The organism is Streptomyces sp. NPDC107654, from assembly GCF_055639035.1.
This window is the reverse complement of sequence record NZ_JBVKBI010000002.1, coordinates 400,182-456,183: the sequence shown is the minus strand read 5'-3', so window position 1 is coordinate 456,183 and position 56,002 is coordinate 400,182. Positions and strand designations below refer to the sequence as shown.

49 protein-coding genes and 1 tRNA gene (2 of these 50 only partly in view) are annotated in these 56,002 nt (G+C 72.4%); 19 read left to right on the top strand and 31 right to left on the bottom strand.

The window, feature by feature from the left end:
- The 6 genes from ACZ7N4_RS05145 to ACZ7N4_RS05120 form a co-directional block, all read right to left on the bottom strand.
- Positions 1-403, bottom strand: partial view of a bifunctional DNA primase/polymerase gene (locus ACZ7N4_RS05145; RefSeq protein ID WP_471353923.1) — the 5' portion only. The gene continues 167 nt to the left of window position 1, outside the view; only the first 403 of its 570 coding nucleotides appear in the window; its start codon is at positions 401-403; its stop codon lies off the left edge, out of view.
- Positions 404-513: 110 nt separating this feature from the next.
- Positions 514-882, bottom strand: a complete 369-nt coding sequence (locus ACZ7N4_RS05140; protein WP_471353920.1) for a hypothetical protein — start codon at positions 880-882, stop codon at positions 514-516.
- A 450-nt stretch (positions 883-1,332) separates the two neighbouring features.
- Positions 1,333-2,670: an AAA domain-containing protein gene (locus tag ACZ7N4_RS05135; protein ID WP_471353918.1), complete on the bottom strand. Its 1,338-nt coding sequence runs from the start codon at positions 2,668-2,670 to the stop codon at positions 1,333-1,335.
- Positions 2,667-4,256: a hypothetical protein gene (locus ACZ7N4_RS05130; RefSeq protein ID WP_471353916.1), complete on the bottom strand. Its 1,590-nt coding sequence runs from the start codon at positions 4,254-4,256 to the stop codon at positions 2,667-2,669. Before ACZ7N4_RS05130 ends, ACZ7N4_RS05135 begins: the two co-directional genes overlap by 4 nt.
- Positions 4,247-5,482 (bottom strand): hypothetical protein, encoded by a 1,236-nt coding sequence (locus tag ACZ7N4_RS05125; RefSeq protein ID WP_471354275.1) that lies wholly within the window; start codon positions 5,480-5,482, stop codon positions 4,247-4,249. The genes ACZ7N4_RS05130 and ACZ7N4_RS05125 overlap by 10 nt, the downstream gene beginning before the upstream one ends.
- Before the next feature lies 1 nt (position 5,483).
- Complete coding sequence (locus ACZ7N4_RS05120) at positions 5,484-6,428, bottom strand: phosphatase PAP2 family protein (protein ID WP_471353914.1); 945 nt, start codon at positions 6,426-6,428, stop codon at positions 5,484-5,486.
- Positions 6,429-6,624: 196 nt separating this feature from the next.
- Between ACZ7N4_RS05120 and ACZ7N4_RS05115 the strand changes: the two genes are divergently transcribed.
- Complete coding sequence (locus ACZ7N4_RS05115; protein WP_471353912.1) at positions 6,625-7,221, top strand: histidine phosphatase family protein; 597 nt, start codon at positions 6,625-6,627, stop codon at positions 7,219-7,221.
- 107 nt (positions 7,222-7,328) lie between these two features.
- Here ACZ7N4_RS05115 and ACZ7N4_RS05110 read toward each other — a convergent pair whose 3' ends face one another.
- A complete protein-coding gene (locus ACZ7N4_RS05110; protein WP_471353909.1) occupies positions 7,329-8,768 on the bottom strand; it encodes a hypothetical protein in 1,440 nt (479 codons plus the stop codon).
- Between the two features lie 265 nt (positions 8,769-9,033).
- Here ACZ7N4_RS05110 and ACZ7N4_RS05105 point away from each other — a divergent pair, with 265 nt between their 5' ends.
- Positions 9,034-9,420, top strand: coding sequence for a hypothetical protein (locus ACZ7N4_RS05105; protein WP_467929885.1), 387 nt, complete (start codon positions 9,034-9,036; stop codon positions 9,418-9,420).
- Between the two features lie 46 nt (positions 9,421-9,466).
- Positions 9,467-10,336 (top strand): spermidine synthase, encoded by an 870-nt coding sequence (locus ACZ7N4_RS05100; RefSeq protein WP_471353906.1) that lies wholly within the window; start codon positions 9,467-9,469, stop codon positions 10,334-10,336.
- A 238-nt stretch (positions 10,337-10,574) separates the two neighbouring features.
- Here ACZ7N4_RS05100 and ACZ7N4_RS05095 read toward each other — a convergent pair whose 3' ends face one another.
- Positions 10,575-11,102, bottom strand: a complete 528-nt coding sequence (locus tag ACZ7N4_RS05095) for a hypothetical protein (protein WP_471353903.1) — start codon at positions 11,100-11,102, stop codon at positions 10,575-10,577.
- 98 nt (positions 11,103-11,200) lie between these two features.
- On the opposite strand from ACZ7N4_RS05095, the gene ACZ7N4_RS05090 reads away from it, so the two are divergent.
- The 3 genes from ACZ7N4_RS05090 (at position 11,201) to ACZ7N4_RS05080 (ending at position 14,917) form a co-directional block, all read left to right on the top strand.
- The gene (locus tag ACZ7N4_RS05090; RefSeq protein ID WP_471353901.1) at positions 11,201-11,920 is read left to right on the top strand and encodes a response regulator transcription factor; all 720 of its coding nucleotides are present in this window, start codon (positions 11,201-11,203) and stop codon (positions 11,918-11,920) included.
- Complete coding sequence (locus tag ACZ7N4_RS05085) at positions 11,917-13,320, top strand: sensor histidine kinase (protein WP_471353899.1); 1,404 nt, start codon at positions 11,917-11,919, stop codon at positions 13,318-13,320. The genes ACZ7N4_RS05090 and ACZ7N4_RS05085 overlap by 4 nt, the downstream gene beginning before the upstream one ends.
- Positions 13,321-13,429: 109 nt before the next feature.
- On the top strand, positions 13,430-14,917 hold the full coding sequence (locus ACZ7N4_RS05080; RefSeq protein WP_471353897.1) for a glycoside hydrolase family 18 protein: 1,488 nt from the start codon (positions 13,430-13,432) through the stop codon (positions 14,915-14,917).
- A gap of 67 nt (positions 14,918-14,984) precedes the next feature.
- Here the strand turns inward: ACZ7N4_RS05080 and ACZ7N4_RS05075 are convergent, their stop codons facing one another.
- The 4 genes from ACZ7N4_RS05075 to ACZ7N4_RS05060 form a co-directional block, all read right to left on the bottom strand.
- A complete protein-coding gene (locus tag ACZ7N4_RS05075) occupies positions 14,985-16,415 on the bottom strand; it encodes a GH1 family beta-glucosidase (RefSeq protein ID WP_471353895.1) in 1,431 nt (476 codons plus the stop codon).
- Positions 16,416-16,511: 96 nt separating this feature from the next.
- A complete protein-coding gene (locus ACZ7N4_RS05070) occupies positions 16,512-17,396 on the bottom strand; it encodes a carbohydrate ABC transporter permease (protein ID WP_471353893.1) in 885 nt (294 codons plus the stop codon).
- Positions 17,393-18,418 (bottom strand): carbohydrate ABC transporter permease, encoded by a 1,026-nt coding sequence (locus ACZ7N4_RS05065; protein ID WP_471353891.1) that lies wholly within the window; start codon positions 18,416-18,418, stop codon positions 17,393-17,395. Before ACZ7N4_RS05065 ends, ACZ7N4_RS05070 begins: the two co-directional genes overlap by 4 nt.
- On the bottom strand, positions 18,415-19,746 hold the full coding sequence (locus ACZ7N4_RS05060) for an ABC transporter substrate-binding protein (RefSeq protein WP_471353889.1): 1,332 nt from the start codon (positions 19,744-19,746) through the stop codon (positions 18,415-18,417). The genes ACZ7N4_RS05065 and ACZ7N4_RS05060 overlap by 4 nt, the downstream gene beginning before the upstream one ends.
- Positions 19,747-20,058: 312 nt before the next feature.
- Here ACZ7N4_RS05060 and ACZ7N4_RS05055 point away from each other — a divergent pair, with 312 nt between their 5' ends.
- Positions 20,059-21,114 (top strand): LacI family DNA-binding transcriptional regulator, encoded by a 1,056-nt coding sequence (locus ACZ7N4_RS05055; protein ID WP_471353886.1) that lies wholly within the window; start codon positions 20,059-20,061, stop codon positions 21,112-21,114.
- Between the two features lie 183 nt (positions 21,115-21,297).
- On the opposite strand, the gene ACZ7N4_RS05050 is transcribed toward ACZ7N4_RS05055, so the two are convergent.
- From ACZ7N4_RS05050 to ACZ7N4_RS05040, 3 genes are all read right to left on the bottom strand, one after another.
- Positions 21,298-21,370: transfer RNA gene (locus ACZ7N4_RS05050), tRNA-His, on the bottom strand.
- Between the two features lie 106 nt (positions 21,371-21,476).
- A complete protein-coding gene (gene orn / locus ACZ7N4_RS05045; RefSeq protein WP_467929901.1) occupies positions 21,477-22,079 on the bottom strand; it encodes an oligoribonuclease in 603 nt (200 codons plus the stop codon).
- A gap of 181 nt (positions 22,080-22,260) precedes the next feature.
- Positions 22,261-23,478 carry a GlxA family transcriptional regulator gene (locus tag ACZ7N4_RS05040; RefSeq protein WP_471353884.1) on the bottom strand — a complete coding sequence of 406 codons (1,218 nt, stop codon included), beginning with the start codon at positions 23,476-23,478 and terminating at the stop codon, positions 22,261-22,263.
- A 963-nt stretch (positions 23,479-24,441) separates the two neighbouring features.
- Here ACZ7N4_RS05040 and ACZ7N4_RS05035 point away from each other — a divergent pair.
- Positions 24,442-24,969, top strand: coding sequence for a universal stress protein (locus tag ACZ7N4_RS05035; protein ID WP_189294432.1), 528 nt, complete (start codon positions 24,442-24,444; stop codon positions 24,967-24,969).
- Positions 24,970-25,306: 337 nt separating this feature from the next.
- On the opposite strand, the gene glmS is transcribed toward ACZ7N4_RS05035, so the two are convergent.
- Both glmS and ACZ7N4_RS05025 read right to left on the bottom strand, forming a co-directional pair.
- Entirely contained in the window at positions 25,307-27,124 is a 1,818-nt protein-coding gene (glmS, locus tag ACZ7N4_RS05030) for a glutamine--fructose-6-phosphate transaminase (isomerizing) (protein WP_471353881.1), read from the bottom strand.
- Between the two features lie 26 nt (positions 27,125-27,150).
- Complete coding sequence (locus ACZ7N4_RS05025; protein ID WP_471353878.1) at positions 27,151-27,408, bottom strand: hypothetical protein; 258 nt, start codon at positions 27,406-27,408, stop codon at positions 27,151-27,153.
- A 165-nt stretch (positions 27,409-27,573) separates the two neighbouring features.
- On the opposite strand from ACZ7N4_RS05025, the gene ACZ7N4_RS05020 reads away from it, so the two are divergent.
- On the top strand, positions 27,574-29,139 hold the full coding sequence (locus ACZ7N4_RS05020) for a purple acid phosphatase family protein (RefSeq protein ID WP_471353877.1): 1,566 nt from the start codon (positions 27,574-27,576) through the stop codon (positions 29,137-29,139).
- A gap of 22 nt (positions 29,140-29,161) precedes the next feature.
- On the opposite strand, the gene ACZ7N4_RS05015 is transcribed toward ACZ7N4_RS05020, so the two are convergent.
- Positions 29,162-30,034, bottom strand: coding sequence for a DUF4429 domain-containing protein (locus ACZ7N4_RS05015; protein ID WP_471353873.1), 873 nt, complete (start codon positions 30,032-30,034; stop codon positions 29,162-29,164).
- Between the two features lie 95 nt (positions 30,035-30,129).
- Between ACZ7N4_RS05015 and ACZ7N4_RS05010 the strand changes: the two genes are divergently transcribed.
- Complete coding sequence (locus tag ACZ7N4_RS05010) at positions 30,130-31,731, top strand: beta-N-acetylhexosaminidase (RefSeq protein WP_471353869.1); 1,602 nt, start codon at positions 30,130-30,132, stop codon at positions 31,729-31,731.
- Between the two features lie 64 nt (positions 31,732-31,795).
- Here the strand turns inward: ACZ7N4_RS05010 and ACZ7N4_RS05005 are convergent, their stop codons facing one another.
- The 6 genes from ACZ7N4_RS05005 to ACZ7N4_RS04980 all read right to left on the bottom strand — a co-directional run bounded on the left by ACZ7N4_RS05005 (position 31,796) and on the right by ACZ7N4_RS04980 (position 38,868).
- Positions 31,796-33,568, bottom strand: a complete 1,773-nt coding sequence (locus ACZ7N4_RS05005; RefSeq protein WP_471353867.1) for an IucA/IucC family protein — start codon at positions 33,566-33,568, stop codon at positions 31,796-31,798.
- The gene (locus ACZ7N4_RS05000; protein ID WP_471353865.1) at positions 33,565-34,092 is read right to left on the bottom strand and encodes a GNAT family N-acetyltransferase; all 528 of its coding nucleotides are present in this window, start codon (positions 34,090-34,092) and stop codon (positions 33,565-33,567) included. The genes ACZ7N4_RS05005 and ACZ7N4_RS05000 overlap by 4 nt, the downstream gene beginning before the upstream one ends.
- A complete protein-coding gene (locus ACZ7N4_RS04995) occupies positions 34,089-35,366 on the bottom strand; it encodes a lysine N(6)-hydroxylase/L-ornithine N(5)-oxygenase family protein (protein WP_471353862.1) in 1,278 nt (425 codons plus the stop codon). Before ACZ7N4_RS04995 ends, ACZ7N4_RS05000 begins: the two co-directional genes overlap by 4 nt.
- The gene (gene desA / locus ACZ7N4_RS04990) at positions 35,350-36,792 is read right to left on the bottom strand and encodes a lysine decarboxylase DesA (protein WP_471353859.1); all 1,443 of its coding nucleotides are present in this window, start codon (positions 36,790-36,792) and stop codon (positions 35,350-35,352) included. Before desA ends, ACZ7N4_RS04995 begins: the two co-directional genes overlap by 17 nt.
- 121 nt (positions 36,793-36,913) lie before the next feature.
- Positions 36,914-37,756, bottom strand: a complete 843-nt coding sequence (locus tag ACZ7N4_RS04985; protein WP_471353856.1) for a siderophore-interacting protein — start codon at positions 37,754-37,756, stop codon at positions 36,914-36,916.
- A gap of 65 nt (positions 37,757-37,821) precedes the next feature.
- Positions 37,822-38,868: an ABC transporter substrate-binding protein gene (locus tag ACZ7N4_RS04980; RefSeq protein WP_471353855.1), complete on the bottom strand. Its 1,047-nt coding sequence runs from the start codon at positions 38,866-38,868 to the stop codon at positions 37,822-37,824.
- Between the two features lie 122 nt (positions 38,869-38,990).
- Between ACZ7N4_RS04980 and ACZ7N4_RS04975 the strand changes: the two genes are divergently transcribed.
- The gene (locus tag ACZ7N4_RS04975) at positions 38,991-39,452 is read left to right on the top strand and encodes a hypothetical protein (RefSeq protein WP_471353853.1); all 462 of its coding nucleotides are present in this window, start codon (positions 38,991-38,993) and stop codon (positions 39,450-39,452) included.
- An 18-nt stretch (positions 39,453-39,470) separates the two neighbouring features.
- Here the strand turns inward: ACZ7N4_RS04975 and ACZ7N4_RS04970 are convergent, their stop codons facing one another.
- From ACZ7N4_RS04970 to ACZ7N4_RS04955, 4 genes are read right to left on the bottom strand one after another with little or no spacing between them, the layout of a single operon-like run.
- A complete protein-coding gene (locus ACZ7N4_RS04970) occupies positions 39,471-40,631 on the bottom strand; it encodes an acyl-CoA dehydrogenase family protein (protein ID WP_471353851.1) in 1,161 nt (386 codons plus the stop codon).
- Positions 40,632-40,636: 5 nt separating this feature from the next.
- Positions 40,637-41,581 (bottom strand): hydroxymethylglutaryl-CoA lyase, encoded by a 945-nt coding sequence (locus ACZ7N4_RS04965; protein WP_471353849.1) that lies wholly within the window; start codon positions 41,579-41,581, stop codon positions 40,637-40,639.
- Positions 41,578-43,491, bottom strand: coding sequence for an acetyl/propionyl/methylcrotonyl-CoA carboxylase subunit alpha (locus ACZ7N4_RS04960; RefSeq protein WP_471353848.1), 1,914 nt, complete (start codon positions 43,489-43,491; stop codon positions 41,578-41,580). Before ACZ7N4_RS04960 ends, ACZ7N4_RS04965 begins: the two co-directional genes overlap by 4 nt.
- An 11-nt stretch (positions 43,492-43,502) precedes the next feature.
- The gene (locus tag ACZ7N4_RS04955) at positions 43,503-45,119 is read right to left on the bottom strand and encodes a carboxyl transferase domain-containing protein (RefSeq protein WP_471353845.1); all 1,617 of its coding nucleotides are present in this window, start codon (positions 45,117-45,119) and stop codon (positions 43,503-43,505) included.
- Between the two features lie 107 nt (positions 45,120-45,226).
- Here ACZ7N4_RS04955 and ACZ7N4_RS04950 point away from each other — a divergent pair, with 107 nt between their 5' ends.
- The 4 genes from ACZ7N4_RS04950 (at position 45,227) to ACZ7N4_RS04935 (ending at position 48,578) form a co-directional block, all read left to right on the top strand.
- Positions 45,227-45,823, top strand: coding sequence for an SACE_7040 family transcriptional regulator (locus ACZ7N4_RS04950; protein ID WP_471353842.1), 597 nt, complete (start codon positions 45,227-45,229; stop codon positions 45,821-45,823).
- A 71-nt stretch (positions 45,824-45,894) separates the two neighbouring features.
- Positions 45,895-46,389 (top strand): hypothetical protein, encoded by a 495-nt coding sequence (locus ACZ7N4_RS04945; RefSeq protein ID WP_471353840.1) that lies wholly within the window; start codon positions 45,895-45,897, stop codon positions 46,387-46,389.
- A gap of 100 nt (positions 46,390-46,489) precedes the next feature.
- A complete protein-coding gene (locus tag ACZ7N4_RS04940) occupies positions 46,490-47,647 on the top strand; it encodes an acyl-CoA dehydrogenase family protein (protein WP_467929929.1) in 1,158 nt (385 codons plus the stop codon).
- A gap of 37 nt (positions 47,648-47,684) precedes the next feature.
- Positions 47,685-48,578: an acyl-CoA thioesterase gene (locus ACZ7N4_RS04935; RefSeq protein ID WP_471353839.1), complete on the top strand. Its 894-nt coding sequence runs from the start codon at positions 47,685-47,687 to the stop codon at positions 48,576-48,578.
- Positions 48,579-48,660: 82 nt separating this feature from the next.
- Here the strand turns inward: ACZ7N4_RS04935 and ACZ7N4_RS04930 are convergent, their stop codons facing one another.
- Complete coding sequence (locus ACZ7N4_RS04930; protein ID WP_471353837.1) at positions 48,661-48,861, bottom strand: hypothetical protein; 201 nt, start codon at positions 48,859-48,861, stop codon at positions 48,661-48,663.
- Between the two features lie 361 nt (positions 48,862-49,222).
- Between ACZ7N4_RS04930 and ACZ7N4_RS04925 the strand changes: the two genes are divergently transcribed.
- Positions 49,223-49,597 carry a hypothetical protein gene (locus tag ACZ7N4_RS04925; RefSeq protein ID WP_471353834.1) on the top strand — a complete coding sequence of 125 codons (375 nt, stop codon included), beginning with the start codon at positions 49,223-49,225 and terminating at the stop codon, positions 49,595-49,597.
- A gap of 67 nt (positions 49,598-49,664) precedes the next feature.
- Here ACZ7N4_RS04925 and ACZ7N4_RS04920 read toward each other — a convergent pair whose 3' ends face one another.
- Together ACZ7N4_RS04920 and ACZ7N4_RS04915 are read right to left on the bottom strand one after the other, a co-directional pair.
- Entirely contained in the window at positions 49,665-50,453 is a 789-nt protein-coding gene (locus tag ACZ7N4_RS04920; RefSeq protein WP_471353832.1) for a phosphatase, read from the bottom strand.
- A 77-nt stretch (positions 50,454-50,530) separates the two neighbouring features.
- Positions 50,531-52,156: a PucR family transcriptional regulator ligand-binding domain-containing protein gene (locus tag ACZ7N4_RS04915; protein ID WP_471353830.1), complete on the bottom strand. Its 1,626-nt coding sequence runs from the start codon at positions 52,154-52,156 to the stop codon at positions 50,531-50,533.
- Between the two features lie 191 nt (positions 52,157-52,347).
- Here ACZ7N4_RS04915 and ACZ7N4_RS04910 point away from each other — a divergent pair, with 191 nt between their 5' ends.
- The 3 genes in view from ACZ7N4_RS04910 to ACZ7N4_RS04900 are tightly spaced (at most 56 nt apart) and all read left to right on the top strand, a layout consistent with a single transcriptional unit that may run on beyond the window.
- Entirely contained in the window at positions 52,348-53,811 is a 1,464-nt protein-coding gene (locus tag ACZ7N4_RS04910) for a sodium:solute symporter family protein (protein ID WP_471353828.1), read from the top strand.
- A gap of 56 nt (positions 53,812-53,867) precedes the next feature.
- A complete protein-coding gene (gene speB, locus ACZ7N4_RS04905; protein WP_471353826.1) occupies positions 53,868-54,848 on the top strand; it encodes an agmatinase in 981 nt (326 codons plus the stop codon).
- Positions 54,845-56,002, top strand: the 5' portion of a protein-coding gene (locus ACZ7N4_RS04900) for a thiamine pyrophosphate-binding protein (RefSeq protein ID WP_471353824.1). It continues 528 nt past the right edge of the window; only the first 1,158 of its 1,686 coding nucleotides appear in the window; its start codon is at positions 54,845-54,847; its stop codon lies off the right edge, out of view. The genes speB and ACZ7N4_RS04900 overlap by 4 nt, the downstream gene beginning before the upstream one ends.

Below are 56,002 nucleotides of genomic sequence, written 5' to 3'. Positions count from 1 at the left end.
CGCCGGCTTCCTCGCAGGTCAGGGCGGGAACGGTCACCGCGTCGCCGGTGCCGTGGCACAGCAGCGGCGGTACCTCCCGGGCCCGTTGCGAGCCCCACTCCTCCCAGTCGAGCAGCGAGGGCAGCCGCTGGGCCGTGCCGGGGGCGGCGAACAGCAGCACCCGGCCCCGGAACACCGCGACCGGGCCGGAGCCGGCGCCCTCGTCCCACAGCCGGTCCAGCATGCGGCGCCCGAAGACGACCGGGGCGCTCACCACGTCGAAGACGGTGCCGCAGGGCAGGACGACCGGGGCGTCCGGGCGGTCCTCCCACAGGGCGAGGGTGCTGCGGGGGAACGCCGCCGCCGAGGCGAGCCAGGCGACGCCGTCGGAGCTGACACGGGAGACGTTCGGTGCGCTGCTCATGCCACCAGGTGTACAGGCGGTGAGCGGACCGTTCTTCTGAGTTGCGGAAAACCGGGACACGCGGGGGAAGGGAGGAGTATCTTGCCCGCCTGGCATATGCCGCGTGGGTGCTACACCGGGTCGGCGGTCGTCCGCCCGTCCTGTTCCCCGCGCAGCAGGTCGCGGCCGAACTCGACCATCTTCTTCGCGTAGTCCTCGGTCCACTCCGCGCGCTCGGCGATGTCCGCCGGGGTCAGCCGGTCGAAGCGGCGGGGGTCGGCGAGCTGGGCCGCCGCGATGGCCTGGAACTCCACGGCCCGGTCGGCGGCCGCCCGGAACGCCTGGGTCAGCTCCGTCGCCCGGGCCAGGAGCTCCCGCGGATCCTCGATCGACTCCAGGTCGAAGAAGTGCTCGGGATCGGAGGCCGCCTCCGCGGGCTCGAAGAGCAGGGGCGCGGGGCGTAGCCGCGGTTCGTTACGACGCGGCGTGGGCTCCGCCATGTCTTCTCTCCTCCTCGTACGGTTCACCGGCACCGCCGACCGGCGGGCCACCGTCCATTGTCCCGCGCCGGCGCAAGGGGCCCTCACTCCACCGGCTCTCCTCGTGCCCGCCGCATGCGCTCACATCCGCCGGTTCACCTCGTGCTCACGCCTGGCGCGTTCATCCCCGCCAGCTCACCTTGTGTTCGGCCAGGTGGGAGAGGACCGCGTGGTTCGCCTCCCAGCCGTCCGGGCTGTGTGCATCGGCCGCCTCCGGCGGCGTGCCGGACTCCGTCCGGACGGGGCGTCGGTGACTGTGTGCGCGTTCATCCCCGCCAGCTCACCTTGTGTTCCGCCAGGTGGGAGAGGACCGCGTGGTTCGCCTCCCAGCCGTCCGGGCTGTGTGCATCGGCCGCCTCCGGCGGCGTGCCGGACTCCGTCCGGACGGGGCGTCGGTGACTGTGTGCGCGTTCATCCCCGCCAGCTCACCTTGTGTTCCGCCAGGTGGGAGAGGACCGCGTGGTTCGCCTCCCAGCCGTCCGGGAACTTCACCAGGGTGCCGAGCCGGACCGGTTCCGTGGACGGGTAGTCGTCCAGGAGGTCGGTGACGCCGGCGCGGCAGACCATGATGCAGGCGTGGCGGTGGCGGGAGGCCAGCACGCACAGGCGGCCGGTCTCCAGGTGGAACGCGGTGGCGTCGGGGCGGCCGGAGAGCGGGTGCAGGACGACCGTGACGTCGTACTCGCGGCCCTGGAGCCGGTTGGCGGTGTCGACGGTGACGTCCGGTACGCCCAGCTCGGCCAGGGCGGCGCGGACCGCCGCGGCCTGGTCGCGGTGGGCCGTGCCCACGGCGATGCGGTCGGCCGTCAGCGGGGTGGGGTGCGGGCCGCGCTCCGACAGGGCCGCGCCGCCCCGGTCCAGCAGACGGCGGACCACCGTCGCCACCGCCCGCACCGCCTCCGGGTCCGTGCGCGGGGTGTGCCGGGCGGGCAGCTCCAGCAGGCCCCATCCGGACCCCGCCGCCTCGTCGATCACCCGGTCCGGGCCCGAGCCGTCGGAGGGGACCGCGAAGGAGAGGCGGCGGTCGCCGTGGTCCGTGCCGCTGCGGAAGGGTGTGTACGGGTAGAACGCGTCCGAGACCAGGGGCGCCGCGGAGGCCGGCAGGCGCCAGGACACCGGGAGACGGTGCTGCGGCAGGCCCGGGTTGTGCGCCAGCAGGGTCGTCACCGCGGAGGCCGACGGGTCGTACGACAGGCCCGCCCACTGCTCGCTGCCGACGATCGCGAACGGGTCCAGCTGGCCCGGGTCGCCCACGAACAGCGCCCGCTCGAACAGGCCGGCCACGGCCAGCAGCGCGTCCGAGCGCATCTGGTACGCCTCGTCCACGATCGCGTGCCGCCACGGCTCGTCCACCTTCACATGGGCCCACTTAGCGGCCGTGGACAGGACCACCGGGAGGCCGTTCAGGTCGGCCGCCTTCGCCGACGTGCGGACCTGGGGGAGGGCGTCCAGCGCCCTGTCGTACGCGTCGGCGTCGCTGCTGTGCAGGCGGCCCACCGGCAGCTCGGGGTTCTTCTCCGCCAGACGCAGGACCAGGTCGTCCACCTGGGCGTTGGTCTGCGCCACCACCATCAGCGGACGGCCCGCGTCGGCCAGTTCCAGGGCCGCGCGGACCACCAGCGTGGACTTGCCGGCACCGGGCGGGGAGTCGACCACCACGCCCCGCTCGCCGCCGTGCAGCGTGTCGTGCAGGATCGCGTCGGTGGCCTGGGCGGCCGCGGCTCCGGGGTCGAAGTCGACGGTCGTCACAGCACGTCCTCCTCGGTCACGGGGTCGGGTGCCTCCGGTGCCGGCTCGCCCGGCGGGCCGCCGTGCGTCCAGGGGGTCTCCTCGGGGTCGGGCAGCTTCGCGCCGCCGCGCTGCTCGTGCTCGAAGAGGGTGAAGCAGACCAGGTCGCCCTTCTCCGGCACCGACCCGGGCTCGGGCTCCTTCCCGCGGCCCATCTTGTCCAGGATCCGCAGCACCAGCGCCCCGTCGGCCTCCTGCCCGGCGAACTCCGCCGACTGCGGCCTGCCGCCCAGCGAGCGGTACACCTTCGCCCGTTCCGCCAGGTGCGGCCGGTCCTCCGTGCGGACCGTCACCAGCGGGCGCGGGCTCGGCCGCCTGCCCTCGCTGTACGCCATCACGACGTCGGTCACCTCGCCGGCGAACGCCTCCCCGGCCAGCCGCCGCTCCGCCATCACCAGCGGGTCGTCCAGCGCCTCCTGCGCCTCCAGCCGGGCCTGCTCCCGCTCGCGGGTGGCCAGCTTGTTCGCCGCCGTCACCGCGTCGTCCCGGCGCGGCTGCGGGGGCTCGCCTGCCAGTACCCGGTCCCGGTGCGCGGTGAACGACCAGCGGTCCCGGGTCCAGCGCCCCTCCACATGCGCCCCGGGCGGGAGCGCCCGCAGCAGGTCCAGGCCCCGCCACACCGCGTCCCAGGTGGGCCGGGCGCGGCTCTCGACCAGGTCCCGGACCTCCCGCTCGGCCCGGGTGAGCGCGGCCAGCCGGTCGTCGGCCTCCAGCGGGTCCTCGGCGGCGGCCAGGGCGGTACGCGCGCGGTCGTAGCGCTCGATCGCCGGGGCCAGCAGCTTGTTGTCGAACGCCGGGTCGGTGGCGGGACCGGCCGGCGGACACAGCAGCTGCCCGTCGGCGTCCCGGGCGAGTTCGGCCCGGCGGGCGGCCTCGGCGCCGGTCAGGCCCTCCGGGGGGTCGATCCAGGCGAGCAGCGCGCCCAGGTGCTGGTCCTCGAGGCCGGACTGGCCGGTCGCCCAGTGCCGGGACAGCACGTCGGTCAGGGCGAGCAGCAGCGAGGAGCCCGGGACCCGGGCCCGCTCGCCGTAGTGGGTGAGCCAGCGGCCGAGCAGCGGCACCCGGGGCGGCGCCGGGTAGGGCGCGTCCGGGTCCTGCTCGGCGGTGCGCCGGAACCGCATCGAGCGGCCCAGCAGCCGTACGAGGTCCAGGCCCGTGCGGCTCGGCACGATCAGCTGGGGCGCGTCCGCGCACAGCTCGGCCTCCACCTTGACCCGCTTGCCGGTCTCCGGGTCGGTCTCGGTGCGCTCGGCCGCTTCCACGGACTCCGCGTACGCCTCGATGTGGGGCAGGACGACGTCGGCCAGCTCGGCGAGGAACGTGAAGCGCAGGTCGCGGTCGCGGGGCTGGGGGACGACCAGCAGGCGGGGCGCGTCCCGGTCGGTGCCGACCAGGGCGCCGAGCGGGGCGCCCGTCTCACCGGCCGTGGTGAGCGGTACGAACACCAGCGGGTGGTCGGACAGATGGCGGTGCCGGACGGTCGCGGCCGGCTGCGCCCGGCCACTGCCGACGGCCTCCAGCCGGGCGAGGGTGGTGATCAGGGACACGCGGTCGCCTCCCGGGCCGTCGCCAGAGCGTCCCGGGCGGTCGCGGCGGCGTCCCCTGCCGATGTCCCGCCTGCCGGTGTCTGCGCTGCCGCTGCCTCCGCGCGCGGGGCCGCGATGCCCGCGGCCGCCCGCGAGGCCGCCGTGCCGGCCGCCCGGAGGGCTTCCGCGCGCAGGGCCGCCGCGCGGCGCAGGGCGGCCACCGCCGGGTCGTCCGGGTCGCCGCTCTCGCCGCGGGCCGCGGCCAGGACCTCCCCGACCGTGGCCAGGCCGCCCAGTTCGGCCCGCAGGGGCCGGCCGAGGCGGGTGACCACGCCGGCCGAGCGGGCCCGGTCCCGGCAGTGGAAGGCCAGTTCGCAGGCGGACAGGCACTCGGGCGCGTACGTCGCGGGCACCGCCTCCACGGCCGCCGTCAGCTCCTCGGCGGGCCGGTCGGGCGCGAAACAGGTGCCCTCGGGCAGCGCGTCGGTGAGTTCCTCGATGCGGGTGAGCCGGGCCAGCTGGCGCGCGGTGACGGCGCGCTGCTTGCGGACGTCCACGGCGGAGCCCGCGGGCAGGTTCGAGAAGTCCTTCGGGCACACCAGCAGCACCCGGTGACGTACCCGCGGAGCGGGGGCGTGCCCCTCCGGTTCCGCGCCGAGCCGGGCCGCGACCTCCTCCAGCGCGAGCACGTAGACGGCCGCCTGCCGGGCCGCCGCGCCCACCTTCGCCGGGTCGGCGGAGCCGTCCACCATCGGGAAGGACTTGATCTCCACCACCGACCAGCTGCCGTCCGGGTGCACCACCACCGCGTCCGGCTCCAGGAAGGCGAGCGAACCGGCGACGTCCAGGGCGAGCATCGGGTGGTCCAGCAGCGTCCAGCCGCCGGCCCGCACGGCCTCGCGCAGCGCCAGCGCCGTACGCGCCGTACGCCCCTCGGGGCCGTGCGCGCTCAGGTCGGGCACGGCCGCCCCGGCGGGTGGCTCGGCGCCCGGGTCGAGCCGGGCGTGCGCCAGCCGCAGCAGCTCGGCGCCGCCGTCCGCCTTCACCCGCGCCTCGAACGCGTTGCCCCGGGTCAGCGCGAACTGCGACTGCCCGAAACCGGACGGCGCGCCCAGCGCGGTCGCCAGCCGGGCCTTGTCCACCCCGGCGCCGTCCAGGACCGCCCGCCGGGCGCACCCCGGGTTCGCGGCGAGCGCCGCGAGGGCGCGGGCGTCCAGGGCCTTGGCCGGTACGTCGGGACCGCGCAGCTCAGCGAGCCGGTGTCGGAGCCTCCTCGCCGACGTCGGCGGGGGAGGCGTCCGGTCCGGCCGCGGGGTCGAGCCGCGACTCGCGCTGCCGTGGAATTCGCTCACCCGCGGAAGTCTGGCACCCGGCACTGACAATCGGGGAACCCGTGCCGTCCGCGGCGGGTGCGGCACGGCGCGCCGACCAGGTCCGGACCAGGTCCACGGCCCGCATCACGCGCGGTGCCAGCAGGAGGCCGACGCCCATCGCGGCGACGCCGGCGACCGCGTCCAGCAGGTAGTGGTTGGCGGTGCCCATGACCACGAGCGCGGTCGTCAGCGGGTAGACCACGCCGAGGACCTTCGTCAGGCGTGTGCCGCCGTACCGCCACAGCATGACGCCGCACCACAGCGCCCAGCCCACGTGCAGGCTCGGCATCGCCGCGTACTGGTTGGTCATGCCGCCCATGCCGCGCGGGGCGCTGGCCGCGCCGCCCCACCAGCCGTACGAGCTGTACTGCGCCATCGTGTCCACGAAGCCGTGGCCGGCGGAGAGCAGCCGGGGCGGGCAGGTCGGCATCAGGGTGAAGCCGATCAGCCCCAGGAACGTGGACGTCATCAGCCAGGTGCGGGCCGCCCGGTAGTGCCGGGCACGCGCGTGGAAGAGCCAGACCAGGACGGCGGGCGTGACCAGGTAGTGCAGCGAGGCGTACCAGAAGTCGGCCGGCACCCCGAGCCAGGCCTCGCGCGTGAACAACCGGTTCAGCGGGTGCTCGGCGTTGAGGTGCAGGGCCTTCTCGACGCGCAGGATCGCCAGGCCGTGGTCGACGGCGCTGGTGACGTCACCGCGCGCGAGGAGCCGGCCGGCCGAGTAGCAGCCGTAGACCAGCAGGATCAGGGGCAGCTCGGTCCACCAGCGCAGCCGGGGCCGCGGGGCCACCTCGGTGCCCGGTGTCTCGGTCTGCGGCATCCGATGCCTCCCCCTTCTGCTGTGCGGCGCCCCGGCGGGCGACCGTGCCACTTTACGGTGTGCCTCCTCCGGCCCTGCCGGGCGCTCCGATCACGCCGTGCGTCAGCCCTCCAAGACGCCGGGATCGCCCGGCCGGTTGCCTCGGACCAGGGTGCGCGATGATGGAAGGACCGCATCCACTTACCGAGAGGTCTCCATGGCACCGCGCATCCTGCTGGCCCGGCACGGACAGACGGCCTGGTCACTGTCCGGCAAGCACACCGGCAGGACCGACGTGCCGCTGCTGGAGGAGGGCCGGCGCGGTGCCAAGCTGCTCGGCGAGCGGCTGCACCGGGCTCCGCTGGACGGACTGGCCGGGGCGGAGGTGCGCACCAGCCCGCTCTCCCGCGCGCGCGAGACGTGCGAGCTGGCGGGCTTCGGCGACCGTGCCACGGCGTGGGACACGCTCATGGAGTGGGACTACGGCGCGTACGAGGGCCTGACCCCGGCGGAGATCCAGGCCGCCCGGCCCGGCTGGCTGATCTGGCGGGACGGGGTCCCGCGGGGCGAGACCCTCGCCGAGGTCACCGCGCGCGCGGACGAGGTCGTCTCCTGGGCCCGCTCCGCCGACCGTGACGTCCTCGTCTTCGCCCACGGCCACATCCTGCGCTCGATCGGCGCCCGCTGGCTGGGCCTGCCCCTGGACTTCGCCGCCCGCATCCGCCTGAACCCGACCTCCCTGTCCGTCCTGGGCTGGGCCTACGGCGAGCCGGCGGTCGAGAGCTGGAACGACGTGGGGCACTTGGCCGGCTGAGGCGGTGGGCCGGGGCCGGGCCGGAACGCGACTCCGCCGGGTGGGCGCCCCCGCCGGCCCGTCCGGTCCGACGACCGCGCCGGCCGCCGCCCCGGACCGGGACGGCCTTACACCCGCCGCGGCAGCGAGGCGTGGCGGTCCAGGAAGTCCGACACCCCCGCAGCCCGCCGGTGCGGCAGCAGCACCCGCGCCGTACCCGCGAGCATCGCCTGGATGCGGGAGGACTGGACCTGGTCCAGCAACCCGAGCACCCGCAACCCCGCCTCCGCCGCCTCGTCGGGACGACCCTCGCGGGCGAGGTCGTCGGCCAGCTCCGCCGTGTAGAGCGCGATGTTGCGGGTGAAGTGCGGATCCTGCAGGTGCGTCGCCCGTCGCGCGTGCCGGGACGCCCGCCGCCAGTCGCCCAGCGTGGACCAGCACTGCGCCTCCAGCCCCTCCAGCTCCGCCTCTCCGTAGAAGCTCATCCACTCGGGGTCGGCGTCCGAGCGGCCCCGGTCGAAGAGGGCCTGCGCGCGCACCAGTGCCTGCTCGCAGCCGGTGCGGTCGGCGAGCCCCGCCCAGCCGCCCGCCTCGCGCAGCGCGAGCAGCGACATCAGCCGGTTCGAGCCGAGCGACCGGGCGGCACGCTGCGCGGCCTGCGCGGCCCGGACCGCCTCCCGGGGGCGCCCCGCGTCCCGGGCCAGGAACGCGGTGTTGCAGAAGGCGTGCGCCTCCAGCGCCGGGTCACCGGTCATGCGGGCGGTGGCCAGCGCCTCCGCGTAGTGCGAGCGCGCGTCGTCGAAGCGGCCGGAGTCGTGGGCCAGCCAGCCCACGGAGATGGCGAGTTCACCGGCGCCCGCGTGCAGCCGGTCGGCGGTGGTCTGCCGGGTCGCGCCGGCGTCGAGCAGCGCGTAGGCGGCGCGCAGCGGAGCCGCCGCGCGCCGGTAGAGGCCGTCCGCGCCGTGCCGGTCGTCGAGCAGCCGGATCCGGCGGACGGCCTCCTCCAGTGCCGTCGCCTCGGGGGTTCCCGCCCGCCGCAGCGGCCGTTCCGCCGCCGTGGCGGGCGTGTTGAGCCCCAGCGGGGCCAGAGTGGCGGCGGCCACCGTGGCGCCTCCGCCGGTCATGAATGCGCGACGCAGCACGTCGCTCTCCTCGTGGTTCAGGGGGTCTTTCTCGTGGGGGTCCTGCGGGTCATACGGATCGGGGATCCCGCCCGACTCACCGGGCCCCGCGTCGGGGGCGAGTGCCTCCGGCGCCTCCCCGGCCGTGCGTGCCGCGCGCCCGCGGACGGACGCCCGGGGGGCGAAGCCGAGGTCGGTGAGCGTGCGGCCGGGGAACATGTGCAGGAACACCCGTTCGTACGCGTAGTTGGGGCAGCGGATCTCGCCGGCCTCGACCCGGCCGATGTAACGCGCGTCACAGCTCACCCGCTCGCCGATCTCCCGTGCCGCCCGCCGCACCAGCGCCGCGAACTCGGCCGGTGAACGCCGGCCGCGCAGATGCCGGAAAGCGAGGTTCGGCCGGGCTGGCCGTTCGGGTTGTGACGAGGTCACGGTTGACGACGCCATGGCCGGGTCCTCTCGTGCGAACCGTCGAACCATGCCGGGGTCCAGGTCATTTCGGGACGAGTTGCCCGTGTGACGCCCTGGTTCCGGCGGGCATGAACGTACCTGCTGTGACCGGCCCGCCACGCTGTGTTTGGCTACAAACCGGATATCTCATCCACGATCTGCCATGAAGTGCCATCCTTTGCGGCGCACTTGTGCCGTAGCCGTTGACGGACTCACGCGTTGGACCCCATGGACCGCAACAGGCTGTGTGGTGGAGGCCGGCATGGAGACCAGCCAGAGCAACGATCCTTGTACGTCACCGTCGCTGTCGTGCGACCTGGTGACGGTACCGACCCGGCAGGGGCTGGAGGCGGTCGACATCCTGCGGCGGGGCGCCGCGGACGCGGTGGGACCCGTGCTGCACGACGACGGCTGCGGCACCCTCGGCTTCCTGGTGCCGGCCGGTACGGCCGCCGGCTGGGACCTGCCCGGCAGCACCTGCACCGAGACGAACGGGCGGGGTCTGCGGCTGAACCCCGGGCCTCCGGTGGAGGGCTCCGACTGGTTGCTGCCCCCCGGCGAGGCCGACCTCGCCACCGATCCGGTGGTCCTGCGCCGGGCCCTGGGCGAGGCGGCCCGCCTGATCGAGGCGGCCGACAACTGCCGCTGAGCGGCTCCGGCGCGGCGGCCGGCCCCACGCCTGCGAGAATGGACGGATGGGCAGGCCCAGGAACACGCGCCGCAGGCCGGCCGCCGCAGCCGCCGTCGAGGAGCCGGTCGACGGCGGGCTCGCGCGGCTCGTGCCCGATCCGGACCGCGGCCGGGCCTGGACCCTGCTGATCGACGGCGCCCCCCAGTCGCACGTCGACCTGGACGACCCGGCGTACCTCTCCTTCGAGTACCAGCGCCGCCTCGGCCATGTCATCGACCTCGTCGCCCCTCCCGGCAAGCCGGTGCACGCCGTGCACCTCGGCGGCGGCGCGTTCACCCTCGCCCGGTACGTCGCCGCGACCCGGCCCCGCTCCACCCAGCAGGTCGTGGAACGCGACGCCCGCCTGGTCCAGCTGGTCCGCCGGGAGCTGCCGTTGGATCCGAACGCACGGATCCGGGTGCGGACGGCCGACGCCCGCGCGGGGCTCGCCAAGGTGCCGGACGGCTGGGCCGACCTGGTCGTCGCGGACGTCTTCAGCGGCGCCCGCACGCCCGCCCACCTCACCTCCACCGAGTTCCTCGACGAGGTCCGCCGCGCGCTGAAGCCCTCCGGGGTCTACGCCGCCAACCTCGCCGACGGGCCGCCGCTCGCGCACCTGCGCGGCCAGATCGCCACCGCCGCCGCCCGGTTCGGCGAACGCGCGCTGATCGCCGACGCGGCCGTCCTGCGCGGCAAGCGCTTCGGCAACGCGATCCTGGTCGCCTCCGACCTCCCGCTGCCGCTCGCCGAGCTGACCCGCCGCGCCGCCTCGGACCCGCACCCCGGACGCGTCGAACACGGCCGGCAGCTCACCGACTTCACGGGCGGCGCGGTACCGGTGACCGACGATGCCGCGGTGGCCTCCCCGGCCCCGCCGCCCTCGGTGTTCCGCTAGGGCACCGCTCCCCGGCGCCGGACCGGTCGCCGCTCTCGCCCCGAACCGTCACGAACCGTCGGGAACGGTCGACTTCGGGCAGCTCACGCCCGATTCGGTCCGGAACTCGGCCGGCAAGCCGGTCGGCTGGAAGGGCGACATCCGGCAGCGCGGCATGCGGCAGCGCGGCACCGGCGGAGCCGCCAGCGGCACCCTCCACGTCGTCTGCGCGCCCTGACGGCCGTCCCCTGCGGTGGGGTCAGTACGTCCCCACCTCCACCCGGGGCGGACCGTCGTGCCAGGTGCAGAACACCGACACCCGGTCCGCGCCCCGGCTGAACTCCACCCGGATCCAGCTCTCCGTCTTCCACACCTGCATCGCCCAGCCGGTCCCCGGGGTCGCCGAGACCAGGGTCGCGGTGGAGGTGCCCAGGTCGAACACCGCCCGGCCGCCGTCGGTGTCGTAGGACCTGACCCGGCCGGAGGCCGTGGCGGTGGGGGAGGGCTCCCGCGTGCGGGCCGGGGTGCGCGTCGGCGTCGGAGCCGGCCGCTCGCGGGACGGAGACGAGGACGGGGACGGGGACGGGGCCGGGGTGAGGGACGGAGCGGGCGTCCGGGAGGCGGAGGTCACGTCCCGGCTGTCCGCGTCGGCCACCGTGACCGGCAGGGCGCGCGGCGGTTCGTACGCCGTCCCCGCCATCACCGTGTGCACACCCCACCACGACAGCGTGACCGCCGCTCCGGTCGCGAGCAGCCACGCCAGTACGTGTACGAGTCCTCTGCGCATCGGGGCCATACTGCCCCAGGGGAACGGCCGTACGCACATGCCACGAGTTGTCCACAGGCCCCCGCCCGGTGCCGTCCGCATGGCGTACGGTGCGGCGCATGGCAAGTGTGCTCGTGGTCGAGGACGACCAGTTCGTACGCTCGGCGCTCATCCGGCACCTGACCGACGCCGCCCACACCGTGCGCAGCGTCGGCACGGCACTGGAGGCGCTGCGCGAGGTCGCCCATTTCCGCTTCGACGTGGTCGTGCTGGACCTCGGACTGCCCGACCTGGACGGCTCCGAGGCCCTGAAGATGCTGCGCGGCATCACCGACGTGCCCGTCATCATCGCCACCGCCCGGGACGACGAGACGGAGGTCGTCCGGCTGCTGAACGCCGGGGCGGACGACTACCTGACCAAGCCGTTCTCCGTCGAGCACCTCTCCGCCCGGATGGCGGCCGTGCTGCGCCGGGCCCGTTCCGGAGGCGCGGAGCCGCCGCCCCCGTCCGTGCTGCGCGTCGGCGGCCTCACCGTCGACCCGCTGCGCCGCCAGGCCGAGCTGGACGGGGTCCGGCTCGACCTCACCCGCCGCGAGTTCGACCTGCTCGCCTTCCTGGCCGGCCGCCCCGGCGTCGTCGTCGCGCGCAGGGAACTGCTCGCCGAGGTCTGGCAGCAGTCCTACGGCGACGACCAGACCATCGACGTCCATCTGTCCTGGCTGCGCCGGAAGCTGGGGGAGACGGCCGCCCGGCCGCGGTATCTGCACACCCTGCGCGGTGTCGGCGTGAAGCTCGAACCCCCGGCGGAGCCCTCGGCGGACGGGCGGCCCCCGCGATGAGATGGGCCCTGGTCAAGGTCTGCCTGGCGGTCACCACGATGGTCGTGGTCGCCTTCGCCGTGCCGCTCGGCCTGGTCGTCAGGGAGATGGCCCGCGACCGCGCCTTCTCGAACGCCGAGCGGGAGGCCGCCGCGGTCGCGCCCGCGCTGTCCATCACCACCGACCGGGACCAGCTGGAGCGGGTGGTGGCCTCGGCCGGTGCCGGCTCCGGGATGGCCGTCCACCTGCCCGCCGACGGAGGCCGGGCCGCACTCGATCTCGGACGGCAGCGCGCCGCCGGCCGCGACATCCGGGCCGTGCGCAGGCTCGGCCGCGCCTCCACCACCTCCGTGCCCGGCGGCTCCACCCTGCTCCAGCCGGTCGCGCTCGGCTCCGGCGCGATCGCGGTGGTCGAGGTGTACGTCCCCGAGTCCGAGGTGACCAACGGCGTCGGCACGGCCTGGGCGGTGCTCGCGGCCGTCGGGCTCGCGCTGATCGTCGGCTCGGTCGCGGTCGCCGACCGGCTCGGGGTGCGCATGGTCCGGCCCGCCCGGCGGCTGGTCGAGGGCGCGCACGAACTGGGCGAGGGCCAACTGGGCGCCCGCGTCCCGGAGGAGGGCCCCACCGAACTGCGGCTGGCTGCCGTCGCGTTCAACTCCATGGCCGACCAGGTCGTCCAGCTCCTCGCCAACGAGCGGGAACTGGCCGCCGACCTCTCCCACCGGCTGCGCACCCCGCTCACCGTGCTCCGGCTGAACGCGGCCTCCCTCGGCGCAGGACCCGCCGCCGAGCAGACCCGGGCGGCCGTGGCCCAGCTGGAGCGCGAGGTCGACACCATCATCCGGACGGCCCGGGAGGCCAAGCCGCGGACGGCCGCCGCCGGTCCGGGCACCGGCTGCGACGCGTCCGAAGTGGTCCGCGAGCGCATGGAGTTCTGGTCCGCGCTCGCCGAGGACGAGGGCCGCAAGTGGCGGGTGGCCGGCGTGGACCGGCCGGTGCGCGTACCCGTGCCCCGCGCCGACCTCGCCGCCGCCCTCGACGCCCTGCTCGGCAACGTCTTCCGGCACACCGCCGAGGGCACCGCCTTCGCGGTCGACGTGCACAACGGCGAGGACGCGGTCATCGTGCTCGTCTCCGACGCGGGCCCCGGCATACCCGACCCGGACGCGGCGATGGCCCGCGGCCGGGGCTCCGGACACGCCGGCTCCACCGGCCTCGGCCTGGACATCGTCCGCCGGCTCGCCGAGTCCACCGGCGGGGACGTCCGCATCGGCGGTTCGGTGCTGGGCGGCACGGAGGTGCGGATCTGGTTCCAGCTGGACGGCCGCAAGAGCGTGGGCCGCAGACAGCGGGGAGCCGTACGGAGGCGCCGAACGGGCAAACCGGTCCGGACCTTTAACCGTCCCCGATCGCTTCCTTAAGCGAACCCTAAGGTCTGCGACCGGAGCCGGGAACGCGCGGTTCGTCCCTTTCCTGATCGCTAGCGTGCTGCCGCACCCCACCCCGTGAACAGCGAAGGCAGGCACGCGCATGAGCACGCACCGGCGCAGGATCAGTGGCAGGAACAAGGCGATAGGCGGCCTGGTCGCCGCGGCCGTGATCGGCGGCGGCGCGGTCCTGCTCACCGGTACCGCGAACGCGGCGGGGGTGAACGCCGCGTACACGAAGACCAGCGGCTGGTCCACGGGGTACACCGCCCAGTACGTCGTCACCAACAACACCGGCCAGGCGGAGAAGACCTGGACGCTGGAGTTCGACCTCCCCGCGGGCGCCACGCTCGGCTCCCTCTGGAACGGCGAGTCGAGCGTCAGCGGCCGGCACGTCACCGTCCGGCCCGCCAAGTGGGACACCGACGGCCTCGCCCCCGGCAAGTCGGTGACCGTCGGCTTCGTGGTCAACGGCAGCGGCGACCCGACGGGGTGCCGTATCGACGACGCACAGTGTTCCGCGGACGGCGGGGCGACCCCCGAGCCGAGCGGCCGGCCCACGCAGACCACCCAGTCGCCGACCCCCACCGCCACCGGGACGACCACCCCGACCCAGACCGCTACCCCGACCCAGACCGCGACCCCCACCCGGCCCGCGACCCCCACCCCCACCGGCGGCTCCGGCACCGGCACCACCTCCTCCGCCGGCTTCGCCCCCTACGTCGACACCAGCCTCTACCCGGCCTTCGACCTGCTCGGCGCCGCCGACGCGACCGGCGTGAAGAACTACAACCTCGCCTTCCTCACCGACGGCGGCGGCTGCACCCCCAAGTGGGGCGGTGTCACGGACCTCACCGGTGACGCGGTGGCCGCGCAGATCGGCGCACTGCGCGCCAAGGGCGGAGACGTCCGCGTCTCCTTCGGCGGCGCCTCCGGCTCCGAACTGGCCACCACCTGCTCCTCCGCCGACGCGCTGGCGGCCGCCTACGGCAAGGCGATCGACGCCTTCAAGCTGACCAAGGTCGACTTCGACGTCGAGGGCGGCGCGCTGCCCAACACCGCCGCCAACACCCGGCGCGCCCAGGCCATCGCCAAGCTCCAGGCCCAGCACCCCGGCCTGGACGTCTCGTTCACCCTGCCGGTGATGCCCGAGGGCCTCACCCAGGACGGCGTGAACCTCCTGGCGAACGCCAAGGCCAACGGCGTGAAGACCACCACCGTCAACATCATGGCGATGGACTACGGCGCCTCGTACAGCGGTGACATGGGCACCTACGCCGAGCAGGCCGCGACCGCCACCCAGGCCCAGGTCAAGAGCGTGCTGGGGCTGTCGGACTCCGCCGCCTGGAAGGCCGTCGCCGTCACCCCGATGATCGGTGTCAACGACGTCTCCTCCGAGGTTTTCACGGTGGACGACGCCACCCGGCTGGTGAACTTCGCCAGGTCCAAGGGGATCGGCTGGCTGTCCATGTGGTCCGCGACCCGCGACAAGGAGTGCGCGGGCGGCGCCAAGCCCACCGCCGACGCCACGTGCAGCTCCGTCACGCAGGAGAAGTCCGCCTTCTCGAAGGCGTTCGGGGCGTACAAGTAGGCGCGTCCCGGCACGGCACGGCCCCCGGTCCGGCGCGGCCCGCCCCCACGGCGGGCCGCGCCGCCGGTCACGCGGCGGAGTCCACCGGCGGCAGCGCCCCCGTGCGGGCCGCCTCCGCGTACCATCGCGCGCTCGACTTCGGCGTCCGCTCCAGCGTGGCGTAGTCGACGTACACCGCGCCGAACCGCTTGCCGTACCCGTACGCCCACTCGAAGTTGTCCATCAGCGACCACAGGAAGTAGCCGCGCACATCGGCGCCGTCGGCGATGGCGTGGCGCACCTCCGACAGGTGGCCGTGCAGGTAGGCGATGCGCTCGGGGTCGTGCACCCGGCCCTCGGGGTCGGGCTTGTCGTCGTAGGCCGCGCCGTTCTCGGTGACGTAGAGCGGCAGGCCCGGTGCCTCGCGCGTGTAGCGCATGATCAGGTCGTACAGGCCCGTCGGGTCGATCGTCCAGCCCATCTCCGTGCGCTCACCGGGGGTCTGGTGGAAGACGATGTCGTCGCAGGCGGGCCAGGGCGAGTGGGCGCTGCTGCCGTGGCCGTCCGCCCGGGGGCCCTTGACCTCGCCGGACGCGGCCGACACGAGGGTGGGGGTGTAGTAGTTCAGGCCGAGCGCGTCCAGCGGGGCGTTGATGGTGCGGACGTCGCCGTCGAGGACGTACGACCAGTCGGTGACCGAGCGCGTGGCGTCGAACAGCGACGACGGATACGCACCGCGCAGCATCGGGCCGTGGAAGACGCCGTTGGCGAGGTCGTCGATGCGGCGGGCCGCGACCAGGTCGGCGGGGTCCTGGGAGAAGGGCCGTACCACCGAGGAGTTGAGACTGATCGCGATCTGGTTGCGGGACGGCATCGCCGCCCGCAGGGCCGAGACGGCCAGCCCGTGGCCGAGGTTGAGGTGGTGTGCCGCGCGCAGCGAGGCCGCCGGGTCGGTGCGGCCGGGCGCGTGCACCCCGGAGCCGTAGCCCAGGAAGGCGCTGCACCACGGCTCGTTGAGGGTGATCCACTGCTCCACCCGGTCGCCCAGAGCCTCGCCGACGAGCTGCGCGTACTCGGCGAACCGGAACGCGGTGTCCCGCACCGGCCAGCCGCCCGCGTCCTCCAGCTCCTGCGGCAGGTCCCAGTGGTAGAGGGTGAGCGCTGGCTTGATGCCCCGCGCCAGCAGTTCGTCGACCAGGCGGCGGTAGAAGTCCAGGCCCCGCTGGACCGCCGGGCCCCGGCCCGTCGGCTGCACCCGGGACCAGGAGACGGAGAAGCGGTACGCGGTCAGGCCCAGCTCCGCCATCAGCGCCACGTCGTCGCGATAGCGGTGGTAGTGGTCGACCGCGACGTCCCCGGTCTCGCCGCCGGCCGTCCTGCCCGGCGTATGGCTGAAGGTGTCCCAGATGGAGGGGGTGCGCCCGTCCTCCCGCACCGCCCCCTCGATCTGGTACGCCGAGGTCGCGGCGCCCCAGAGGAAGGCGGGAGGAAAGGTCACGGACGAAACGGAGTCAGGCATGGAAGCGCTCCCATGATGGGTCTCAAGAGCCGGTGGATGCGTGCGAGGAGGGGCCGGGACGGCGGTGACCCGGCCCCCGTGAAGCGGACGGGCGGATCAGCCCTTGATCGCGCCCTGCATGATCCCGCCCACGATCTGCTTGCCGAACAGCAGGAAGGCGACCAGCAGCGGCAGCGTGCCGAGCAGCGCCCCCGCCATGATCACCGCCTGGTCGGGGACATACCCGGTACCGAGCGAGTTCAGGGCCACCTGCACGGTCGGGTTCTGCTGGTTCAGGGCGATGATCGGCCACAGGAAGTCGTTCCAGGCGAACACGAACGTCAGCAGGCCCAGCACCGCCATCGCGGGCCGCGCCGCCGGGAAGACCACGTGCCAGACGATCCGCAGACTGCTCGCCCCGTCCACCCGGGCCGCCTCGATCAGCTCGGTCGGCAGCGCCTGCACCAGGTACTGCCGCATGAAGAACGTACCGAACGCGGTCACCAGGCTCGGCAGGATCACCGTCTGCAGCTGGTTCGACCAGCCCAGGTCCGACATCCACAGGTACAGCGGTACGACGGCGAGCTGCGGCGGGATCATCATCGTGCCGATGGTCAGCAGCAACAGCAGGCCGGAGAACCGGAACCGCAGCTTGGCGAAGGCGAAGCCGGCCAGGGTGGAGAACAGCACCGTGCTCACGGTGATCGTGCCCGCCACGACGACCGAGTTGACCATCGCGGTGCCGAGCCCGGCCTCGTCCCAGGCCGCCTGGAGGTTCTTGAACAGGTTGCCGCCGAACCACAGCGGCGGCGGGGTCTCGGCGAGGCGCCGGTCGGTGCGGGAGGCCGCGATCGCCGTCCACACCAGCGGGGCCAGCGAGACCAGCGCGAACACGGCCAGCACGACATAGGTCACCGGGCCCGCGTGCAGCTGCTTGCCCGCGCCCATCCGGCCCCGGCGCCCGCCGGTCTTCCGGGGCAGCGTGAGTTCAGTGGTGGTCATTGAGTCTTCCTCAGCCGTCGGGTGAGCAGCAGGTTGACCGCGGCGATGATCAGCAGGATGAGGAACATCGACCAGGCGATCGCGGACGCCTTGCCGAGGTTGCCGATGATCCAGCCCTGGTCGTACATGTACAGGCCGAGGGTCTGGTACTGGTGCTCCGAGCCGCCCTTGGAGCCGCTGACCCCGCCGAACAGCAGCGGCTCACCGAAGAGCTGCGTCGCGCCGATGGTGGAGACGACCACCGTGAACAGGATCGTCGGCCGCAGCTGCGGAACGGTCACGTGCCGGAACTGCTGCCAGCGGTTGGCGCCGTCGATCGCCGCCGACTCGTACAGGTCGGCCGGGATCGCCTGCATGGCGGCCAGGTAGATCAGCGCGTTGTACCCGGTCCACCGCCAGATCACGATGGACGACACCGCGAACTGCGAACCCCAGTCGGACTCCCGCCAGTTGACCGGGCCGACCCCGAAGAGGTCGAGGATCCAGTTGACCATGCCGCCGTCCCACGAGTACAGCAGCGTGAACACCAGGGTCGCCGCCGCCACCGAGGTGGCGTACGGGGTCAGCATCACCACGCGCCACACGGTCGAGCCGCGCAGCTTGTAGTTGAGCAGGTGCGCGAGCGCGAGCGCGGCCAGCAGCTGGGGCACGGTCGAGATGACGCCGATGCTCAGGGTGTTCTTCAGGGCGTTCCAGAAGAAGTCCGAGGACAGCAGGTTCTGGTAGTTGTCCAGGCCCGCCCAGGTCTGGTGGTCGAGGGCCGACAACTGCACGTTGTGCAGCGAGTACCAGGCCGTGTAGAGCAGCGGGACCAGGGAGAAGGCCCCGAAGAGGATGAAGAAGGGGGCGACGAAGGCGTACGGCGACGCCTTCATGTCCCAGCGGTACAGCCGGCTGCGCCAGGAGTCGGCGCCCGCCGGCGCACCGCGACCGCGAGCGCCCCGGGCCGCGCCCGGCGTGGAGCCGGGCGCGGCCTCGGCACTCGACGCGGTACGCGCGAGAGCCTGCTTGGAGCTGCTCACTGGCCGAGCACGTCCTTGATCTCGTTCTTAGCGGCGTCCCAGCCCTGCTCGGGCGACTTGCCCTTCTGCTCCACCTGGAGGATGCCGACGTCGGTCAGCGCGGTGTTGATCGGCTGGTCCTTGGTGCCGAAGTACTGGACCGGGATCGTCTTCGCCGAGTCGGCGAAGATCTGCGTGATCGGCGCGTCCGAGAAGTACGCCGTGGTGTCGGCGGCCGGCTTCAGGCCCGCGTAGGCCGACGGCGTGGACGGGAAGCTGGCCTGCTTGGCGAAGACCTTCGCCTGCTGCTCCGGCGCGGTCAGCCACTTCGCCAGCTCGATGGCCTCCTTCTGGTGCTTGCCCGCCGTCGGCACGCCGATGAAGGAGCCGCCCCAGTTGGCCGCGGTCGGGGCCGCGGCGACGTCCCAGTTGCCCTTGCCCGAGTCACCGGACTTCTGCTCGATGTAGCCGATCATCCAGGCCGGGCAGGCGACGGAGGCGAAGGTGCCGTTGGCGAAGCCCTGGTCCCACGGCTTGTCGAACTGCTTCAGCTTGGCGGACATGTCGCTCGTGGCCACCGTCATCGCGGCGTCCCAGGCCTTCTTCACGCCCTCGGACTTGTCCCAGACGACGTTGCCGTCCTTGTCGTAGTACCGGGTGTCGGCGCCGCCGAGGGCCGCGTTGTAGACGGAGGAGGCGGAGTCCACGAACTTGGTGCCGTTCGGCGCCTTCTTCATGTACTGCTTGCCCACGTCGACGTACTTGGCCCAGTCGCCCTTCCACTGGGCGGCCAGCTTGTTCCGGTCCGTCTCCAGACCGGCCTTCTTGAACAGGTCCTTGCGGTAGCAGATCGCCATCGGACCGACGTCGGTGCCGAGGCCGATGGTCCTGCCGTCCTTGGTGGTGGCCTGGGCGAGCTTCCAGTCCAGCCACTGCGACTTGTCGACCTCCTTGCCGAGGTCCACGAACTTGTCCGCCTGGGTCTGCACGGCCTCGGTGATGTTGCCGACCTCGATGGCCTGGATGTCGTCGGTGCCGGAGCCGGCCTGGAGGCGGGTGAGCACCTTCGGCCAGTACACGTCTGTTCTGGTGGTGACGTTCTCCTTGATGTTGATGTCCTTGTGCAGCCTCATGTACTCGTCGTACAGGCCGGCCTGCTTGTAACCGAAGACGCCGAAGGTCCCGATGGTCAGCGTGATCCTGCCCTTGCCGCCACCGCCGTCGCCGCCCGAGTTGTCGGACGTGCCGTCGTCCGAGTCGTTGGCGCAGCCGGCCAGCAGCCCCGTGGTCAGCGCGGCGACGGCCGCGAGGGCCATCAGCCGCTGGGACCGGCGGATGCTCGTGCGCATTGCGTCCTCCTGTTGCCTGACGTGCCGACCCCCCGGCCAACTGCATGGAAATCGGGCCCGTTCGTACTCGCTGCGGCTCGGGCGGGGAACGTGCGGGATGTGTAGGTGTCAGGTACTGTGGGAGCGCTCCCACAGGTGATGTGTTGAAGAGTCGTCGGTTCCCGGCGGGGTGTCAAGGGAGCGGACGGGGCGAACCGCGTTCAGTTATCTGCCTGTTAACTGCCCTCGCGGGTCCCCTCGCACCGCTCGCCCCTCTGGCCAGGACTGTTAGATTCCAGCCATAAGCAGGACGCGGCGAGAAAGGCGGAGCCCATGGCAAGCCATGGAGGGCGGGGCCGGAGCGGAGGGCGGCCCACGCTCGAAGAGGTCGCCGCCCGGGCCGGGGTCGGACGGGGCACGGTCTCCCGGGTGATCAACGGCTCGCCCCGGGTCAGCGACGCCACCCGCGCCGCGGTCGAGGCGGCCGTCGCCGAGCTGGGGTACGTCCCCAACACCGCGGCCCGCGCCCTCGCGGCCAACCGCACCGACGCCATCGCCCTGGTCGTCCCCGAGCCGGAGACCCGCTTCTTCGCGGAACCGTACTTCTCGGACATGCTGCGGGGTGTCGGCGCCGAACTGGCCGACACCGAGATGCAGTTGCTCCTGATCTTCGCCGGCAGCGACCGCGAGCGGCAGCGTCTCGCCCAGTATCTGGCGGCCCACCGCGTCGACGGTGTCCTCCTGGTCTCCGTGCACGCCGACGACCCCCTTCCCGACCTGCTGTCCCAGCTGGAGATCCCGGCCGTGATCAGCGGCCCGCGCTCGGCGGCCGAGTCGCTCACCTCGGTGGACTCGGACAACTACGGCGGTGCCCGCTCGGCGGTGGAGCACCTGCTGGGCCGGGGGCGCCGCCGGATCGCGCACATCACCGGCCGCCTGGACGTGTACGGCGCCCAGCGCCGCGTCGACGGCTACCGCGACGCCCTGCGCGACGCGGGTCATCCGGCGGACGACCTCCTGATCGAGCCGGGTGACTTCACCGAGGAGGGCGGCCGCCGCGCGATGCAGCTCCTGCTCTCCCGCGACCCCGGCCTGGACGCGGTCTTCGCCGGCTCGGACGTGATGGCGGCCGGCGCCCGGCAGGTGCTGCGCGAGGCGGGCCGCCGCATCCCCGACGACGTCGCCCTGGTCGGCTACGACGACTCCGCCATCGCCCGTCACATGGATCCGCCGCTCACCAGCGTCCGTCAGCCCATACAGGAGATGGGCCGCGCGATGATCGACCTCCTCCAGACGGAGATCGCCGACCGCCGCCCGCCGGCGTCCCGCGGCCTGGACCGCCGCCGGGCGGTGCTGCCCACGGAACTGGTGGTACGGGCGTCGTCGTGAGGGGCGGGGCGGCCGGCTTCCTCGCGATCGGCAGGGATCGGCTTCCTCGATCAACGGGCGGAGGCGCGTGCGGGCCTCACCGCAGGGCTGCACCACGGGGCTTCACCACACGGCTTTCCGTGGAGAGAAACAGAATCAGCCGGTGACCCCGTCTTCCGACGAAGTCACCGGCTGATTACTCAGGGTGAGTGACGGGACTCGAACCCGCGGCATCCTGGACCACAACCAGGTGCTCTACCAGCTGAGCTACACCCACCATGACCGGCTGTTCGAGGAGTGTTTTCCCCGACCGGCCGAGAAGAAGTCTACAGGGTCCGAAGGGGTGCTCGCGCACAGGTTTTCGCGCGGCCCCCGCGCGGCGGCTACCGCGCGGGCAGAACGTGCCTGGCGGCGATCGTCCTCGCGGTGTCGGAGTCCGGGCCGGGCTGCGGCACGAAGATGGCCTCGCGGTAGTAGCGCAGCTCGGCGATCGACTCGCGGATGTCGGCGAGGGCCCGGTGGTTGCCGTTCTTCTCCGGGCTGTTGAAGTACGCCCGCGGGTACCAGCGGCGGGCCAACTCCTTGACCGAGGACACGTCGACGATCCGGTAGTGGAGGTAGTCCTCCAGCGTCGGCATGTCCCGCAGCAGGAAACCGCGGTCGGTGCCGACGGAGTTGCCGCACAGCGGGGCCTTGCCGGGCTCCTTCACGTACTCCCGGACATAGGCGAGGACCTGCTCCTCGGCGTCCTGGAGGGTCGTACCGTTCTCCAGCTCGGCGAGCAGACCGGACGCGGTGTGCATCTGACGCACCACCTCCGGCATCGTCTCCAGCGCCCGGGCCGGCGGCCGGATGACGATGTCGACCCCTTCGCCCAGCACGTTCAGCTCGGAGTCGGTGACGAGGGCGGCCACCTCGATGAGAGCGTCGTCGGACAGCGAGAGGCCGGTCATCTCGCAGTCGATCCACACCATGCGATCGTTCATGCGACCACCCTAAAGCGGACCTGAGCTTTTGGGTGCCCCCTGTGACGGGGGCGGTCGGGACTGAGGAGCCGCCGGTACGGAGGAGCTGCCGGGACGGAGAAGCCGCCGGTACGGAGAAGAGGGGCCGAGCCTGCGCTCGCCCCCTCTCCGTCCGTGCCCGTCTCCGTGCTTCCCGCCGCGCTCAGCTACCGCTGCGTGGTCCCGGCAGCAGCCCCACCGCTCCGGCGGTGGCCCGGCGGGTCTGCATCGGCACCCCGCCGTCCCGGTGCTCGTACGGCAGTGCGGGCGGCGGACCGCCCATGGGGCCGGACAGGCCCGCGGGCGCGCCCTGCTGGCCGGGCTGGTGCACCGCCGGCTCCGGCTCGCCCGGCTTGTCGCCCTGCGGCCGGCGGGCACGGTAGGCGGCACGGTAGGCGGCGGGGGACGAGCCGAGCTGGCGGCGGAAGTGGCCGCGCAGGGCCACCGGCGAGCGGAAGCCGCACCGGCCCGCCACCTCGTCCACGGAGTAGTCCGACGTCTCCAGCAGCCGCTGCGCCTGCAGCACCCGCTGGGTGATCAGCCACTGCAGGGGTGCGCTGCCCGTCAGCGAGCGGAACCGGCGGTCGAACGTACGGCGGCTCATGTAGGCGCGTGCCGCCAGTGTCTCCACGTCGAACTGCTCGTGGAGGTGTTCCAGCGCCCAGGCGACGACCTCGGCGAGCGGGTCGGCGCCGATCTCCTCCGGTAAAGACCTGTCGAGATAGCGCTCCTGCCCGCCGGACCGGCGCGGCGGGACCACCAGGCGGCGGGCCAGCGCGCCGGCCGCCTCGTTGCCGTGGTCCGTCCGCACGATGTGGAGACAGAGATCGATTCCGGCCGCCGTCCCCGCCGACGTGAGCACGTCGCCGTCGTCGACGAAGAGCTCGCGTGGATCCACGTGGACCGACGGGTAGCGCTTGGCCAGCGTCGGTGCGTACATCCAGTGGGTGGTCGCCGGGCGGCCGTCCAGCAGTCCGGCCGCCGCGAGCACGAACGCGCCCGTGCACAGCCCGACGATGCGGGCGCCTTCCTCGTGGGCCCGACGCAGCGCGTCGAGCGCCTCCTCCGGTGGTGGTGAGGTGATCGAACGCCAGGCCGGTACGACGACCGTCCCGGCGCGTGAGATCGCCTCCAGCCCATGCGGTGCGGTGAGTTCGAGGCCCCCTGTGGTCCGCAGCGGGCCTTCCTCGCCGGCACACACCAACAGGCGGTAGCGCGGCACGCCGGCGTCCTGGCGGTCGATCCCGAACACCGACAACGGAATGGAACTCTCGAAAATGGGGCCGCCGCTGAACAGCAGCACCGCGACGATCTCCTTGCGGCGTCGCCCGGACAGTTTCCGGGCTGCGGCGTCCGGCGAGGCAGTGGAGTCGTGGCTCATCCTGCTAAGCCCCCCTTGGTGGTCGCGGCTCCTCGGTTGTGTCGCTCCTGCACGTTTCCCCTCGGTCCTGCACGAGTCCCCCGCCGTAAAGACAGTCAAGATCGAATTTACTGGCTCCCGCGATCGCGCGGTGGCCAGTTCCCCACGCGGCACATTGTCGACATGACAACTTGGCGTGAAGCATTCGATCACGAAGCGTTGCACTCCCGTGGCGCGCAGGGAAGTGCGCCTTGTCGCAGTGGCCAAACCGCGTAGGGTGCGCAGCGGCCCGTAGACCCTTTCCGTGCAGGTGGAACGGGGGTCGGGGGGTGGTTCGGACCCCTCCTGGCCGATATCGAGAAGTTGGCTGAAAAGCAGCGTTCAAAGGCGCGGAAACAGGTCAGTCGACCGGTGTCCGCTCCCGGTGTGACGCCCACCTCTTTGCGCCTCGCAACGCCGGGCACACCGCTCGGAGCGGCGCAGCAGCACCCGGCAGACCGCCGTGACGGCGGCGAGACCCAGGGCGGAACCCGTGGCGCCGGCCAGTGAGGTGCCGTACCAGACGAGTACCACGGGGACGAGTACGCAGCTGAAGGCCGCCCAGCGGATCACCTCACTCGCGGTGTCCGGCGCGGGGCGCGGGTCGGCGCTGGGGCGGGGTGCGGGCATCTCGTACTCCCTGGGGCGGTGGCTCACCCCGATTCAACGCCCGTCCGACCGCTCGGTCACCGCAGGCGCATCTGTGAACGCTGTGCAAACCGCCTGTACGGGGCAGCAACCATTGCGTTACGGGCGTGGCTCGTGCATGCTCCGGTGAACCCCTACGGACATCGGGGGGCCGCTCACGGAGCGTGCGCGGTGTCTGTGCTCAGGAGGAGTGCCGCCGTACCCTTGGGGGTATGGGCTTGGGAAGATGTTTCCCGGACACAGCTCCGCCGCACACTGTCGTCCCACCCGATCAAGGATCACAACGCCGAGACAGCCATGGCCGGTCACGAATTCTTCGAACCCGCGGACCGCAAGCGGCCGGTCGCCGACCCCACGGCGGCCGATCCCCTGGCGGCGGAAGAGGCACGTCCGTCCTGCGACCCCGCCTTCCGGCACGGAGTCGTCGTCGGCTTCGACGGCTCCACCTCCAGTGAGCGCGCCCTCGCGTACGCGATCGGCATGGCCCACCGGTCCCACTCCGGCCTGATCATCGTCCATGTCGCCAACCGGCTGCCCACCACCGTGTGGGCCGGGTGCGAGCCGCCGGTCTTCGTCGACGTGCCGGACCACCGCACGGAGGTCCTGGGGCTGGAGCTGGCCTGTGCGGACTACCTGGCCGAGGTGCCGTGGATCCTGGTCGAGCGGGGCGGTGACATCTGCCACGAGCTGGAGGAGGTCGGGCGGGAGTACGAGGCGGACGCGATCGTCGTCGGCTCCACGCACGGCATCGTCGGCCGGATCTTCGGCTCCGTCGCGGGGCGGCTCGCCAAGCGGGCGCAGCGGCCCGTGATCGTCATTCCCTGAGCCCCCCAACTCCCTTGACGCAGCCGGGTGCAGCACAAAACTACCCGCGCGTAGAGGTGCTTCGTGCCCTTGTGAAGGGCATATAGGGCTCACCGCACCACCGCACCCGCGCGAAGGGAGCCCGCCGTGGACGCGCCCTGGGCACCACCCTGTTGGCGTTCGGTTTCCTCATCCCTGCCTCCGGTGCGGCGGCTTGGTGCGCGGCGGCGCCGGCGCACCGGCCCGGCCCTTCCGGAGCGTGCCGCCGGCCGGGGGGTGACGGCCACCGGCTGACCTCCAGCGGCACGGGAAGGACCCCCATGTGACGGGTGGCACACGTGGGGGTCCGTTCCGTCTCCTACTCGACCGTCACGGACTTCGCGAGGTTCCGCGGCTTGTCGATGTCCCGGCCCAGGGCCTTCGCCGTGTGGTAGGCCAGCAGCTGGAGCGGGATGCCCATCAGGATCGGGTCCAGTTCGTCCTCGTTCTTCGGGACGAGGATCGTCTGGTCGGCCTTCTCCTGGTGCTGGTGGGCGACGGCGAGGATCTTGCCCTCGCGGGCCTTGATCTCCTCCAGGGCCGCGCGGTTCTTCTCCAGCAGGTCGTCGTCCGGGACGATCGCGACCGTGGGCAGGGCCGGCTCGATGAGGGCCAGCGGGCCGTGCTTCAGCTCGGAGGCGGGGTAGGCCTCGGCGTGGATGTAGGAGACCTCCTTGAGCTTCAGGGAGGCCTCGCGGGCCACCGGGTAGCCCCGGACGCGGCCGATGAAGAGCATCGAGCGGGCGTCGGCGTAGCTCTCCGCCAGCTGCCTGATCTCCTCTTCCTGCTTGAGGATTTCGGTGATCTGCTCGGGCAGCCGGCGCAGGCCCTCGATGATCCGCTTGCCGTCGCGCACGGAGAGGTCACGGGTGCGGCCGAGGTGCAGGGCGAGCAGGGCGAAGGCGACCGTGGTGTTGGTGAAGCACTTCGTCGAGACGACGCAGACCTCCGGGCCGGCGTGCACGTAGACGCCGCCGTCGGCCTCGCGGGCGATCGCCGAGCCCACCACGTTGACCACGCCGAGGACCCGGGCGCCCTTGCGCTTCAGCTCCTGGACGGCGGCCAGGACGTCGTACGTCTCACCGGACTGGGAGACCGCGATGTACAGGGTGTCGGGGTCGACCACCGGGTTGCGGTAGCGGAACTCGGAGGCCGGCTCGGCGTCGGCGGGGATGCGGGCCAGCTCCTCGATCATCTGGGCGCCGATCATGCCCGCGTGGTACGAGGTGCCGCAGCCGAGGATCTTCACGCGGCGGATCTGCCGGGCCTCGCGGGCGTCCAGGTTGAGGCCGCCGAGGTGCACGGTGGAGAACCGGTCGTCGATGCGGCCGCGCAGCACGCGGTCCACGGCGTCGGCCTGCTCGTGGATCTCCTTGTGCATGTAGGTGTCGTGGCCGCCCATGTCGTACGACGCCGCCTCCCACTCCACGGTGGTCGGCTCGGCCGAGGTGCGGGTGCCCTCGGTGGTGTACGTGCGGAAGTCGTCGGCCTTGAGGGTGGCCATCTCACCGTCGTCCAGCGTCACTATCTGGCGGGTGTGGGCGACCAGCGCGGCGATGTCCGAGGCGACGAACATCTCCTTCTCGCCGATGCCGAGGACGACGGGGGAGCCGTTGCGGGCCACCACGATGCGGTCGGAGAAGTCGGCGTGCATGACCGCGATGCCGTAGGTGCCCTCGACCACCCGGAGGGTCTCGCGGACCTTGTCCTCCAGCTTCTCGGCCGTGGAGCGGGCGACCAGGTGGACGAGGACCTCGGTGTCGGTCTCGGAGAGGAACTCGACGCCGTCCGCCTCCAGCTTGCGGCGCAGGTCGGCGGCGTTGTCGATGATGCCGTTGTGGACGACGGCCACCTTGCCGTCGGCCGACATGTGCGGGTGGGCGTTCAGGTCGGAGGGGGCGCCGTGGGTGGCCCAGCGGGTGTGGGCGATGCCGGTGGTGCCCTTGAAGCGCGCCGGGACCTTGGCCTCCAGGTCGCGCACCCGGCCCTTGGCCTTGACCATCTTCAGGCCGGGCGTCTTCGGGGAGGTGACGACGATGCCCGCGGAGTCGTAGCCGCGGTACTCCAGCCGCTGGAGGCCCTCCAGGAGGAGGGGTGCCACGTCACGCTTCCCGATGTATCCGACAATTCCGCACATGTACAGGTATCTCTCAGCCTGGCGTCTCAGCCGTAGACCATGCGGCGCAGCTGCCTGAGCGTCAGCTCCGGCGGCGCCACCGCCCGGTATTTCAGGTCCGCCTCGATCCGTTCGAAGATCTCCGCGTTCACCAGGCCCTGGGTCTGGAGTTCGCGGTGGCGGCGACGGACGAAGTCCTGGGTCGTCTCGTCGAAGAAGGCGAGCACGTCCTGGACCACCCGCAGCGCCTCGCCCCGGTTCAGGGGCGTGGACCGCGTCAGATGATCGACAAGTTCCTCGTGCACCCGGTAGATCCTGGAGTACCGGCGCCTCTTTCGCAAGAATCGTGCCCGATTCCGGGCAGGCACCTGTTGAATCTCTCATGGTGCGCTGTTCGCACGTTGTCCATCCTGCGTCTTGTGTCCCGTAGCCCTGGCGGACGAGTTTCAGACGCCATGGACATTCCTCGTATGGGAGTACCCGAGAAGCTGGCCGAGCGCATGAGCATGGCCGAGCAGCACGAGTACCTGCGCGCCAGATTCTCGCGGCGCACCGTGATCAGGGGCGGCGCCGTCACGCTGGGCGCCGTCACGGGCGGCGCGTTCGTGCCGGGCGCCACCGCAAGGGCCGCGGTGCCGACCCGGCGAACCGTCGGCTCCGCCGCCGCGGTCGACGGTTCCCTCGCCGCCCCCTTCGGCCGCCACCTGGCCTGGGGCAACGACCCGCGCACCGAGATCACCGTCTCCTGGCAGGTCCCGGTCGCCGTCAAGAAGCCGTTCATCCGCATCGGCGCCCACCCCTGGGACCTCTCCCGCAAGATCGAGGCCGAGGTCCGCACCCTCCACACCCCCGCCGGTGTCGGCGCGAGCGGTGACCACACCCAGTACTACCTGCACGCCAGGCTGACCCGTCTGCGTCCCGGCAGGACGTACTACTACGGCGTCGGCCACCAGGGCTTCGACCCGGCCCGGCCGCACCTGGCGGGCACCCTGGGCACCTTCACCACCGCCCCCGCCCACAAGGCGCCGTTCACCTTCACCGCCTTCGGCGACGAGGGTGTCGGCTACCACGGCCTGGCCAACAACGCCCTGATCCTCGGCCAGAACCCGGCCTTCCACCTGCACGCCGGTGACATCGCCTACGGCGACCCGTCCGGCGCGGGCAAGCCCACCGACACGGGGTTCGACTCGCGCACCTGGGACCAGTTCCTGTACCAGACCGAGTCGGTCGCCAAGCAGGTCCCGTGGATGCCGGCCTACGGCAACCACGACATGGAGGCCTGGTACTCGCCCAACGGCTACGGCGGCGAGGAGGCCCGCTGGACGCTCCCCGACAACGGGCCGGACCGGAGGAACCTGCCGGGCGTCTACTCCTTCGTCTACGGCAACACGGCCGTCATCTCGCTCGACGCCAACGACATCTCCTTCGAGATCCCTGCGAACCTGGGCATATCGGGCGGAACGCAGACCTCGTGGCTGGAAGGCCAGCTGAAGAAGTTCCGCGCCGCCAAGGACGTCGACTTCGTCGTCGTCTTCTTCCACCACTGCGCCTACTGCACCTCCACCGCGCACGCCTCCGAGGGCGGTGTCCGCCAGGAATGGGTCCCGCTGTTCGAGAAGTACACGGTGGACCTGGTCATCAACGGCCACAACCACCAGTACGAGCGCACCGACGTCATCAAGGCGGGCAAGGTCAGCAGGAAGCTGCCGATCGGCGGCACCGCCTACCCCGAGACCGACGGCGTGGTCTACGTCACCGCGGGCGCCGCCGGCCGCAGCCTGTACGCCTTCTCCGCCCCGGACTCCTACGAGGGCCACGAGCACGAGACCGACTCGGTCGCCTCGTTCGTGAACACCGAGGACGGCAAGGTCGACGAGACCGTCGCCTGGTCCCGGGTGCGCTACCTCGACTACTCCTTCCTCCGCGTGGACGTCACGCCCGCCCCCAAGGGCCGGCAGACCACGCTGAAGGTGTCGGGCATCGCCGAGACCGGCGACCGCATCGACCACTTCACGGTCTCCCGCAGGGCCAAGTAGGCCGACCGCGAGCAGGCGGTCCTCACAGGCGCCTGAGGACCGCCTGCTTGGCCAGCGCGAACTCCTCGTCGGTCAGCACCCCGTCGCGGTGCAGCTCGCCCAGCTCGCGCAGCCGGCGCAGCAGCACGTCGTGGTCGTCCCCGGACGGCTCCGCGGCCCGCTGCGGCGGGACCTCCGGTACCTCCGGCCCGGCCGCCGAGGGATGCGGGAGGCGCGCCTGCACGGCCGCCGCGACCAGGGCCATCAGCGGGTCCTTCCGGAAGCCCCACAGCTCGACCGCGTGGGGGTCGTACTTGGGCGGCACGGCGGCCGGGGCGCCGCGCACCAGGAACCGCAGGTACCCGTTCTCCAGGCCGGCCGCCGGCTGCCACTCCACACCGGTGATCTCCGCGAGGGGTATCGTGCGCGGACCGGACGAGGCCTTGGCGTCCTCCGTCTTCCAGTTCCACTCCAGTCGCACCCGGTCCCCGTCGAAGCCCGCCGTGCCGTCCCCGGCCGACACGGACACCGGCACCGACGGGCCCGGCAGCAGGTAGCCGGTGACCGGACCCGCCGGAACCCCCTCCAGCAACAGGGCGTTGCGCACTTCGTCGGCGACGTACTCGGCGACCCCGTACCGGTCGGGCTCCACGGTCAGCCGATACGGGTCCTGCGCCCCGGCCAGCCGGCCCGCCGTGGCCTGGAGGAGGGGATCGGCGCCGTCGCGCAGCCGCAGCCTGAGCTGCCCCGCCTTCCGGCCCTGCTCGAACGAGATCCCGGCCAACGCGCCGAGCGGTACGACGAGTTCGCCCAGCTCGCGGCGGAGCGGGCCCACGTTCTTGTCCCGGCCCGGGGTGAGGCGCAGGGCATCGCCGTCGAAGGCCCAGGTGCCGTCCTTCTGGATGATTTCCGCCATGCGGGGATTGTTCCACCCGATCTGCGGGACAGTTGGTCTCGACCACGTCGGGCGGTCAGCCCCCGCCGACGGTCGACCCTCCGAAGGGAGCGCATGTGAGACGGAACCACAGCACGACTCCCCGAACGCCCCGCGCCCTCGGCGCCCTGCTGCTGCTCGCGGCGGCCGGCGCCTTCACCCTGGGCGCGGCCCCCGCGGCCGAGGCCGCCGCCCCGACCCCGCTGAACCGGGTGGTCCCGGCGCCCGCCTCGGTCACCCCGGGCGGGACGCCGTACCGCATCACCCGTGCCACCGCCGTCCGCGTCGACGGCTCCGCCGAGGTCCGCCGCATCGGCGGCTATCTGGCCGGCCTGCTGCGCCCCGCCACCGGCTACCCGCTGCCGGTCACCGACCGCGGCACCGGCGGCATCCGACTCCGGCTGACCGGGGGCGACTTCGGCGCCGAGGGGTACCGGCTGCAGAGCGGCGCCGGCGGCGTCACCCTCACGGCGCGCACCTCCGCCGGGCTCTTCCACGGCGTCCAGACGCTGCGCCAGCTCCTCCCCGCGGCCGTCGAGAGGAAGAGTGTCCAGCGCGCGACCTGGCAGATCGCCGGCGGCACCGTGCAGGACCGCCCCCGCTACGCCTACCGCGGCGCCATGCTGGACGTCTCCCGGCACTTCTTCACCGTCGCCCAGGTCGAGCGCTACATCGACCAGCTGGCGCTCTACAAGGTCAACGAGCTGCACCTGCACCTCAGCGACGACCAGGGCTGGCGCATCGCGATCGACTCCTGGCCGCGCCTGGCCTCCTACGGCGGCTCCACCCAGGTCGGCGGCGGCCGGGGCGGCTTCTACACCAAGGACGACTACCGGGAGATCGTCCGGTACGCGGCCTCCCGCTACCTGGAGGTCGTCCCGGAGATCGACATGCCCGGCCACACCAACGCCGCCCTCGCCTCCTACGCGCAGCTCACCTGCGACGGCGTGGCACCCCCGCTGTACACCGGCACCCAGGTCGGCTTCAGCTCGCTGTGCGTGCCCAAGGAGGTCACCTACGACTTCGTGGACGACGTGGTCCGGGAGCTGGCCGCCCTCACCCCCGGCCGCTATCTGCACATCGGCGGCGACGAGGCGCACTCCACCAGTCACACCGACTACGTGCGCTTCATGGACCGCGTGCAGCCGGTCGTCGCCCGGTACGGCAAGACGGTCATCGGCTGGCACCAGCTCACCGGCGCCCACCCGGCCCGCGGCGCCCTCGCCCAGTACTGGGGCCTGGACGGCACCGGCGCGGCGGAGAAGGCCCAGGTGGCGCAGGCCGCCCGGAACGGCACCGGACTGATCCTCTCCCCGGCCGACCGGATCTACCTCGACATGAAGTACACGAGCGGCACCCGCCCCGGCACCAAGTGGGCGGGCCTGGTCGAGGTCGGACGGTCCTACGACTGGAACCCTGGCGCCTACCTCGCCGGAGCACCCGCCTCCGCGATCAGGGGCGTCGAGGCGCCGCTGTGGTCCGAGACCCTGACCACGTCCGCCGACATCGAGTACATGGCGTTCCCGCGGCTCGCCGGCGCGGCCGAGCTGGGCTGGTCCCCGGCGGCCACGCACGACTGGAACGCCTACAGGGTGCGACTCGCGGCACAGGGCCCGCGCTGGGACGCCCTCGGCATCCACTACTACCGGTCGCCGCAGGTGCCCTGGCCGGCGCGCTGACCCGGAAGCCGACGGGCACCCCGGAGGACCGTACTCCGGGGTGCCCGTCGGGTCCGGGGCGCCGTCAGAACCCGGCGATCGGGTTCTTCAGGGTGCCGACCAGCTGGAGCGCGCCGGAGGGATCGGCGAGGTCCACCATCTGCTCGTTGTTGCGCAGCTGGAGCCGGTTGAGGCAGGACAGCGCGAACTCGGGGGCGAACATGTCGTACCGGCGGAACTTCTCGGCCAGCTCCGGGTTCGCCTCCTGGTACGCGCGGGTGACCTCCGCGACCGTGCGCCAGAAGTCGTCCTCCGTCAGGACGCCCTCGGCGGCGAGGTGGGCGGCGAGGAAGCGGAAGAAGCAGTCGAAGACGTCCGTGAAGACGGACAGCAGCTTCTTGTCCTCCGGGACCTCGACCCGGATCCGCCGCACCTCCGGCGGCAGGGCCGCGTCCGGGTCCATGACGGCGATCTCCTCGGCGATGTCCTTGAAGACCGCCCGCTGCACGGCGCCGTCCTTCAGCACCAGGACGACGTTCTCGCCGTGCGGCATGAACACCAGGTCGTAGGCGTAGAAGCTGTGCAGCAGCGGGGTGTAGTAGGCCCGCAGGTACCGCCGCAGCCACTCCGTCGGGGCCAGGCCCGACCGCTCGATCAGCGCGCCCGCGAGCGAGGCGCCCTCCTGGTCGACGTGGAGCAGGGAGGCCATGGTCGCGAGGGTCTCGCCGTCCCGGAGCGAGGGCACCGGGCTCTCCCGCCACAGCGCGGCGAGCATCTTGCGGTAGGGCGAGTAGCGGTCGGTGGCCGCCTCGTACTCCAGGTGCCGGTAGCCGACGGCCGCCCGCTCCCGGATGACCGACAGGCCCGTCGACCTCAGCACCGGGTCGCTGTCGACGAGCCGGGCCAGCCAGTCGTTGATGGCCGGGGTCGCCTCCATGTAGGCGGCGGACAGACCCCGCATGAAGCCCATGTTGAGGACCGACAGGGCCGTCTTCACATAGTGCTTGTGCGGGTCGCTGGTGTTGAAGAAGGTCCGGATCGACTGCTGGGCCAGGTACTCGTCGTCGCCCTCGCCGAGGCAGACCAGCAGCTCGCGGGCGACCTCGGCGGCGAACGTGACGCTCAGCTTGTTCCACCACTGCCAGGGGTGGACCGGGATGAACAGGTAGTCGGCGGGGTCCAGGCCCCGGTCGGTGAGGACGGCACGGAACCGCTCCACCGTCTTCTCGCCCAGCTCGGCCCGCATGAAGGACTCGTACTCGATGCCGGCGCCGGCCGTGAACGCGGCCCGCGAGCGGTGGGCGGCCAGCCACACCAGCCGTACCGGGCTCGCCGTCTCCGGCGCGTACGACAGGTACTCGTGGACGCCGAAGCCGAGCCGCCCGTTGTTCGCGACGAAACAGGGGTGGCCCTCGGTCATCCCGGTCTCGACGGCCTGGAAGTCGCCGCGGGCCAGCTCGGCGGAGGTCACCCTCGGCTTGGTGAGCTTGTAGCAGGTGCCCGACAGGGTGGAGGAGATCTCCTCCAGGTACACCGGCAGGATCTCGTCGCTCAGCCCCAGCGACTCCCTGAGCTCGACGAAGAAGTCCAGCGCGGCCGGCGGGAGGTCGGCGCCGTCGCGGTGCCGGGTGACGGAGTCCGGGTCGATGTCCCAGTGGTCCAGGGCCCGCCGTACGGCGCTGAACCGGTAGCTGGTGAGCCCGTCGTCACTGCGGACGACGTACCGGCCGCCGCCCTGCTCCTGCGGGGTGATCAGCCGCTCGTGCGCGAACTCGGCGAGCGCCTTGCGCAGCAGCAGCCGGTTGGCGGTCGCCCAGCGCTCGGGGGACAGGTGGGCCACGGCGTCGGCGAGGGTCATGCGGTAACCGCCTTCTCGAACTGCTCGCGGGTGCAGAAACTCAGCAGCGCCCGCTTCTCCGGCTTGTCGATCTCCCGTTCGGCCACGAAGCCGACGGCTTCGTTCAGGGCGTGCACGGCCGTGTTGCGGACGTCCGGCTCGACGACGATCCGCCGTACCGACGGGTCCTCGAAGAGGTGGAACATCACGGCGGTGAGGACCGACCTGGTGAACCCGTGCACGGGAGTGTCGGTGGGCGGCACCAGGAAGTGCATGCCCACGTCCCCGGACCGCGGCTCGTACAGCCCGGCCAGCTCCCGGTGCGAGGGGTCGTACCGTTCCATCAGGAACGCGGGCGTGCCGTCCTCGGCGAGGCCGAGCAGCGCGTGGTGGTGCTCGTCGGCCGCGATCTCCATGTAGGTCCGCTCGACGTCCTGGAGTCTCGCGTCCTGCATCATCCAGAACGCGGCCTTGGGGTGCGTGACCCACGTGTGCAGCAGCTCGGCGTCCTTCAGGGGGTCGAGGGGCCGGAACGTGAAGGTCATACGGCGAACTCCTGGAAGGCGATGCTCTTCTCGACCGGGTAGTACTCGGTGCCGAGCAGCTCACGGATGATGTACGCGTTGCGGTACGCGCCCATGCCCAGGTCGGGGCTGGTGATGCTGTGCGTGTGGACGCCGGCGTTCTGGAGGAAGACGCCCCGGCCGGTGACGTCGACGGCGTAGTTGCGGGCGACGTCGAAGTTGCCGTGGGAGTCGTAGACCAGGCGGTCCTTCACGGGGTTCAGGAACTCCGGTTCGGCGTACCGGTAGCCGGTGGCCAGCACCAGGCCCTGGGACTCGATCTCGAAGTCCTTCTCCTGCTCCTCCTGGCGGAAGGAGAGGGTGTACGTGCCGTTGTCGTAGGCCGCGCCGGTCAGCGCCGAGTTGGTGAGCAGACGGGTGGGGACCGGGCCGGCCAGGCTCTTCTGGTAGAGCAGGTCGAAGATCGCGTCGACGAGATCGCCGTCGATCCCCTTGAACAGGCCCTTCTGCTCGGCCGTGAGGCGGTAGCGGGTGGCCTCGGGGAGCTCGCGGTAGTAGTCGATGTACTCCGGGGACGTCATCTCCAGGGTGAGCTTGGTGTATTCGAGGGGGAAGAAGCGGGGGGAGCGTGTCACCCAGTTGAGCCGGTAGCCGTGGACGTCGATCTCGCCGAGGAGGTCGTGGTAGATCTCGGCGGCCGACTGCCCGGAGCCGACGAGGGTGATCGACTCCTTCTTCACCAGCTCGCTTCTGTGCTGCACGTAACGGGAGTTGTGGATGAAGTCGCCGCCCAGACCCCGGCAGGCCTCCGGCACGTGCGGCGGGGTGCCGGTGCCGAGCACCAGGTGGCGGGCGCGGTACACGTCACCGGAGTCGGTGCGCACGAGGTAGTGCTCGTCCTCGTACGTCACCTCCGTCACCGTCGTACCGAAGCGGACGCTGCTCAGCTGGTGCGCGGCCCAGCGGCAGTAGTCGTCGTACTCGACCCGCAGCGGGTAGAAGTTCTCCCGGATGTAGAACGAGTACAGCCTGCCCCTCTCCTTCAGGTAGTTCAGGAAGGAGTACGGCGAGGTGGGGTCGGCCAGGGTGACCAGGTCCGACATGAACGGCGTCTGGAGGTGCGCGCCGTCCAGGAACATGCCGGCGTGCCACTCGAAGTCGGGCTTCGACTCCAGGAAGACGCCGTCCAGTTCGGCGATCGGTTCGGTGAGGCAGGCGAGCCCGAGGTTGAAGGGGCCGAGCCCGATCCCCACGAAGTCACAGGTGGTGGTCGGGGCTTCAGGACGCGCGGTCAAGGGACTCTCCCAGGTACTGCTCGGCGTGGCCGGCGATCAGATCGAGGACGGCGGCGATGTCGGCCGCCCGGGTCTCGGGGTTGAGCAGGGTGAACTTCAGGTGGTGACGGCCGCCCACCTTGGTGCCCGCGACGACGGCGTCACCGGAGGCGAACAGGGCCCTGCGGGCGTAGAGGTTGGCGCGGTCGATCTCGGCCGGGTCGGTGACGGCCGCCGGGATGTAGCGGAACACGAGGGTGGACAGGCTGGGCCGGACGACGACGTCGTAGCGCGGGTCGGCGGCGAGCAGCTCCCACCCCTCCCGCGCCAGGTCGCACACCTCGTCGAAGAGCTGCCCGATGCCGTCGGCGCCCATGGTGCGCAGCGTCATCCACAGCTTGAGGGCGTCGAAGCGGCGGGTGGTCTGGAGGGACTTGTCCACCTGGTTGGGGATGCGCTCCTGCACCATACGGCGGGGGTTGAGGTACTCCGCGTGGTAGGTGGCGTGCCGCAGGGTGGCCGCGTCGCGGACCAGGACGGCCGAGGAACTGACGGGCTGGAAGAAGGACTTGTGGTAGTCGACGGTGACCGAGTCGGCGCGCTCGATGCCGTCGATGCGGTCCCGGTACTTCAGGGAGGCGAGCAGCCCGCAGCCGTAGGCCGCGTCCACGTGCATCCACACGCCGTACTGGGCGCACAGCCCGGCGATCTCCGGCAGAGGGTCGATGGAGCCGAAGTCGGTGGTTCCGGCGGTGGCGACGACGGCCATGGGGACCAGGCCGTCGCTCGCGCACCGCTCCAGCTCGTGGGCGAGGGCGACGGTCTGCATGCGCTTGTCGTGGTCGACGGGGATCACGACGACGGCGTCCGGCCCGAGCCCGAGCAGTTTGGCGGACTTCTGCACGCTGAAGTGGCTGACCTCGGAGGCGAAGATCCGCAGTTTCGCCGCACTGCCGGTCTTGGCCTCCTCCCGGGCCAGCAGCAGTGCCTGGAGGTTGGACTGGGTGCCGCCGGAGGTGAACACGCCGTCGGCGGCGGGCCCGAGGCCGATCCGCCGGGCCGTCCAGTCGATCAGCTTCCGCTCGATCAGGGTGCCGCCGGCCGACTGGTCCCAGGTGTCCAGCGAGGAGTTGACCGCGGAGAGCACGGCCTCGCCGAGCACCGCCGGGATGACGACCGGGCAGTTGAGGTGGGCGAGGTAGCGGGGGTGGTGGAAGTAGACCGCGTCGCGGAGGTAGACATCCTCCAGTTCGTCCAGCACGGCGCCGGTGTCGCCCAGCGGGCGGTCCAGGTCGATCGCGTCGATGGCGGGGGAGAGGGCGTCCACGGTGACGCCGGTGAACGGACGGTCGGTGGTGGCGAGTTTGGCCGCCACCCGCTCTACTCCTTCGGTCACGGAGCGGCGGTAGTGCTCCGCGGTGAGGCCATTGAGCAGGTGCGAGCGCATGTGGGGGTCCTCCGAGGGGACGGTCCGTGCGGGATCAACTTAGGTTAGCCTAACCTAAGTTATCTGGGTCGGGACACACCTCTGCCGTGACGGGGTCACCGGCGGGGGAGCCGGGCGCCGGCTACTCGGCGGCCCGGAGCTGTTCCTCCGTCATCCCCTGCCGCCAGTACCCGACGAAGGTGACCCGCCGCCGGTCCACCCCGCGCTCGCCGACGAAGTGCCGCCGCAGCGCCTTCACCTGACCGGACTCGCCCGCGAGCCACGCGTACACCCGGGCGGTATCGGGCAGTTCGGCGGCCCGCACAACGTCGACGGCCGTGGGGGACCCGTCGTGCCGTACGAGCCACGTGATCTCCGCGTCCGCCTCCGTGCGCACGTCCTGGATGTCACCGGCGTGCGGCACCTCCAGCCAGGCCCGGGCCCGGGTGCCCGCGGGGAGGGATTCGAGGATCGCGGTCGCGGCGGGTACGGCGGTCTCGTCGCCGCACAGGACGACGAGTCCGGTGTCCTCGGGCGGGCGGAAGCGGATCGCCCGGTTGTCGGCGAGGGCCGGCCCGAGCAGCAGCACCCGGTCGCCGGCGGCGGCCCGGGCGGCCCAGCGGGAGGCCGGCCCGGCGGGCGTGGCGGCACCCGGCTCGACGCCGTGCAGGGCGAAGTCGATGTCGATCTCGTCGGGTTCGCGGCGCAGCGCCCGCAGCGTGTACGAGCGCATCACGGCCCGTACGTCGTCCGGGAGTTCCCGCCACCCCTGCCACCAGCCGTCCCCCAGCTCCAGCGGCACCACGGGCTCGCTCTGCCCCGGATGCGGCAGGAACAGCGACAGGGACTGGTCCCGCCCGAGCGAGTGGAAGGCGTGCAGGTCGGGCCCGCCGAAGGTGACCCGGACCAGAGACGGACCGAGCCGCCTCGTCCGCACGACCTGAAGGGAGAAGAAACGGAACGGGGCGGCTACGGCCGTCGTCATCTGTGGCTCCTGAGGGTGGGGTTCAGGGCGTTGTGGGGAGCTTTGTCGAGGGGCCGCGGCGGAGGTCAGGCGACCTTCTTGGCCTTCTCCAGGGCCTCGGCCAGGTTCGTCAGCAGCGGCACGCACTTGTCGTACGACAGGATCGGCTCGGGGGAACGGGCGATGACCTGGCCCGCCTTCACCGCGGGCAGCTTCTTCCAGGTGGCCTTGGTGATGTCGGCGGGCTGGATGGCCGAGGTGCGGTCGTCCATCATGATGAGGTCGGCCTGGTACTTGTCGACGTTCTCCCAGCTGAGCGACTCGAACCAGCCGCCGCCCTGCTTCTTGGCGCTCTCCGGCGGCTCCACGAAGTTCACGCCGAGGGCCTTGAAGTACTCCAGGTCGACGGAGAGGTTGGTGCCGGAGACGTAGAACAGCTGGTCGCTCGCGGAACCGGCCAGCACCTTGATGTCGGGCTTGGCCTTGGCGGCGGCGCGCAACCGGGCGGCCGCGTCCTCGAACCGCTTCCTGGCGTCGGTGACCTTGGCGGCCTTCATGTCCGCGCCGAGCGACTCGGCGAGGTCCCACATGCGCTGCAGCGGCCGGGTCAGCTGGCGGTCGTAGACGGAGATGCCGACGCCGGGGGCCAGCTGGGCGATCTTCTTCTTCGACTCCTCCGGGACGTACCAGAGGGTGCCGGCGTCGTCGAACATCGTGCTGATGAGCACGTCCGGGGCGAGGGAGGCGTACTTCTCGATGCTGAACTGGCCCCAGGCGTTGCCGAGGACCGTCACCTTGCTGATGTCCATGTCACCGGCCTGGACGTCGGCCTTGCCCGCGGTGGTCCTCGTGGGACCGAAGACGCCCTTGACCTGGATGCCGTAGTCGTACAGCGCGGCGCCGACACCGGTGAAGGCGACGATGTTCGCGGGGACCCTGTCCAGCTTCACGGTCGTGCCGCGGTCGTCCTTGAAGGACCAGGGTCCGGACGCGCCGGCCTTCCCCGCCGAGCCGGAGCCACCGTCTTCGCCCTTGTCGTCCCCGCAGGCGGTGAGCGCGGCACCGAGTCCGAGGGCGCCGCCGGCGGCGAGCAGGCCGCGGCGAGTGAGGTGGGTGGCACGGGCAAGGGGCATGGGTATGACTGCTTTCGACCGGGGCGGAGCGCCCGCCGGACACGTTCCAAGGTAGGTTAGCCTAACCTCAGCTGATGTCCAGGGGGGTGGGGCGGCTCCGCGCCGGTCCTCAGGATGAGCGCGTGATCATCCCGTCGCGAAGACCCGCACGCCGGGCCGCCGTTCTCCTGACGGCCCTGGCGCTGGCCGCCGGATGTGCCCTCGTGGACGACACGGCCACGGTCTCGGTGCGCCAGGTCGTCGGCACCCGGAAGGCGGCCGACGGCGAGACGCTGACGTTCGCCGGCGACCGCACGTTCACGTCCGCCGGCCTCGACTCGAAGAAGCTCGTCGACTACTCCGAGCTGTGCCCCGGGAAGCGGGCCACCGGCACCTGGTCGTTCTTCGCCGGCCAGGGCGATGGTGTGTACGGCACCACCGACAAGGCCGGGTCGGGCTCCGAGGTGGGTCTCTTCTCCGACGAGGAGCCGTCCGGGTCCTGCTCGTTCTCGCTGCTGGTGATCGACGGCGGCGCGACCCTCTGCGCCACCGTCGACCCCGACGACCCCTGCGGCCCCGACGTCCGCTTCACCCGGCGGAAGTGACCCTCGGCCCGCCGGCCCTCAGCCCGCCAGCCCCAACTCCCGCGCGATCAGCATGCGCTGGACCTCGCTCGTGCCCTCGCCGATCTCCAGGATCTTGGAGTCGCGCCACATGCGGGCCACCGGGTACTCGTTCATGAAGCCGTAGCCGCCGTGGACCTGGGTGGCGTCGCGGGCGTTGTCGACGGCGACCGTGGAGGAGTAGAGCTTGGCCAGGGCCGCCTCCTTCTTGAAGGGTTCGCCCGACACCAGGCGGGACGCGGCGTCGCGCCAGGCCAGGCGGGCCGTGTGGGCCTTCATCTCCATGTCGGCGATCTTGAACTGGATGGCCTGGTTGGCGCCGATCGGCCTGCCGAACGCGTGGCGTTCCCTGGCGTACTTCACCGACTCGTCGACGCAGCCCTGGGCCAGGCCGGTGGCGAGCGCCGCGATGGCGATCCGGCCCTCGTCCAGGATGCGCAGGAACTGGGCGTAGCCGCGGCCCGTTTCGCCGAGCAGGTTGGCCGCGGGGACACGGACGTCGGTGAACGACAGCTCGCGGGTGTCGGAGGCGTTCCAGCCGACCTTCGAGTACGGCGCCGCCACCGTGAAGCCCGGTGTGCCGGACGGGACGATGATGGCCGAGATCTCCGGGCGGCCGTCCGGCTTGCGGCCCGTCACGGCGGTGACGGTCACCAGACCCGTGATGTCCGTGCCCGAGTTGGTGATGAAGCACTTCGTGCCGTTGATGACCCATTCGTCCGTGTCCGGATCGAGGCGGGCCGTCGTACGGGTCGCCCCGGCGTCGCTGCCGCCGTCCGGTTCCGTCAGACCGAACGCGCCCAGGATCTCGCCCGAGCACAGGCGTGGGAGCCACTCCCGCTTCTGCTCCTCGGTGCCGAACAGGTGCAGCGGCATCGCGCCCAGCGAGACGCCCGCCTCCAGGGTGATCGCCACCGACGAGTCGACCCGGGCCAGCTCCTCCAGGGCGATGCCGAGCGCCAGGTAGTCGCCGCCCATCCCGCCGTACTCCTCCGGGAACGGCAGCCCGAACAGGCCCATCCGGCCCATCTCGCGGACGATCTCGTACGGGAACTCGTGCCGCTCGTAGAAGTCGCCGATCTTCGGCGCCACCACGTCGTGCGCGAACTGCTCGACCGTACGGCGGAGTTCCTCCAGCTCGGGGCTGAGACGGTGGTCCATGCTGATCACTGGTCCTTGTGGGAGAGAGCGCGGACGGTACGGGACGGGCTGGGCCGGTCCAGATGGGCGGCCATCCACACGCTCGTGGCGGTCAGACGGCCGAGGTCGACCCCGGTCTCGATGCCGAGGCCGTGCAGCATCCAGACGAGGTCTTCGGTGGCGAGGTTGCCGGTGGCGGACTTGGCGTAGGGGCAGCCGCCGAGCCCCCCGGCGGACGCGTCGACCGTGGTCACGCCGTGCTGCAGCGCGGCCAGCGTGTTCGCGAGCGCCTGACCGTAGGTGTCGTGGAAGTGCACGCCGATCTCGTGCGTCGGCACCCCGTTCTCGTTCAGCAGGGACAGCAGTTCGCGGACCTGCCCCGGGGTGGCCACCCCGATCGTGTCGCCCAGGCTCAGCTCGTCGCAGCCCATGTCCCGCAGCGCCGTGCAGACCCGGGCCACCTGGCGCGCGGAGACGGCGCCCTCCCAGGGGTCGCCGAAGCACATCGAGACATAGCCCCGTACGTGCACCCCCTCGTCCTTGGCCCGCCGCACCACCGGCGCGAACACCGCGAGGGACTCGTCCAGGGTGCGGTTGAGGTTGGCCTTCGCGAAGGACTCGGTGGCGCTGGCGAACACGGCGACCCGCTCGGCACCGAGGGCCAGCGCCCGGTCCAGGCCGCGCGCGTTGGGGACCAGGACCGGGAGTTCCACCCCGGACAGGTCGCTCAGCAGCGGGTACAGCTCCTCGGCGTCCGCCAGCTGGGGCACCCACCTGGGGTGCACGAAGCTCGTCGCCTCGATCGTCGTCAGGCCCGCGTCGGCCAGCCGGCGGATGAACTCCGCCTTGACCGACGTCGGTACGGCCATCTTCTCGTTCTGCAGACCGTCCCGCGCCCCCACCTCGTGGATCCGCACCCGCGCGGGCAGGCCGGGGGCCGGTACGACCATGGGCAGACCGTCGACGCTCATTCCGCTGCCTCCTTGGGGGCGATGACGGCCAGCACCTGGTCCATGGCGACCGTCGTGCCGGGCCGCACGTCCAGTTCGGCGACCGTGCCGGCGTGCGGGGCGGAGATGACGTGCTCCATCTTCATCGCCTCCACCACCAGCAGGCTCTGCCCGGCGGCCACCTCGTCGCCCACGGCGACCTTCACCACGGTCACCGTGCCGGGCATGGGGGCGGTGAGGGAGTCGGCACCCGCGTGGGCCGCCTGGTTCAGCGACGCGGCCACCGGGTCGTGGTCGCGCACCAGCCAGGCGTCGCCGTCCCGGCCGATCCAGTCACCGGCGCGGTGGAAGGTGTGCCGTACGCCGTCCAGGGTGACGCTCACCCGGTCCCCGGTGACGGTGTGGTCGCCCCGGGGGGTGTACGTCAGGGGTTCCTGCACCCGGAGGGGGAAGGCGGGCGGCTTCGGGGTGCCGCCGAGGCGCCAGCCGCTCGGCACCGAGAAGGGGTCCGTCCAGCCTTCCGCGCGCGGCTCCAGTGCCTCCATCCGTACGGCCGCCGCCGCCTCGTACACCTCCTCCGGTACGTCCGTGGACACCAGCTCGTCCACCACCCGCTCGACCAGGCCGGTGTCCAGCTCGCCCGCGACGACCGCCGGGTGGGCCAGCAGCCGGCGCAGGAAGCCCGCGTTGGTCGGCACGCCCAGCGTGACCGTCTCCGCCAGGGCCGAGCGCAGCTTCCTGAGCGCCGTCTCCCGGTCGGGGCCGTAGGCGATCACCTTGGACAGCATCGGGTCGTACAGGCTGCCCACCTCGGTGCCCTCGCTGAGCCCGGAGTCGGTGCGCACGCCGTCCCCCTGCGGCTCGTTCAGCAGCAGGACCGTGCCGCCGGAGGGGAGGAACCCGCGCGCGGGGTCTTCCGCGCAGATGCGGGCCTCCACCGCGTGCCCGGTCAGCCGCAGCTCCTCCTGCGCGAAGCCCAGCCGCTCCCCGGCCGCCACCCGCAGCTGCCACTCCACCAGGTCGAGCCCGGTGACGAGTTCGGTGACCGGGTGCTCCACCTGGAGACGGGTGTTCATCTCCATGAAGTAGTACTGCGTGGGGTCGACGCCCGGGACGATGAACTCCACCGTGCCCGCGCCCCGGTACCCGCACGAGCGCGCCGCCTGTACGGCCGCCTCGCCCATCGCGGCCCGGGTCCTGTCGTCGAGCAGGACGGACGGCGCCTCCTCGATGATCTTCTGGTGCCGTCGCTGGAGGGAGCACTCGCGCTCGCCGAGGTGGACCACGTTCCCGTGGCCGTCGGCCAGCACCTGGATCTCGATGTGCCGGGGCCGGTCGACCCACCGCTCCACCAGCAGCGTGTCGTCGCCGAAGGAGGCGCGGGCCTCGCGGCGGGCGGCGGCGATCTCCTCCTCCAGGACCGACAGGTCCCGGACCAGCCGCATGCCCTTGCCGCCACCGCCGGCGGAGGGCTTCAGCAGCACGGGCGCGCCCAGCTCACGGGCGGCCTCGGCCACTTCCGGGTCACGGCCTCCGGGCACCACCGGCACCCCGGCCGCCTTCACCGTCTCCTTGGCGCGGATCTTGTCGCCCATGAGGGCGATCGCGTCGGCCGACGGGCCGATGAAGACCAGCCCCGCCTCCTCGCAGGCGCGCGCGAAGGCCGCGTTCTCCGCGAGGAAGCCGTACCCCGGGTGCACCGCCTGGGCGCCGGTGCGGGCGGCGGCGTCCAGCAGCCGCTCCACCGACAGATAGCTCTCGGCGGCCGGTGCCGGGCCGATCCGTACCGCCGTGTCGGCCTCCCGGACGTGCCGCGCGTCGGCGTCGGCGTCGGAGAAGACCGCCACCGAGCGCACGCCCAGCGAGCGGAGCGTACGGATGACGCGTACGGCGATCTCGCCCCGGTTGGCGACCAGCACTGTGTCGAACACGGTTCCCCTCCTCACATCCGGAAGACGCCGAACTGGGGGTCTCCCAGCGGCGCGTTGGCGCAGGCCGTCAGGGCGAGTCCGAGCACCTGACGCGTCTCCAGCGGGTCGATCACGCCGTCGTCCCACAGGCGGGCGGTGGCGTAGTAGGCGTTGCCCTGGCGCTCGTACTGGGCGCGGATGGGGGCCTTGAAGCTCTCCTCGTCCTCGGCCGGCCAGTCCTCGCCGCGCGCCTCCAGTTGGTCGCGCTTGACCGTGGCGAGGACGGACGCGGCCTGCTCGCCGCCCATGACGGAGATCTTGGCGTTGGGCCACATCCACAGGAAGCGGGGGGAGTAGGCCCGGCCGCACATCGAGTAGTTGCCCGCGCCGTAGGAGCCGCCGACGACGACCGTCAGCTTCGGCACGCGGGTGCAGGCCACCGCCGTCACCATCTTGGCGCCGTGCTTGGCGATGCCGCCCGCCTCGTAGTCCTTGCCGACCATGAAGCCGGAGATGTTCTGCAGGAACACCAGCGGGATGCCGCGCTGGTCGCACAGCTCGATGAAGTGGGCGCCCTTCTGGGCGGACTCGGAGAACAGGATGCCGTTGTTCGCGACGATCCCGACCGGGTGGCCGTGGATCCGGGCGAACCCGGTGACCAGGGTCTGCCCGAACTCGCTCTTGAACTCGGCGAACCGGGAGCCGTCGACCACGCGCGCGATGATCTCGCGTACGTCGTAGGGGGTGCGGGAGTCGACGGGGACGGCGCCGTAGAGCCCGTAGGGGTCGACCTTGGGCTCGACGGACGGCCGGACCTCCCAGGGGAGGGACTGCCGGGCGGGCAGGGTGGCCACGATGTCCCGGACGATCCGCAGCGCGTGCGCGTCGTTCTCGGCGAGGTGGTCGGTGACCCCGGAGACGCGGGAGTGCACCTCGCCGCCGCCCAGCTCCTCCGCGGTGACGACCTCGCCGGTGGCCGCCTTCACCAGCGGCGGACCGCCCAGGAAGATCGTGCCCTGGCCGCGGACGATCACGGCCTCGTCGCTCATCGCCGGGACGTACGCCCCGCCGGCCGTGCACGAGCCGAGGACGGCCGCGATCTGCGGGATGCCCGCGCCGGACATCCGCGCCTGGTTGTAGAAGATCCGGCCGAAGTGGTCCCGGTCCGGGAACACCTCGTCCTGCATCGGCAGGAAGGCCCCGCCGGAGTCGACCAGGTAGACGCACGGCAGCCGGTTGTCCAGGGCCACCTCCTGGGCGCGCAGGTGCTTCTTCACCGTCATCGGGTAGTACGTGCCGCCCTTGACGGTGGCGTCGTTGGCGACGATCACGCACTCGCGCCCGCTGACCCGCCCGATCCCGGCGATCACGCCGGCCGCCGGGGCCTGCCCCTCGTACATCCCGTCGGCCGCGAGCGGCGCCAGCTCCAGGAAGGGCGAGCCCTGATCGAGCAGCGTGTCCACCCGGTCCCGCGGCAGCAGCTTGCCGCGCGCGGTGTGCCGGTCCCGTGCCTTCTCGCCGCCGCCGAGGGCCGCCGCGGCCAGCTTGGCGCGCAGCTCCTCCACGAGCGCGAGATGGGCTCGTTCATTGGCTTGCCAGGCCTCCGACGCGGGATCTGCCGCGCTGTGAAGCTCCGGTGCCTCGTGCATCCTGCGGTCCCCTCACCCGGTGATCGAACCAGTGATCCGCTGTTAATGAGCGTTAACCATTGCGACCAGGTTAACGACCGCTAACCTCGCTGTCTAGAATTGTCCGCATGGCCAGCAGAACCGACGCCCCCACCCGCCGCGAGCAGATCCTCAAGGAGGCCGCGCGGCTCTTCGCCGAGCGCGGATTCCACGGCGTCGGCGTCGACGAGATAGGCGCGGCGGTCGGCATCAGCGGACCCGGCCTGTACCGGCACTTCCCCGGCAAGGACGCGATGCTCGCCGAGCTGCTCGTCGGCATCAGCGGGCAGCTGCTGACCGGCGCCAGGCGGCGGCTGGCCGAGGCCGACGGGGTGCCCGCGGCCCGTGTCCTCGACTCCCTGATCGAGGGCCACATCGACTTCGCCCTGGACGACCGCCCCCTGATCACCCTGCACGACCGCGAGCTGGACCGCCTGCGCGACAGCGACCGCAAGCTGGTGCGGCAGCTCCAGCGGCAGTACGTCGAGCTGTGGGTGGAGGTGGTGCGCGAGGTGTACCCGGGCCTGACCGAACCGGCCGCCCGCTCCGCCGTCCACTCCGTCTTCGGCCTGCTCAACTCCACCCCCCACCTCGGCCGCGCCGGCACGCTCCCCGGCCGGGGGACCATGGCGGCCCTGCTGCACCGGATGGCGCGCGGCGCGTTCGAGGCCGCGGGCGAGGAGTAGGCCGGCCGGACGGTTCGCGCAGGCCGGCCGCGTGGCCTGATGCCCCTTCGCGCACGATGAGCGGGGGAGCCGTGACGACCCACAGGACCGGAAGGGCGACGGACGCGAGAGCGCTGCGAGCGGTGGCCGCGCTCGCCGTCGCGGGGGCACTGACCGCGGCGGCCGGGGGCGGCCGGGCGCGGGACCGCGCCGAGGGGCGGGTCCTGGCCGGGACGGGCGACGCGATCGGCTTCGAGCACGCGCGCGTGGGCCAGGAGTACCGGGTGAGCCTGCCGCGCCGGACCGGCGTCGGCGGAGCGCCGCTCACGCCGCCGCGGACGCGGTGGCTCCATGTGCCACGGGGCGTGCAGGTGCTGCGCTACGGCGTGGCCACCCCGCGGGAGGCGGGCGGCTACGGTCCCGTCGTCGCCGACGACGAGCGGCCCGCCCAGGACGTTCCGGCGCGGGTCGGCGCCGAGCGCCCCGTCGTGGTGGCGCCGCACGCGAGCGCGGAGTTCTGCGTCCTCGCCCGTGTCCGGGTGACCGGCGCCGGGCTCCGCCTCCGGCCGGAGGATCCCCGGGCGTGACGAGCGTTACGGCGGGATCCCCCTGGACGGGCTTCCGTACTCGCCGGTACGGTTGAGTGAGCAAGCGCTTAGACATGCCGAGGTACGTGGAGGTGGCGGCGTGCGCCGTACGGTGTTCAACGAGGATCACGAGGCGTTCCGGGAGACCATCCGCGCCTTCATCGAGGCCGAGGTCGTCCCGGTCTACGACGAGTGGTTCGCCGCCGGCCAGGCGCCGCGCGACTTCTACTACAAGCTCGGCGAGCTGGGTGTCTTCGGCATCAGCGTGCCCGAGGAGTTCGGCGGCGCGGGCATCGACAGCCACAAGTTCGAGGCCGTCCTCTACGAGGAGACCGCCCGCGCCGGCGTCCAGTTCGGCGGCTCCGGCGTGCACGTGCTGCTCGCCCTGCCGTACCTGAAGATGCTGGCCACCGACGAGCAGAAGAAGCGCTACCTGCCGAAGTTCGTCACCGGCGAGGAGATGTGGGCCATCGCGATGACCGAGCCGGGCACCGGCTCCGACCTCGCGGGCATGAAGTCCACCGCCAAGCTCTCCGAGGACGGCACGCACTACGTCCTCAACGGCGCCAAGACCTTCATCACCGGCGGCGTCCACGCCGACCGCGTGATCGTGTGCGCCCGCACCGCCGCGCCCACCGCCGAGGACCGCCGGCACGGCATCTCCCTGTTCGCCGTGGACACCAAGTCCGAGGGCTACTCCGTCGGCCGCAAGCTGGACAAGCTGGGCCTGAAGACGTCCGACACCGCCGAGCTGGCCTTCGTCGACGTCAAGGTCCCGGTCGAGGACCTCCTCGGCGAGGAGAACAAGGGCTTCTACTACCTCGGCCACAACCTGGCCTCCGAGCGCTGGGGCATCGCCTTCGGCGCCTACGCCCAGGCCAAGGCCGCCGTCCGGTTCGCCAAGCAGTACGTGCAGGAGCGCACCGTCTTCGGCAAGCCGGTCGCGCACTTCCAGAACACCAAGTTCGAGCTGGCGGCCTGCCAGGCCGAGGTGGACGCGGCCGAGGCCGTCGCCGACCGCGCCACGGAGGCGCTGGACGCCGGCGAGCTGACGCCCGCCGAGGCCGCCTCCGCGAAGCTCTTCTGCACCGAGGTCGCCCACCGCGTGATCGACCGCTGCCTCCAGTTGCACGGCGGCTACGGCTACATGAACGAGTACCCGATCGCCCGCCTGTACGCGGACAACCGCGTCAACCGCATCTACGGCGGCACCAGCGAGATCATGAAGACGATCATCGCCAAGGACATGGGCCTGTAGGACGCCTGTCACCACCGGTCCGGTACCACTGCCACCCATGAACCAGGCACTCCAGGATCTCCTCGATCTGCTCGACCTGGAGCAGATCGAGGAGGACATCTTCCGCGGCCAGTCCCGCTCCGCCGTCGTACCCCGCGTCTTCGGCGGGCAGGTCGCGGCGCAGGCGCTGGTCGCCGCCGGGCGGACGGTCCCCGCGGACCGGCCCGCCCACTCCCTGCACGCCTACTTCCTGCGCCCCGGCGACCCCGGCGCGCCGATCGTCTACACCGTGGACCGCATCCGCGACGGCCGGTCCTTCACCACCCGCCGCGTGGTCGCCGTCCAGCACGGCAAGCCGATCTTCCACCTGTCGGCGTCCTTCCAGACGTACGAGGAGGGCCTGGAGCACCAGGCGCCCATGCCGTCCTCGCCCGACCCGGCGACCCTGCCCACCTCCCAGGAGCGGCTGCGCGGCTACGGCCACCTCGCGCCCGAGGTGGTGGAGCGGTTCCTGGAGGCCCGCGAGGCGATCGACCTGCGGTACGTGGACGAGCCGCCGTACGGGCGGTTCGGCGAGCCGCGCGAGCCGCACAGCCAGGTCTGGTTCCGCACCAACGGCAAGCTGGACGACGACCCTCCCCCGGGCTCCGTCTGGGGGGACCCCCAGCTGCACGTCGTCCTCGCCGCCTACATCTCCGACATGACCCTGCTCGACTCGGTACTGCTCGCGCACGGGCGCGGCGGCTGGGCCGTGGGTGACGTCGTCGGGGCCTCCCTGGACCACGCGATGTGGTTCCACCGGCCCTTCCGCGCCGACGAATGGCTGCTGTACGACCAGGAGTCGCCGTCCGCGCACGGCGGCCGCGGCCTCGGCCAGGCCCGCATCTACACCCAGGACGGGCGGCTCGCCATCTCGGTGATCCAGGAGGGCGTGGTCCGCGTCCCGCGGTGACGGCCCGCGGCCCCGCCGTACACGCCAGGAGGCGGACGGAACCCCTTCCGGGGTCCTCGTCCGCCTCCTGGCGTGTGCCGGATCAGTCGAAGTCGAGGTAGCCGCCGACGTGGGCGCAGCCCGCGTCGCCCCAGACGGCGTGCGTGTCACCGGCCGAGGCGCCGCCGCCGGACTGCCAGCAGTAGCTGATGTCGCCGTCGCCGCCGTGCGCCGCGGCGGGGGCGGCGGCCACGAATCCGGCCGCGAGCAGACCGGTGAGAACGAGGGATATGCGCCTGAGCATGGGGTGTCTCCTTGTCGTCGGGGGACCTGCCCCCGACTCTCCGGCAGGGGCAGCCGGCCCGCACTCCGGAAGGTACGACCGGGTGGTGCCGCTCCGCTCCGCGCCGTTCCGCTCCGTTTTACTTCCGGTTTGCCCCGAGATGACGTGTGACATATGGGGCATTAGGCTCTCTGAGTGAAAGCCGCAGCGAACGGCATGCCCTGTGTACCCCGGTACGACGAGGCGCCTGAGGCCGTTCCGTTCACCCGGCTGCGGTGACACCTGACCGCGCCGCATCTTCCCCCTCTCGCAGCGGCGTGGCCATCCACCTCGCGTCTTCCCCCGGGAGCCGCGAGAGACGATGGAGATGGAAGGTATTCCCATGCGACCACAGCGCACGAGGCGTCTTGTCGCGTTGTCCGCCTCCGGTCTGCTGCTGGCCGGCGGAGCCGCGATCGGCACGGCCGGGACCGCCTCTGCCGCGGACCACAGTGACCACAGCTCCTACAGCAGCAGCTGGGGAGACGACGGCAACGGACGTCACCACGGCGACTACAGCTCGTGGGACGACGATGACGACGACTACGGCTACGGCGGCGACCACGGCGGCTATGGCGGTGACCACGGCGGCTACGGCGGCGACCACGGCGGCTATGGCGGTGACCACGGCGGTTACGGCGGTGGCGACCACGGTGGTGGCGGCGGCCACGGTGGTGGCGGCGGCCACGGCGGTGGCGGCGGAGGAGGCGGCCACTGACACGACAAGGCCCTGAAACGGATGTGCGGCCCCGACGCCGGGGCCGCACAGCTCATGTGAGGCCGCGTCAGGCCAGGCCCGCCTCGGCGATCAGGTACGCCGTCATGGGGTCGTAGTGACGCGGGCTGACCACGTGGTCGTCCAGCGGCACGACGACCTGCACGGTGCCCTCCGACTCGGCGAGGAAGAGCGCCGGGTCGTTGCTGTCGGCGTACCCGACGGAGTCCACGCCGTGCTGTCCCGCGTACCCGGCCCAGCCGTGGTCGGCGACCACCAGGTCCGGCAGCGGGCGCCCCTCCCGCTCAAGTCCCGTCAGAACGGCCCGCATCGGCTCGCCCGAGTGGGTGTGCCACAGCGTCGCCCCGTGCTCCAGCACGGCGACGTCCGCGAACTGCATGACATACCCCTCGTCCGTCTGCAGCCCGTCCGGGATGACGACGATCTCACAGCCGGCGGCGCGCAGCGCGGCGGCCGTGGCCCGGTGGACGTCCAGCAGGCCGCCCGGGTGCCCGGTCGCGAACAGCACCCGCTGCCGTCCCTCGGCCGCCTTGCGCAGCCGCGCCGCCATCCGGTCCAGCGCGTCCACGGTCAGCTCGGGGTCGATGGTGTCCTGGCCGTACCGGTACTGGGGGTCGTCGTTGACACCCACCCGCTCGGCCATGACCGCGAGCACGTCCTGCTCGTCCGCCCAGCGGTCGCCCAGCTCCAGGCCGAACCAGTAGCCCCGGACACCGTTGGCGAGCTGGCGGTAGTGGGAGAGGTTGTTCTCGCGGGGCGTGGCGACGTCCCCCGCGATTCGGGTGCGCACCAGGTGGTCGACGAGCTGGGCGCGGCTGGGTGTCCCGGGTATCGGCATGCCTCCCATTGTGAGGCAGCACCCGGCCCGCGTCCTCGGCATACCGCCCGCCGGGACGGGGGTCACCCGGCCCGCCCTCAGCTCTGCCGCAGCGCGAACCACAACTCCATGCGCACGTCCGGGTCGTCCAGGTCGGCGGCCAACAGGGCGCCACAGCGGGCGATCCGCTGCCGCACGGTGTTGCGGTGCACGCCCAGCGCCACCGCCGTACGGTCCCAACTGCCGTGCAGGGACAGCCAGGTGCGCAGGGTCTCGGCCAGCGCGGGCTGCCCGGCGAGCGGCGCCAGCAGCGTGCGGGCGTGCGTCTCGGCGTCCGCCCGCGGCACCAGGTCCTCCAGCGCCGGCCGGGCCGCGTGCCGGACGAGTGTGGTCCGGGTGGCCCGGGCCCGGGCGAGGGCGCGGGCGGCCTGGGTGTCGGCGGCCGGCCACTCCCGCGGGCCGGCCGCGGCACTCACCCCGAGCGTCCAGCCCGGCTGCGGCCCCGGCTCCCGGTCCGCCGGCACCAGCACCCGTACGACGTCACCGGCCAGGTCGACCAGCGGTGAGCCCAGGGCGGCGCCGAGCGCGGAGGCGGCGACCGCGTCCGGGGCCTGTGTCTCCGGCCGTGCGCGCACGACCAGCCACTCGCCCGGGCCGAGCAGGGGGGCCACCTCCTCGGGCGGGGCGCCCAGCAGCAGCCGTACGAGCGCGGAGGACCGGGCGGCGCCGGTCCCGCTCTGGTGCTCTCCCGTCAGCAGGGACAGCAGCACCGCGGCGACGGAGGCGATGGTGTGGTCGCCGGGCTCGCGGCGGGGGGTGGCCACGCCGAGCACGAACCCCTCACCGGCACCGAGGGCGTAGACGGCGAGGTGGGTGGCGGTGGCGCCGTGGGTGTCGGTGGCGGACGCGGGGGTGGCCGGTGCGGTGGTGGCGGGGTTGGTCCGGGTCGGCGGGGTGGCCGGTGCGGTGGTGGCGGGGTCGGTCCGGGCCGAGGGGGTGGCCGGTGCGGTCGCCGAGCCCGGTGCGGGGTGGGGGCGGCCGGCCCGGTCCGGTGCCGTCGCCGCTCTGCCCGCCGGCCGCACCACCCCGGCCAGCTCCGCCAGTGCCGTGAGCGCGGTCCGCGGTGTCTCCCGGCCCGCCCCCGCGATCTCCGTGCCGTCGGGCCCGTACAGCACCGCGCGGCCGCCCAGGCGCTGAGCCAGCTGGCGCAGCACGGAGGGGACCGGATCCGGCCGGGACGCGGCCGCCGCCAGGCTCTGCTGGGCCTCCGTGACCCGGCGCAGCTCTGCCAGCCGGGCCTGCGCCATCAGCTGCCACACCGCGCGGGCCACCCCGGAGAACGTGGTCTGCGGCGGGACCTCCAGCAGCGGCAGGCCGTGCCGCTCGCAGGCGGCGACCAGGGCGCGCGGGACCGCTTCGTGCACCGGGGCGAGCCCGAAGCCGAGGGCCGCGCCGCCCGCCGCCACGATCCGGGAGACGTAGTCGTCGAAGTACGTGCCCGGGCCGGCGCCCTCCGGGACGTGCACCCCGGCGGTCAGCAGCAGTTCGCCGCCCAGCAGGTACGGGTACGGGTCGGCCATCTCCGAGGTGTGCGCCCAGTGGATCACCGTCCCCGGGTCGTCCGGCCCGGCGATCTGCCGCAGGGCGAGGTCCTCGCGGGCCAGGAGCGCCTGGAGGGGGACCGGTGGGGTCGGTGGGACGGCTGGGGTGATCGTCTCCGGCATGGTGTGCGTTCCCTCCACCCCGTCCCGTACGAATGGATGAAACGTACACTTCGCAGTCGCTTTCCGGCCACCTACTGTCGAGTGAGCACGGCAGCCGCGGGTACGGGCGGATGTCCCCGCGAGCCGCTGCCGACCACCGCGAAGCACCTGCACGACACGCCACCGGACAGTGAGCGAAGGAGGGCCGCCCCATGGCCGTCGACTACACAGTGATCGTCGTCTATCTCGCCGGCATGCTGGCGATGGGCTGGTGGGGCATGCGCCGCGCCCGGTCCAAGAGCGACTTCCTGGTGGCGGGCCGACGCCTCGGCCCCGCGATGTACTCCGGCACCATGGCGGCGATCGTCCTCGGCGGCGCCTCCACCATCGGCGGGGTCGGCCTCGGCTACCGGTACGGCCTCTCCGGCGCCTGGATGGTCTTCACCATCGGCCTCGGCCTGCTCGCCCTGTCGGTCTTCTTCTCCGCGCGCATCGCCCGCCTGAAGGTCTACACCGTCTCCGAGATGCTCGACCTGCGCTACGGCGGACGGGCCGGCGTGATCTCCGGCGTGGTCATGTGGGCGTACACCCTGATGCTGGCCGTCACCTCGACCATCGCCTACGCCACGATCTTCGACGTCCTGTTCGACCTGAACCGCACGGTCGCGATCGTCCTCGGCGGCTCGATCGTCGTCGCCTACTCGACCCTCGGCGGCATGTGGTCCATCACGCTGACCGACATGGTCCAGTTCGTGGTCAAGACGATCGGCGTGCTGCTCCTGCTCCTGCCGATCGCCGTCGTCAAGGCGGGCGGCTTCGGCGAGATGCGGGCGAAGCTGCCGACGTCGTACTTCGACCCGCTGGGCATCGGCGGCGAGACGATCTTCACCTACGTCCTGATCTACACCTTCGGCATGCTGATCGGCCAGGACATCTGGCAGCGCGTGTTCACCGCCCGCAGCGCCAGGACCGCCAGGTGGGGCGGCACGGTGGCCGGGACCTACTGTCTCGCCTACGCCCTGGCCGGCGCGGTGATCGGAACGGCCGCCAAGGTGCTCTACCCCGAACTCGGCAGCCCCGACGACGCCTTCGCCACCATCGTCAAGGACGAACTCCCCGTCGGCGTGCGCGGCCTGGTGCTGGCCGCCGCCCTGGCCGCCGTGATGTCGACCTCCTCCGGCGCCCTGATCGCCTGCGCCACGGTCGCCAACAACGACATCTGGTCGCGCCTGAGGGGTGTCGTACGGCGCGACGGCGCGGAACACGACGAGGTCAAGGGCAACCGGGCCTTCATCCTCGTCATGGGGGTGGCGGTGATCGGCACCGCCATCGCGCTGAACAACGTGGTCGAGGCGCTCACCGTCGCCTACAACCTCCTCGTCGGCGGCCTGCTCGTGCCGATCCTCGGCGGGCTGCTGTGGAAGCGCGGCACGGCCCAGGGCGCGCTGGCCTCGGTGATCGTCGGCGGCCTCGCCGTGATCGGTCTCATGGCCGGCTACGGCATCCTCGCCAACGAGCCCGTCTACTACGGCCTGGCGGCCTCCCTCGTGGCCTACCTCGCCGTCTCCCTGGCGACCAGGCCCACCGACGAGACGATCCTCGCCACCTGGCGGGAACGCCTCGCCGGTGGCCGGTCCTCCGAACTCCCGTCCGAACCGGCCCCGGCTCACCAGTAGAGTCATAGGGATAGCAGTACATGCGCGACGAAGCGCAGGAAAGAAGGCATTTCATCATGAGCAGCAACGAGACGCCCCGCGGCCCCGTCGACTCCTCCCGCGTCCCGCGGTACGCCGGACCCGCGACCTTCGCCCGGCTGCCCCGCCTGGACGAGGTCGGCACCGCCGACGTCGCCGTGGTGGGCGTGCCGTTCGACTCCGGCGTCTCGTACCGGCCGGGCGCCCGCTTCGGCGGCAACGCCATCCGCGAGGCGTCCCGGCTGCTGCGCCCGTACAACCCGGCGCAGGACGCCTCCCCGTTCGCCCTGGCGCAGGTCGCGGACGGCGGCGACATCGCCGTGAACCCGTTCAACATCAACGAGGCCGTGGAGACGATCGAGGCCGCGGCCGACGACCTCCTCGGCACCGGCGCCCGTCTGATGACCCTGGGCGGCGACCACACCATCGCCCTGCCCCTCCTGCGCTCGGTCGCGAAGAAGCACGGCCCGGTGGCCCTGCTCCACTTCGACGCCCACCTGGACACCTGGGACACCTACTTCGGTGCCGAGTACACCCACGGCACCCCGTTCCGCCGCGCGGTCGAGGAGGGCATCCTCGACACCGAGGCGCTCTCCCACGTCGGCACCCGCGGCCCGCTGTACGGCAAGCAGGACCTGACGGACGACGAGAAGATGGGCTTCGGCATCGTCACCTCGGCCGACGTCTACCGCCGGGGCGCCGACGAGGTCGCCGACCAGCTGCGCCAGCGCATCGGCGACCGCCCGCTGTACATCTCCATCGACATCGACTGCCTGGACCCGGCGCACGCGCCCGGCACGGGGACGCCGGAGGCCGGCGGCATGACCTCCCGCGAGCTGCTGGAGATCCTGCGCGGTCTGGCGTCGTGCAACCTGGTCTCGGCGGACGTGGTCGAGGTGGCGCCGGCGTACGACCACGCCGAGATCACCTCGGTCGCGGCCTCCCACACGGCGTACGAACTGACCACCATCATGAGCCGCCAGATCGCGGCGGCCCGGAAGGACGCGGAAGCGAAGTGACTCACGACCACGACCTGGTACTCCGCCCGACCGACCAGCAGACGGCGGCCGCGCTGAACCCCCCTCCCGGCCGGAACGGCGGAGACCTGGTCGTGGAGACGCTGGCCGGGCTCGGCGCGACCACGGTCTTCGGCCTGCCCGGCCAGCACGCCCTCGGCATGTTCGACGCGCTGCGACGCTCCTCCCTGCACTACGTGGGCCTGCGGGTGGAGAACAACGCGGGCTTCGCGGCGGACGCGTACGGCAGGATCACGGGAGAGGCGGCGCCCCTGCTCCTCTCCACGGGTCCGGGCGCCCTGACCTCCCTGGCCGCGCTCCAGGAGGCGGCGGCCGCCTCCGCCCCCGTGCTGGCGATCAGCAGCCAGATCCCGACGGCGGGCCTGGGCGGCGGCCGCCACGGCTACCTGCACGAACTCCCCGACCAGTCGGCCTCCTTCCGGGGCGTGGTGAAGTCCGTCCACACGGTCCGCGCCCAGTCCCAGATCCCGTCGGCGATCGCGGCGGCCTGGAAGTCGGCACTCACGGTCCCGCACGGTCCGGTATGGGTGGAGATCCCGCAGGACGTGCTGCTCGCCGAGGCGTCCCTGCCGGTGGTGACGGCGATGGACGCGACACCCGAGGAGGTGCTCCCGCGCCCCGAACTGACGGCACTGGCCGCCGACTTGCTGTCGAACGCGGCCCGCCCGGCGATCATCGCGGGCGGCGGGGTCGTACGGTCGGACGCTTCCGGGAAGCTGAGGGCGCTGGCCGAGAAACTGGACGCGCCGGTGGTGACGACGTTCGGCGGCAAGGGCGCGTTCCCCTGGAACCACCCTCTCTCGCTCCAGTCCTGGCTGGAGGACCGGCACACGACGGACTTCCTGGAGGAGGCGGACGTCCTGCTGGTGGTCGGCTCGGGCCTGGGCGAACTCTCCTCGAACTACCACACGTTCAAGCCCCGCGGCCGAGTGATCCAGATCGAGGCCGACCTCGGCAAGCTGGAGTCCAACCACCCGGCCGTGGGCATCCACGCGGACGCCCGCCTGGCGCTCCAGGCGCTGCTGGAGACGGTGGAGGAGCGCACGGACGACACGGCGCCGCAGCGGGTACGGGACCTGCTGGCCCGCGTCTCGGAGCGCATCGCCTCCCAGGACCTGACCCTGGAGCGGGAGGTC

What these genes read in the sequence shown, in the direction of transcription:
- ACZ7N4_RS04970 (WP_471353851.1), bottom strand. Translation starts at nt 40,631, where the DNA reads ATGGACCACCGTCTCAGCCCCGAGCTGGAGGAACTCCGCCGTACGGTC.
- ACZ7N4_RS05140 (WP_471353920.1), bottom strand. Translation starts at nt 882, where the DNA reads ATGGCGGAGCCCACGCCGCGTCGTAACGAACCGCGGCTACGCCCCGCG.
- glmS (WP_471353881.1), bottom strand. Translation starts at nt 27,124, where the DNA reads ATGTGCGGAATTGTCGGATACATCGGGAAGCGTGACGTGGCACCCCTC.
- ACZ7N4_RS04950 (WP_471353842.1), top strand. Translation starts at nt 45,227, where the DNA reads ATGGCCAGCAGAACCGACGCCCCCACCCGCCGCGAGCAGATCCTCAAG.
- ACZ7N4_RS05020 (WP_471353877.1), top strand. Translation starts at nt 27,574, where the DNA reads ATGGGAGTACCCGAGAAGCTGGCCGAGCGCATGAGCATGGCCGAGCAG.
- ACZ7N4_RS05000 (WP_471353865.1), bottom strand. Translation starts at nt 34,092, where the DNA reads ATGACCTTCACGTTCCGGCCCCTCGACCCCCTGAAGGACGCCGAGCTG.
- ACZ7N4_RS05115 (WP_471353912.1), top strand. Translation starts at nt 6,625, where the DNA reads ATGGCACCGCGCATCCTGCTGGCCCGGCACGGACAGACGGCCTGGTCA.
- ACZ7N4_RS04920 (WP_471353832.1), bottom strand. Translation starts at nt 50,453, where the DNA reads ATGCCGATACCCGGGACACCCAGCCGCGCCCAGCTCGTCGACCACCTG.
- ACZ7N4_RS05035 (WP_189294432.1), top strand. Translation starts at nt 24,442, where the DNA reads ATGGCCGGTCACGAATTCTTCGAACCCGCGGACCGCAAGCGGCCGGTC.
- ACZ7N4_RS04915 (WP_471353830.1), bottom strand. Translation starts at nt 52,156, where the DNA reads ATGCCGGAGACGATCACCCCAGCCGTCCCACCGACCCCACCGGTCCCC.
- ACZ7N4_RS05095 (WP_471353903.1), bottom strand. Translation starts at nt 11,102, where the DNA reads ATGCGCAGAGGACTCGTACACGTACTGGCGTGGCTGCTCGCGACCGGA.
- ACZ7N4_RS05100 (WP_471353906.1), top strand. Translation starts at nt 9,467, where the DNA reads ATGGGCAGGCCCAGGAACACGCGCCGCAGGCCGGCCGCCGCAGCCGCC.
- ACZ7N4_RS05060 (WP_471353889.1), bottom strand. Translation starts at nt 19,746, where the DNA reads ATGCGCACGAGCATCCGCCGGTCCCAGCGGCTGATGGCCCTCGCGGCC.
- ACZ7N4_RS05005 (WP_471353867.1), bottom strand. Translation starts at nt 33,568, where the DNA reads ATGACCCTCGCCGACGCCGTGGCCCACCTGTCCCCCGAGCGCTGGGCG.
- ACZ7N4_RS05040 (WP_471353884.1), bottom strand. Translation starts at nt 23,478, where the DNA reads ATGAGCCACGACTCCACTGCCTCGCCGGACGCCGCAGCCCGGAAACTG.
- ACZ7N4_RS04935 (WP_471353839.1), top strand. Translation starts at nt 47,685, where the DNA reads ATGAACCAGGCACTCCAGGATCTCCTCGATCTGCTCGACCTGGAGCAG.
- ACZ7N4_RS05055 (WP_471353886.1), top strand. Translation starts at nt 20,059, where the DNA reads ATGGCAAGCCATGGAGGGCGGGGCCGGAGCGGAGGGCGGCCCACGCTC.
- ACZ7N4_RS04965 (WP_471353849.1), bottom strand. Translation starts at nt 41,581, where the DNA reads ATGAGCGTCGACGGTCTGCCCATGGTCGTACCGGCCCCCGGCCTGCCC.
- ACZ7N4_RS05085 (WP_471353899.1), top strand. Translation starts at nt 11,917, where the DNA reads ATGAGATGGGCCCTGGTCAAGGTCTGCCTGGCGGTCACCACGATGGTC.
- speB (WP_471353826.1), top strand. Translation starts at nt 53,868, where the DNA reads ATGAGCAGCAACGAGACGCCCCGCGGCCCCGTCGACTCCTCCCGCGTC.
- ACZ7N4_RS05090 (WP_471353901.1), top strand. Translation starts at nt 11,201, where the DNA reads ATGGCAAGTGTGCTCGTGGTCGAGGACGACCAGTTCGTACGCTCGGCG.
- ACZ7N4_RS05075 (WP_471353895.1), bottom strand. Translation starts at nt 16,415, where the DNA reads ATGCCTGACTCCGTTTCGTCCGTGACCTTTCCTCCCGCCTTCCTCTGG.
- ACZ7N4_RS04985 (WP_471353856.1), bottom strand. Translation starts at nt 37,756, where the DNA reads ATGACGACGGCCGTAGCCGCCCCGTTCCGTTTCTTCTCCCTTCAGGTC.
- ACZ7N4_RS05105 (WP_467929885.1), top strand. Translation starts at nt 9,034, where the DNA reads ATGGAGACCAGCCAGAGCAACGATCCTTGTACGTCACCGTCGCTGTCG.
- ACZ7N4_RS05070 (WP_471353893.1), bottom strand. Translation starts at nt 17,396, where the DNA reads ATGACCACCACTGAACTCACGCTGCCCCGGAAGACCGGCGGGCGCCGG.
- ACZ7N4_RS05120 (WP_471353914.1), bottom strand. Translation starts at nt 6,428, where the DNA reads ATGCCGCAGACCGAGACACCGGGCACCGAGGTGGCCCCGCGGCCCCGG.
- desA (WP_471353859.1), bottom strand. Translation starts at nt 36,792, where the DNA reads ATGCGCTCGCACCTGCTCAATGGCCTCACCGCGGAGCACTACCGCCGC.
- ACZ7N4_RS05110 (WP_471353909.1), bottom strand. Translation starts at nt 8,768, where the DNA reads ATGGCGTCGTCAACCGTGACCTCGTCACAACCCGAACGGCCAGCCCGG.
- ACZ7N4_RS04980 (WP_471353855.1), bottom strand. Translation starts at nt 38,868, where the DNA reads ATGCCCCTTGCCCGTGCCACCCACCTCACTCGCCGCGGCCTGCTCGCC.
- ACZ7N4_RS05080 (WP_471353897.1), top strand. Translation starts at nt 13,430, where the DNA reads ATGAGCACGCACCGGCGCAGGATCAGTGGCAGGAACAAGGCGATAGGC.
- ACZ7N4_RS04910 (WP_471353828.1), top strand. Translation starts at nt 52,348, where the DNA reads ATGGCCGTCGACTACACAGTGATCGTCGTCTATCTCGCCGGCATGCTG.
- ACZ7N4_RS05015 (WP_471353873.1), bottom strand. Translation starts at nt 30,034, where the DNA reads ATGGCGGAAATCATCCAGAAGGACGGCACCTGGGCCTTCGACGGCGAT.
- ACZ7N4_RS04955 (WP_471353845.1), bottom strand. Translation starts at nt 45,119, where the DNA reads ATGCACGAGGCACCGGAGCTTCACAGCGCGGCAGATCCCGCGTCGGAG.
- ACZ7N4_RS04930 (WP_471353837.1), bottom strand. Translation starts at nt 48,861, where the DNA reads ATGCTCAGGCGCATATCCCTCGTTCTCACCGGTCTGCTCGCGGCCGGA.
- ACZ7N4_RS04925 (WP_471353834.1), top strand. Translation starts at nt 49,223, where the DNA reads ATGCGACCACAGCGCACGAGGCGTCTTGTCGCGTTGTCCGCCTCCGGT.
- orn (WP_467929901.1), bottom strand. Translation starts at nt 22,079, where the DNA reads ATGAACGATCGCATGGTGTGGATCGACTGCGAGATGACCGGCCTCTCG.